Source organism: Variovorax monticola (assembly GCF_051216855.1).
Taxonomy (GTDB): Bacteria; Pseudomonadota; Gammaproteobacteria; order Burkholderiales; family Burkholderiaceae_C; genus Variovorax.
The window spans coordinates 113,183-168,150 of record NZ_JBPJZP010000007.1; the positions used below are offsets into that span (position 1 = coordinate 113,183).

Here is a 54,968-nt window from a genome sequence, read left to right on the forward strand (position 1 = left end):
GCCAGGACATTACCGCTCGTTGCGGCAATGCAGCCGGCTTGGGCTAAGCGCTTCGCGAGTTGTGAGGTCTTGACGGTCACATCCCCCACCTTAATCATCCCTGAGTCCGGACCCACCTGCATCATGAAGATGTTCTTCGACTTGATCGACACGTACGGCTTTATTACCACTGGCTTTCGGCCGGACAGGGTGGGCAGTGCCTCATTGTTGATCCACTTGATGAGTCCGGCGTGCGCCGGCGCAAACAGGGCGGCGGATAAGGACAATCCACAAAACGCCATGGTCTTCAAAAGTTGCATTGAGTTCCTCCAGTTTTGATTGCGCTCCGACGCCAGAAATTATGTGGTTACCTACATGGGCGTCGCATCCCCTTTTTCCGGGGGGTGATTTCACTTGATCCCGATCCTCCGATGCAAATCCCCGCTGTTTCTCGGCTCGGGCTTTTGCGGCCGTAGTGACCGTCGCGCTCATTCAATCTCCACTTTCCACACGAATTCATCCATCGAACAATCGCTCATCCCGCGCTCCATTTTTGAAACGGACTGCGCATTACCAGCTGCCGCAGCGCGGGTGCCGCTCGCAATGCATCAGAATCGCCGCATCTGAATTGGCAAGGCTTCCATGGCACTCCGCACGAACTTCGTTCTGATCGATTTTGAGAACGTCCAACCGGAGGCGTTATCGATGCTCGACCAAGAGCACTTCAAGGTCCTCGTGTTCGTCGGGGCGAACCAGCACAAGATCCAGTTCGACGTCGTGGATGCGCTGCAGCGCATGGGCGGCAGGGCTGAGTACGTGAAGATCTCCGGCTCAGGGTCGAACGCCCTCGACTTTCACATTGCCTTCTACATCGGGCAACTGGCGGCCGCCGATCCCAGCGCTTTTTTTCACGTCATCACGAAGGACACCGGGTTCGACCCGCTGATCCAGCACCTCAAAGACAAGAAGGTGTTGGCCGCGCGCTCGAAGAGCGTTGCGGAGATCCCATTTTTCAGGGCATCGAATGCCCGCCCGCTCGAGGAGAAGGTGTCGGTCGTCGTGACCAAGCTGCAGCAGCTGGGCTCGTCCAAGCCGCGGACGGTCAAGACCTTCTCGAGCACGATCGCCTCGCTCTTCCAGAAACAGCTTGCGGATGAGGAAATCGCGGCGATCGTGGCGGACTTTGAAGCGAAGGGCTGTGCGGCTGTTACCGACAGCAAAGTCACATTTTCTTTGCCGCAGGCCTGAACTGCCGGCCGTTGCCTGCCCCATGGCCAGTGCAATCAATTGCACTCCCTGCGGATCTCGAACCCTTCGGGCTTCAATCGTTGACGCATGCGGCGGCCAACACCGCTTCTTCCCCATCACAACACGTGACCCATCCTGTTGATCTAGGGTCAGTAGTCGGCGGAATCCAACACTCCTCGAGGCTCTATGCCTCGCGATCGCAAGTCCGACACTCATGAAGGAGTCGGCGCCAGCTCACTAACTATGAACAGGACGGACCAACAACTTTGATCAAGGCTCAATAAATATGACTCCCTACACCTGGGCCGGCGTGCAGTGGCAGGCTTTCAGCGAGGAGCCCAGGTAGCCGCAAGGACAGGGGTTCATGGCCGCGATCAGCTGGAAGCGCGCCGGAAACTCGGCACTGCGCGCGGCGCGCGAGATGGTGATGGTGCCGGTCTCCAGCGGCTCGCGCAGGGCTTCGAGGGCGGAGCGGGCGAATTCGGGGAACTCGTCGAGAAACAGAACGCCGTGGTGCGCCCTGGAAATCTCGCCGGGCCGCGGCGGAGAGCCGCCACCCACCAGCGCCACCGCGCTCGATGTGTGGTGCGGCGCCGAAGTCGGACGGCACATCCACCGGTCGGTCGCGAAGCGCCCGCCCAGGCTGGCCACGGCGGCGCTTTCCAGCGCCTCGCCGATGCTCATGCCCGGCAGCAGGCCCGCAAAGCGCTGCGCGAGCATCGACTTGCCCGAACCCGGCTCGCCCATCATCAGCAGGCTGTGGCCGCCCGCCGCCGCGATCTCCAGCGCCCGCTTGGCGCCCGTGTGGCCCTTGACGTCGCACAGGTCGGCATAGCGCGGTGCTGCAGCGCCGGGCGCGGCCTCGACCCGGGCCCAGCCGTCGTCCGACGCCGGCTCGGGCAGCTGCGCCGCCGCGTCGGCGTCGGCCACGAACTGCCGCACCACGTCCAGCAGGTGCCGGGCCCCGTACACCTCGCCGCCGGGCACCAGCGCGGCTTCCTGTGCGCTGTCCATGGGCAGCACCAATCGGGTGGCCACGCCCCGTGTATGCAGCGCCAGTGCCATGGCCAACGCACCGCGAACGGGCCGCAGCTCCCCCGAAAGGGACAGCTCCCCGGCGAATTCGTGGCCGGCGAGCCGGGCGTTGTCGATCTGCCCGCTGGCCGCGAGGATGGCCATGGCCATGGGCAGGTCGAAGCGGCCGGAGTCCTTGGGCAGGTCGGCCGGGGCCAGGTTCACGGTGATGCGCTTGTTGTTGGGAAACTCCAGCCCCGCGTTCTGGATGGCCGAGCGCACCCGCTCGCGCGCCTCCTTGACCTCGGTTTCCACCAGACCTACCAGCGTGAAGCTGGGCAGTCCGTTCGCCAGATGCACCTCAACCGTGACACTGGCCGCTTCCAGCCCCAGCAAAGCGCGGCTTTGCACCAAAGACAAACTCATTGTTGTTCGACTCCCCAAGATGGTGCGCCCATCAGGGGCACGTCCGTGGTGCAGTTCCTGGAGAAACTACCGCCACACGAGGCACCTGTTGTAACGATTTGGCGCTCGCTCAAGCCCGCGGAGAGCGCTCTGCGGGCGGGCTTTTGAGCAGTTTGGCACGCTCCCTGCTTTGAGCCTCACAGTCCCCAACACACTTTGCGAGGAGTTTCCCGATGACGTACCGCACCGCCGCCCAGGCGCTGATCGTTCTTGCCACCGCACTGACCGCTTCGGGCGCCGCCCTGGCGCAGGCCGCAACCGACGCCGCCGCGCCGGCGGCCGCTCCCGCCCCGAACCTCACGGGAAACATCTCGCTGACGACCAACTACAAGTTCCGTGGCCAGGACCAGGACATGCTGGGCAAGAACGACTACGCCAAGACCAAGGGCTTCAAGCCCGCCATCCAGGGCGGCCTCGACTACGCCTTCGGCGACAGCGGCTTCTACGTGGGCAGCTGGAACTCCAGCGTCAACTGGCTCAAGGGCAACAGCATCGAGATGGACCTGTACGGTGGCTACAAGTTCAAGGCCGGCCCGCTGGACATGGACGTCGGTGCGCTCACCTACATCTACCCGGGCAACTCGTCGGGCAACACCACCGAGCTGTACGTGGCCGGCACCTACGCCGACGAAACCCTCGGCTCGTTCACCGCCAAGTACTCGCACACCGTGTCGAAGGACTACTTCGGCTACGCAGGCAACAAGGCGGGCTCGGGCCTGAAGGGCACCAACACCGGCTACCTGAACCTGGCGTACAGCAAGGAAATCGTGCCCAAGGTCACGCTGAAGGCGGCCGTGGGCTACACGAACATGTCCAGCGACATCCGCAGCCTGGGCTACAAGAGCTATGTCGACTACAACGTGGGCGCGTCGTACGACTTCGGCAACGGCCTGTCGCTGACCGGCTCGGTGCAGGGCGCGAACAAGAAGAGTTCGTACCTCGCCGTGAGCAACCCGGGCGTGGACTACGGCTTCGGCACCTTCGGCCAGACGACGTACTCGCCGAACAAGGCGCGCTTCATCCTCACGCTGACGAAGACGCTGTAAGCCACAGAACAACGAGGTGCGGCCCAAGCTGCCGCACCGTTTCATTTCCATCCGAAGGAGAAAACTCATGAAGCTGGTCACAGCCATCATCAAACCGTTCAAGCTCGACGAGGTGCGCGAAGCACTGTCGGCCATCGGCGTGCAGGGGATCACCGTCACCGAGGTCAAGGGGTTCGGTCGCCAGAAAGGCCACACCGAGCTCTACCGCGGCGCCGAGTACGTGGTCGACTTCCTGCCCAAGGTCAAGATCGAAGCGGCCGTCTCCGACGACCTCGTCGATCGCGTGATCGAAGCCGTCGAGGGTGCCGCCCGCACCGGCAAGATCGGCGACGGCAAGATCTTTGTCTACAACCTCGAACAGGTCGTTCGCATCCGCACCGGCGAAACAGGCCGCGAAGCCCTCTGAACGAGTCCAGGCCCGAAAGAACAACGATTATGAAAAAACTGCTTGTCTCTCTTGCGTTCGGTTTGAGTGTGCTGGCTGCCGGCACCGCCGCCCTTGCACAAACGCCCGCGGCCCCGGCCGAAGCGCCTGCCGCTTCGGCACCCGCCGCTGCCGCACCCGCGGCGCCGGCCGCGCCTGCGGCAGCCGACGCGGCCCCTGCCGCCGCGGCAGCCGCGGCACCCGCCGCCGCACCGGCTCCGAAGATCGACTCCGGCGACACCGCCTGGATGCTGACCTCCACGCTGCTGGTCATCCTGATGACCATCCCCGGTCTGGCGCTGTTCTACGGCGGCCTGGGCCGCTCGAAGAACATGCTGTCGGTGCTGATGCAGGTCTTCGTGATCTTCTCGCTGATCAGCATCCTGTGGGCCATCTACGGCTACAGCATCGCGTTCTCGGGCGAAGGCAACTTCTTCGGGGGATTCGACAAGATCTTCATGAAGGGCATCACGCAGGAAACCTTCGGCGCGCTGACCACGATTCCCGAGTACGTGTTCGTCGCGTTCCAGGGCACCTTCGCGGCCATCACCGTGGCGCTGGTCGTCGGCGCGTTCGCGGAACGTGCCAAGTTCTCGGCCGTGCTGCTGTTCTCCGTGCTGTGGTTCACCTTCAGCTACGTGCCGATCGCCCACATCGTGTGGGGCGGCGGCCTGCTGGGCAAGGACGGCGCGCTCGACTTCGCGGGCGGCACCGTGGTGCACATCAACGCCGGTGTCGCGGGTCTCGTGGGTGCCTACATGGTCGGCAAGCGCGTGGGCTACGGCAAGGAATCGTTCACGCCGCACTCGCTCACGCTCACCATGGTCGGCGCATCGCTGCTGTGGGTCGGCTGGTTCGGCTTCAACGCGGGTTCGGCAGGTGCTGCCAACGCGCTGGCCGGCCTGGCCTTCATCAACACGGTGCTCGCCACCGCTGCCGCGGCGCTGTCGTGGATCCTGGGTGAAAGCCTGCACAAGGGCAAGGCCTCGATGCTGGGCGCCGCGTCCGGTGCCGTTGCCGGCCTGGTGGCCGTCACGCCTGCCGCCGGTTTCGTCGGCCCGATGGGTTCGATCGTGCTGGGCCTGCTGGCCGGCCTGGTCTGCCTGTGGGGTGTGGGCGGCCTGAAGCGCATGCTGGGCGCGGACGACGCGTTCGACGTGTTCGGCGTGCACGGCGTGGGCGGCATCCTGGGTGCCATCCTGACCGGCGTGTTCGCGGCCAAGGGCCTCGGCGGCACCGGCGGCGCAACGCCCGACACCTTCGCGATGGGCGCACAGGTCTGGATCCAGATCAAGAGCGTGGCGCTCACGATCGTGTGGTCCGGCGTGGTGGCGTTCATCGCCTTCAAGATCGCCGACCTGACCATCGGCCTGCGTGTGTCGGAAGAAGAAGAGCGCGAAGGCCTCGACATCACCTCGCACGGCGAAACCGCCTACAACCGCTGATTCCCTGTGGCGAGGCTGCCTTCGGGCAGCCCCGCCGCCGGCGATCGGCCCACCCGCATTCACAAGAACAATTCTTCGTCACGAGTTTTTCAAGCGAGGTCTCCTTTGGATGTTCAGCCCGCGAGCGCTCCGGCGTCAGCGGGCTTTTTTTTGCCTGCCGCTTTGGTGGCCGGGGGCACAATGGCCGGACCATGTGGACCTCCATCGAAGACAGTCTTTGCGAGCTCGGCGAGTCGCCGTTCTGGCACCCCGAAGAACGCGCGCTCTACTGGCTCGACATTCCCGGCCGCGCGGTGCTGCGCACGCGCGGCGACATCGGTTCGCCGAATGCCACCGTGGAGCGATGGCCGTTGCCCACCGAGCCCGGCTGCATGGCGCCGGCGCGCAGCGGCGGCCTGGTGATCGCATTGCGCGACGGCTTCTACCGGGCGCGCGAATGGGGCGGCGAGCTGGCCGCCATGGCGCGTGTGGAGCACGACGTGCGCACCATGCGCTTCAACGACGGCAAGTGCGACCCGCGGGGCCGCTTCTGGGGCGGTTCGCTCAACGAAGCCAAGGACCGGCCCAACGCCGCGCTCTATTGCCTGGACGCACGCCCCGGCACGGGCATCTCCCCCACCATCACGCAGATGGCCAACGAGTCCACCACGGCCAACGGCCTCGCGTTCTCGCCCGACGCCCGCACCCTGTACTGGGCCGACACCGCCGCGCACGTGGTGTGCGCGTGGGACTGGGACGCCGAGGCCAACGCGCTGTCGCGTGCCCGCGTGTTCCATCAGTTCGAAGCCAAGCGCGAAGGCTGGACGGTCGACGCACCGCTGGGTTACCAGGGCCGCCCGGACGGCGCCACGGTCGATTCGCAAGGCCACTACTGGGTGGCGATGTTCGAAGGCGCGCAGCTGCTGCGCTTCGCGCCTTCGGGCGACATCGTGGCCTCGGTTCCCGTGCCGGTTCAATGCCCGACCATGCCGTGTTTCGGCGGTGACGACTTGAAGACGCTGTTCGTCACCAGCGCGCGCAAGGGGCGGCCTGCCGCGGAGATCGAGCAGCGGCCGGCTTCGGGCTGCGTGATTTCGATGCGCGTGGAGACGCCCGGGTTGCCGGTGAGCTTCTTCGAGGACTGAGGGTGCCCGACGTGCGTTGTGCGAGGCCGAGGTCGATCGCGCGGCACCCCGGACGCGCGGCGGCCGAACACCCACACTGAGACGATGGCCCTGCAGCACATCCCCCCGATCCAATGCCTGCTGACCTTCGAGGCCGTCGCCAGGCTGCGGCACGCGGGCCGCGCGGCCGACGAGCTGTGCGTCACGCCCAGCGCGGTGAGCCACCGCATCCGCCAGCTCGAGTCGCACGTCGGCTTCAAGCTCTTCGGGCGCAGCGACTTCAGCCTCACGGCCGACGGCGCGGCTTACCTGGCGAACGTTCGCACGGGGCTCGCTGCGCTGCAGGCCACGCCGCTGGGCAGCCATGCCGCGCAGCGCGCCACGCGGCTGCGCATTGCCGTCACGCCCACCTTCAGCCGGCAATTTCTCATGCCCCGGCTGGAGCTGTTTCGCAACATCTACCCCGACATCGAGCTGGTGCTGCAGGTGTCGATTCCGCTGCTCGACGTCACCGCCGAGCAGGCCGACCTCGAAGTGCGCTACGGCCCCGGCGGCTATGCCGACTGCGAGCACCGCCTCGTGCTCGAAGAACAGGTGGTGCCCGCCTGCAGCCCCAGCTACCTGAACGAATTCGGGCCGTTCACCGGCTTTCGCAGCGCCGCCGAGATCGCCAGCGCGCGGCTCATCCGCAGCCCGCTCGAACCCTGGGGCACCTGGTTCGCCAGTTGCGGGCTCGACCAGCCCGAGCCGAACATCGGCTCGCAGTTCAACGACCTGGGGCTGGTGTACGACGCCGCAGCCAGCGGCTTCGGCGTGGCGCTGGTGCGGCAGAAGATGGGCGCCGCGTGGTTCGAGTCGGGGCGGCTGGTGGCGCTGTCCGACCAGGCCGTGCCCTCGCCGCACCGGCACTACATCTGCTGGCAACCCGGCACGCTGGAGCGCTGGGAGTGCGCGGCCTTCGCCGACTGGCTGGAACAGAGCCTGCGCTGACCGGCGCGCGTTGCGAAGGACCGGACCGGCGAAGTTCTCTCAAGCCGACCGCAAAAATCCGTCAACCCGCGCCGGGGTCGATGTGCGTAGAGTGCAGTCCACCCCGAGACATTCCGCGCTCCGGCGCGAACCCAAGAAAAGAGGCCGCCGCATGAATGCGCCGCTCACCCCCACGCAGCACGATTCGCTACAAAAAACAGAGCGCCAGTCGCAGGTGGTCCGCGCGCTGCAGGCCCATTTGCCTGCGCATGCGCTCATCTGGCACGCCGAGGACACCACGCCCTACGAGTGCGACGGCCTCACCGCCTACCGCGCCCGTCCGCTGGTGGTGGCCTTGCCCGAGACCGAGGCGCAGGTGGCCGCCGTGCTGCGCACCTGCCACGGTCTCGGCGTGCCCGTGGTCGCGCGCGGCGCGGGCACGGGGCTGTCGGGCGGCGCCATGCCGCACACCCTGGGCGTGACGATGTCGCTCGCCAAGTTCAACCGCATTTTGAAGATCGACCCGGTGAGCCGCACGGCCGTCGTGCAGTGCGGCGTGCGCAACCTGGCCATCAGCGAGGCGGCGGCGCCCTTCAACCTCTACTACGCGCCCGACCCGTCGAGCCAGATCGCCTGCACCATCGGCGGCAACGTCGCCGAGAACTCGGGCGGCGTGCACTGCCTGAAGTACGGCCTCACGCTGCACAACGTGCTGCGCGTGCGCGGCTTCACGGCCGAGGGCGAGGGCATCGAGTTCGGCGGCGAGGCGCTCGACGCGCCGGGGCTCGACCTGCTCGCGCTGGTCATCGGCAGCGAAGGCATGCTGGCCGTGACCACCGAGGTCACCGTCAAGCTGGTGCCCAAGCCGCAACTGGCGCGCTGCGTCATGGCCAGCTTCGACGACGTGCGCAAAGCCGGTGACGCGGTGGCCGCGGTGATCGCGGCCGGCATCATTCCGGCGGGGCTGGAGATGATGGACAAGCCCATGACCGCGGCGGTCGAAGACTTCGTGCGCGCGGGCTACGACTTGGACGCGGCGGCCATCCTGCTGTGCGAGTCCGACGGCACGCCCGAAGAGGTCGAAGAAGAAATCGGCCGCATGACGGCCGTGCTGCGCTCCTCGGGCGCCACCGCCATCACGGTGAGCGGCAGCGAAGACGAGCGCATGAAGTTCTGGAGCGGGCGCAAGAACGCCTTTCCGGCCTCGGGCCGCATCAGCCCCGACTACATGTGCCTGGACTCGACCATTCCGCGCAAGCGCCTGGCCGACATTCTTCTGGCCATCCAGGAGATGGAGAAGAAGTACAACCTGCGCTGCTGCAACGTGTTCCACGCGGGCGACGGCAACCTGCATCCGCTGGTGCTGTTCGACGCCAACGACCCCGACGAGCTGCACCGTTGCGAGCTGTTCGGCGCCGACATCCTGGAGACCAGCGTCGCCATGGGCGGCACCGTGTCGGGCGAGCACGGCGTGGGCGTGGAAAAGCTCAACAGCATGTGCGTGCAGTTCACCGCCAGCGAGAACGAGCAGATGTTCGGCGTGAAGCGCGCCTTCGACCCCGAGGGCATGCTGAACCCCGGCAAGGTGATTCCCACGCTGCAGCGCTGCGCCGAGTACGGCAAGCAGGTGGTGCGCGGCGGCAAGCTGCAGCATCCCGACCTGCCGAGGTTCTGATGCGCAGCATGGACACTGCACTTCAACAGGTCGTCGAGCGCGTGCGTGCCGCCGCCGCCGACGTCACGCCGCTGCGCATTCGCGGCGGCGGCACCAAAGATTTCTACGGTGAGCCGTCGCAAGGTGAGCTGCTCGACATGCGCGCGCTCGCCGGCATCACGAGCTACGAGCCGAGCGAGCTGGTCGTCACCGTGCGCGCCGGCACGCCGCTGGCCGAACTCGAGGCGGCCCTCGCGGGGAAGGGCCAGTGCCTGCCGTTCGAGCCGCCGTGCTTCGGCAGCGACGGCACGGTGGGCGGCATGGTCGCCGCCGGCCTCAGCGGCCCCGCGCGCGCCAGCGTCGGCGCGGTGCGCGACTACGTGCTGGGCGCCACGCTGGTCAACGGCCGCGCCGAGGTGCTGAGCTTCGGCGGCCAGGTGATGAAGAACGTCGCGGGCTACGACGTGTCGCGTGTGCTCGCGGGCTCGCTGGGCACGCTGGGCGTGATCGCCGAGGTGAGCCTCAAGGTGCTGCCGGTGCCGCCCGCCGAGGCCACGCTGGCCTTCGCCTGCAGCCAGGCCGATGCGCTGCGCCTGCTCAACGAGTGGGGCGGCCGGCCGCTGCCGTTGAATGCGAGCTGCTGGTTCGAACAGGAAGGTGCGGGTGCGCTGCACCTGCGCCTGCGCGGTGCGGTCGCGGCGGTGGAAGCCGCCTGCGTGCACCTGGGCGGCGAGCGCAGGGACGACGCGCATGCCGCCGCCGGTTGGCAGTCGCTGCGCAACCAGCAGCTGCCGTGGTTTGCGGTGGACGAGGGCACGAGCGCGCTCTGGCGCCTGTCGGTGCCGCAGACCGCGCCGGTGCTGGCGCTCGACGGTGCCGTGCCGCTGGTCGAATGGCACGGCGGCCAGCGCTGGTACAAGGTGTCGCCCGATCTGGCCCAGGCCGCGCGCATCCGCGAAGTCGCGCACGCGGTGGGCGGCCATGCCACGCTGTTCCGATTGCCGGGCGCGCACACCGGCGGCCACGCGCCGCGCTTCGACGCCATGAGCGCCCCCGTCGAACGCATCCACCGCGCGCTGATGCGCGAGTTCGACCCCCACGGCCTGTTCAACCGCGGCCGCCTGCTCGCTCTCACATAAAACAAGAACCGCCATGCAAACCGAGCTCGCCCCCGAATTCCAAGGCACCGACGCAGGCCGCGAGGCTGAGGCCATCCTGCGCAAGTGCGTGCACTGCGGCTTCTGCACCGCCACTTGCCCGACCTACCAGCTGCTCGGCGACGAGCTCGACGGCCCGCGCGGACGCATCTACCTCATCAAGCAGGTGCTCGAAGGCCACGCGCCCACGCGCAGCACGCAGCTGCACCTGGACCGCTGCCTGAGCTGCCGCAACTGCGAAAGCACCTGCCCGAGCGGCGTGCAGTACGGCCACCTGGTCGACATCGGTCGCAAGATCGTCGACGAGAAGGTGCCGCGCCCCGCCATGGAGCAGGCGCAGCGCTGGCTGTTGAAGGAGGGGCTGCCTTCGCCGCTGTTCGGCCCCGCCATGAAGCTGGGCCAGGCCGTGCGCGGCCTGCTGCCCGAGGCGCTCAAGGCCAAGGTGCCCGCGAAGCAGGAGGCCGGTGCCTGGCCCACCGCCACGCATGCGCGCAAGGTGCTGATGCTCGCGGGCTGCGTGCAGCCGTCGATGATGCCCAACATCAACAGCGCCACCGCGCGCGTGCTCGACGCGGCAGGCATCCAGACTGTGATCGCGAAAAAGGCGGGCTGCTGCGGCGCCGTGAAGTTCCACCTGAACGACCAGGAAGGCGGCAAGGCGCAGATGCGCGCGAACATCGACGCGTGGTGGCCGCGGGTGGAGCGCAACGAGGTCGAGGCCATCGTCATGAACGCCTCGGGCTGTGGCGTCACCGTGCGCGAGTACGGCCACCTGCTGCAGCACGACGCGGCCTACGCGCTGAAGGCCGCGCGCATCAGCGAACTCACGCGCGACCTGAGCGAGCTGCTGCCCGACCTGGTGCCCGCGCTGAAGGCCCGTGTGCAGGCGCCGGCGGGCGTGGTGGCCTACCACCCGCCTTGCACGCTGCAGCACGGCCAGAAGCTGCGCGGCGGCGTCGAGACGCACCTGCGCGCGCTGGGTTTCGACGTGCGCGTGGCCCTGAACGAATCGCACCTGTGCTGCGGCTCGGCCGGCACTTACTCGGTGCTGCAGCCCGAGCTGGCCTACCCGCTGCGCGACCGCAAGCTGGGCCACCTGAAGCAGTTGCAGCCCACCACCATCGCGTCGGCCAACATCGGCTGCATCACCCACCTGCAAAGCGGCAGCGGCGACACGCCGGTGCGGCACTGGGTCGAGCTGCTGGACGCGGCGCTGACGGCCTGATCCGGGGGCGTGCTCCGGGGCCTGGTCGCACAGCGGGGAGGGGGTTGGTCCGACTCGCGCGAGCGAGCGTGGCGGCGCATCATGACCGCACCGAATCTGCAAGGAGCCCGTGCCATGTCCCTCGTTCTCGCATCCCTCGTTTCTCCCGCGCTGCGGCGTTCGCTGCTGGCCTGCGCGTGCGCAGCCGGTGCGGTGGCCGCGCAGGCGCAAGGCGCCATGCCGCCCTGGCAGGGCGCGGGCGCTGCGCGCTACGTGTGCGGCGGCATCGGCTCCGACGAGTCGACGGCCATGCGCTCGGCCATGAAGGCGCATCCGCTGGCGCTGCTGTTCGCGCGCGCCGACGGCGCCTACATGGCCAACGTGGACGTGACAATCAAGGGCGGCGACGCCAACAACGCCGCCGCGCTGGCGTTCCGCGCGAACGGGCCGGTGTGCCTGGTCGACCTGCCGAACGGGCGCTACATGATCGATGCGGCCGAGCCCGGCGGCAGCCCCAAGAGCCAGACCGTCACGGTGGGCGGGAGCTCGAAGACGGCCGATTTCAGGTTCTGAGCGGCGAGCGCTTCAGGCCGCGTCGGCCAGCGCGGCAGGGCTTCAAGCCGCCGCTGCCAGCGCGGCTTCCACGTCCCGCGTGAGCGAAGCGGGCGTGTCCAGCGGCGCATAGCGCTTGAGCACCTTGCCGTCGCGCCCGATCAGGAACTTGGTGAAGTTCCACTTGATGGCCGTGAGGCCCAGCAGGCCCGGCTTTTCCTTGGTGAGCCACTGGTAGAGCGGTGCGGCGGCGCTGCCGTTGACGTCGATCTTCTCCATCATCGGAAAGCTCACGCCGTAGTTCTTGGTGCAGAAGGCGCCGATTTCCTCGTTGGTGCCGGGGTCCTGCGAGCCGAACTGGTTCGACGGAAAGCCCAGCACCGTGAGCCCCTGGCCGGCGTACTTTTCGTGCAGCGCTTCCAGCCCCGCGAACTGCGGCGTGAAGCCGCACTTGCTGGCGGTGTTCACAATGAGCAGTACCTTGCCCTTGAAGGCGGAAAGCTGCACCGGCTTGCCGTCGATCTGGTTGGCTTCGAAGTCGTAGACGCTGGTCATGAAAATGTCCTCAGTGAGCGGCAGTGGCGCTGGAGGCGCGATCATCGCCCCGCACGGGCGTTCGCGCAAACGCCGACCACACCGCGCCCGCCACGATCAGCGCCCCGCCCACGAGAATGCGCGCATCCATGGTGGCCGCGCCCAGCGCCACCGACGACACGCTGGCGAACAGCACCTCCGACAGCATGATCACCGAGGCGGCGCTCGCGGTCAGCCGCGACGCTCCGTACTGCAGGCACACGTTGGCAATCACGAAGCCCGTGCCCAGCAGCGCGGCCCAGCCCAGCCAGCCCGGGGACGCGCGCATCGGTGAATCGATGGCGCCGAGCGCGGTGCCCGCCAGCGCCGCCATGCCGGCCATGACGGTGCAGCCGCAGAACATGGCCAGCGCGCGCGATTCGCCCGGGGCGTGCCGCAGATGGCGCAGCGTGATGTTGGTCACCGCGAAGCCGAAGCCCGCCGCCACGCCCAGCCAGTCGGGCAGGCTCGAGGGCACCGGCCAGTCGGCGCCCGGCGCCTTCAGCACCACGACCACGCCTGCGAGCGCGAGCGCCACGCGCGCCAGCGCGCCGCCGGTCGGCCGCTCGCCCAGCAGCAGCCAGGCCAGCAGCACGCTCCACAGCGGCATCAGGTAGAACAACAGCACCACGCGCACCACGTCGCCCTGGGTCACGGCCCAGTTGAAGCCCACGTTGGTGAAGCCCGCCGCCATGCCCAGCACCACCAGCATCGGGAACGCCGCGAAGCCTTTCCAGGCCTGCCGGCGTGCGAGGCCCATCGCCACGGCAATGGCCAGGTAGATCAGGCAGGTGGTCCACAGCGGATGCAGGCCGTGGCTCGCGATCTGGCGAAACGGGAACCAGGACACGCCCCAGACGAAGGCGTTGAAGACGAGGGCGAGCGCGGGCATGTGGGCGTTGGGAAAAGGTGGGCGCCGGGCGCGCCGGCCAGTTCACCAACGCGGTCGCGCGATGTCAGTGGTGCTTGTCGCTGCGGGCGATGGCCAGCAGGTGCTCGACCTCTTCGGGGTACTTCTTCAGGTTGTTCTCATGCCAGCGCTTGATGAGCCACATGCAGCCGGCCACCACCAGGCCGAAGGCGCTGATGGCGCCGTAGGCCGACAGGCCCAGGCCGGTGCAAATGCTGTAGAAGCCGCCCAGCAGAAGAATGCAGGCCTGCTCGTTGAAGTTCTGCACGGCAATGGAGCGGCCCGCGCCCATCAGGTTGTGGCCGCGGTGCTGCAGCAGGGCATTCATCGGCACCACCAGGAAGCCGCCCAGCCCGCCCAGGATGATCAGGAACGGCACCGCCAGCCACACGTTGCCGATGAAGTTCATGGCGATCACCATCAGCCCCATGGCGATGCCCATCGGAATCACGCGGGTGGCCATGTCCAGGCGCATGCGCATCGAGGCGACGATGGCGCCCACCGCCGTGCCGATGGTCACCACGCCGGTCAGTGCCGAGGCCTGGGTGGTGTTGTAGTCCAGCGCCAGCGCGGCCCAGGCCAGCACGATGTATTTCAGGTTGCCGCCCGCGCCCCAGAACAGCGTGGTGGTGGCCAGCGAGATCTGGCCGAGGCGGTCGCGCCACAGGCGGGAGTTGCAATGCCAGAAGTCGGGCAGCAGCGCCACGATGTTGCGCGCCAGGCCTTGCTCGGGGTTGGAGCGCAGCGGGCGCATTTCGACGCCGGTGTGCGGAATGCGGGTGTTGAACCAGGCCGCCAGCGCGTAGACGAAGATCAGCACCGCAATGGCGGCTTCGGCCGGCGAGTCGATGCCGGTGTCGATCAGCGGGAAGTCGAAGGCCAGCAGCTTGCTGGAAACGGCATGGCCTACCAGCGTGCCGCCGAGCACGATGCCCAGCAGGATGGACGCGATCGTCAGGCCCTCGATCCAGCCGTTGGCCTTGACCAGCTGGGAGGACGGCAGCAGCTCGGTCAGGATGCCGTACTTGGCCGGCGAGTACGCCGCAGCGCCCAGCCCGACGATGGAGTACGACAGCAGCGGGTGCGAGCCGAACAGCATCATCAGACAGCCCACCACCTTGATGGCGTTGCTGATGAACATGACCTTGCCCTTGGGCAAGGCGTCGGCGAAGGCGCCCACCAGCGGGGCCAGCACCACATAGAAGACCGCGAAGATGGGCACCAGTGCCGCGCGTTGCCATTCGGGCGCGCCCGAACTCCGCATGAGGTCGACGGCAACAACGAAAAGCGCTTGGTCGGCCAGTGACGAAAAGAACTGGGCCGACATGATCGTAAAGAAACCGCGCTTCATCGATGGGCTGGCTGGCCAGAGGGTCTGCTGGCGGTAGTGAAAAAGTGTCGCGTTGTGGGCGAATGGGCGGTTATAGCATGGGGGTGCGACGCCAAATTAGGCATCCCCACGGTGTTCGACCCCATTCCCGAAGGTGCTAAAACGTGGTCTGCATTTTCCTCCAGCCTCCGCAGAGTCTCCATGCCGCGCCCCATTCTTGCCACCGTCCACACCGACGCGCTGCGTCACAACCTCGAGCGGGCGCGCCGCTCGGCCCTCGACGCCCGGGTCTGGGCGGTGGTCAAGGCCAATGCCTATGGCCATGGCATCGAGCGGGTCTATGAGGGCTTGCGCGGTGCCGACGGCTTCGCGCTGCTCGACCTGGCCGAGGCCGAACGCGTGCGCGCCCTCGGCTGGCGCGGCCCGGTGCTGCTGCTGGAAGGCGTGTTCGACGCGCGCGACCTGGAGCTGTGCTCGCGCCTGGACCTGTGGCACACCGTGCATTGCGACGAGCAGATCGACATGCTCGCCGCCCACAAGACCCTGAAGCCGCAGCGCGTGTTCCTGAAGATGAACTCCGGCATGAACCGCCTGGGCTTCACCCCCGAGCGCTTCGGCTCCGCCTGGACCCGCCTGAACGCGCTGACCCAGGTCGACGAAATTTCGCTCATGACGCACTTCAGCGATGCCGACGGCGCCCGCGGCATCGCCCACCAGCTCGAGGCCTTCGAGCGCGTCACGCGCGACCTGCCGGGCGAACGCTCCATCGCCAACAGCGCCGCCACCCTGCGCCACCCCGAGCTGACGCGCGGCGATTGGGTGCGCCCCGGCATCGTGCTGTACGGCAGCGCGCCCGACTTCCCCGAGCACGACGCGGCGCACTGGCAGCTGCGGCCGACCCTGACGCTCGCGACCCAGCTGATCTCGGTGCAGACGCTGAAGGCCGGCGACACCATCGGCTACGGCTCCAGCTTCACGGCCGAGGGCCCGCTCACCATCGGCGTTGCCGCGGTCGGCTATGCCGACGGCTACCCGCGCCACTGCGGCACCGGCACGCCGGTGCTGGTGAACGGCGTGCGCACCCGCATGGTCGGGCGCGTGAGCATGGACATGATCACTGTCGACCTCACCGACGTGCCCGGCGCCAGGTTCGGCAGCGAGGTCACGCTGTGGGGCAAGTCCACCAAGACCGGCACGGTGCTCCCCATCGACGAGGTGGCGCGCGCCGCGGGCACCGTCGGCTACGAGCTCATGTGCGCCGTGGCGCCGCGCGTGCCGTTCGCGGAGCCCGCCCGCACCGAAGGCGAATGAAGGTCCTGTCCGACTGGCGCTCCGTGCGCCTTTGGGAAACGCAGGTCGAACGCGACCTGCACCGCGACCACAGCCTGCGCACGCACGGCATCCTGATCGGCAGCTTCACGCTGATGCTGATGTGGTGCGTGTCGGCGCTGCAGATGCACCTGCTGCATGTCGACTCGCTGGCGGTGCGCTACTTCCTCACACTGGGCGTGGGGTACCTGGGCTACCTGCTGGTGCTGCGCTGGTGGGCGAAGCGGCTGGTCGAGGGGCGTGAGTTCAACCCCGACATCGACGCGCCCGAGCTGGATGTCGGCGGCGGGCGCAGCGCAGGCGGGGGCTCGCACAGCCGCGCGAGCGTCGGTGAAGGCGGCGGCAGCGGCAGTGGAGGCGGCAGCGGCCTGTCCGACGTGGCCAGCGGCGCGCTCGACGTGGCCGGCGCCGCCGACGAGGGCGCCGTCATCGTGGTGCCGGTGGTCGCCATCTTCCTGATCTGCACGGCCGTGGTGCTCGGCGCGGGCTCGCTGGTGCTGCTGTACTTCAGCTGGGACGCACTGCTGGCCGTGGCCGTCGAGGTTGCCTTCTCGTATGTGTCGGCGCGCGCCGCGGTGCGCGTGGCGCGCGAGGGCTGGCTCCTGGCGGCCGTGCGGCTCACCTGGAAGCCGCTGCTGGGCGCGGTGGTCTGCGCGGTGGCCCTGGGCGCGCTGCTCGACCACTTCATGCCGCAGGTCGACTCGCTGCCCGAGGCGGTGCGGGTGCTGCTGAAGGCGCGCTGAGGTTCCCGGTGCCCGGTATGCGATGGCCGTGGTGGGTCACGCTGCCTCCGCGCGAACGATCGCCACGGAATCCGGTTGTCTCGCGCATGGACCCTCCGGCCCGGTCTCCCTAGACTCGGGGCATGGACCCATCACCCGAAGCAAACCCTGCCGCCGCGGACCACACCAACTGGCGCACCCGGCCCCACAGCACCTGGGCCTTCCAGCATGTGCGCGAGCTCATTCCCGTGGCCGACATCGCCAACGACCCTGCGCGCGCCGCGCCTTTTGCCACCGGCATCGCCGCGCTCGACCTCGCGGAGTTCCAGCAGCTCACCCGCACCGACGGCCTCGTCGTGATGCACCAGGGCCGCGTGGTGCACGAGTTCTACGACGCCGGCATGGCGCCGCACACGCCGCACATCCTCATGTCGGCGACCAAGTCGGTGGTGGGCCTCGTGGCCGGCGTGCTGCACGGCGCCGGCCTGCTCGACGTCGATGCGCCGGTGTCGGCCATCGTTCCCGAACTGGCACGCACCGCCTTCCAGGGCGCCACGGTTCGGCACCTGCTCGACATGCGCACCGGCGTCGTCATGGACGCGCAGGCCGCCGAGGCCTACCGCGCCGCCACCGGCTGGGACCCGGCACCCCCCGGCGAAGCGCCGTCGGACTTGCGCACCTTCTTCGAGACGACCACCGCCACGCACGCGCCGCACGGCGGCCCGTTCAAGTACACCTCGGCCAACACCGACCTGCTGGGGCTCGTCATGGAGCGTGTGGCCGGGCAACCCTTCGCCACGCTGGCCAGCGAGCGCCTGTGGGCGCCCATGGGCGCCGAAGACCCGGCGTACATCACCGTCGACGCCAAGGGCGCGGCCCGCTGCACCGGCGGCCTGTGCGCCACCGCGCGCGACCTGGCGCGCGTAGGCTGGATGGTGTTGCAGCAGGGGCGCGCCGCCGACGGCCGCGCCGTGGTGCCCGCCGGCTGGATCGAGGACATGTGGCACGGCGGCGACGCCGAGGCCTGGAACCAGGGCGAGTTCGCCGCCGGCTTCGCGGGCATGCGCATGCGCTACCGCAGCGGCTGGTACGCGGTGGACGACGCGCCCGGCATGCTGTTCGCCATGGGCATCCACGGGCAGCACCTGTTCGTCGACCCGCGCAACGACCTGGTCATCGCCAAGCTGTCGTCGCAGAACCAGCCGATCGACGCCATCGCGACGGCGCGCACCTTGCGGGCCGTGGGCGCCATTCGGCGCGCGCTGGCCTGAACGGCCTTCGGCGAAACGCCCGCTCCGTGACTTTGTAGGCGCGCGAGCATCGGGCAGTGGCTTCCGGGCGGTGACAATCCGCGCCGGAGGAAATAACTGCTCACATGAAATCAAAAAAACTTACACATGTCGCACGACATGCATGCGGTATCGCGCTGGCCGTCGCCGGCTTCTCGAGCCATGCGCAGACGGAAGGAGTCGCAGCATCGGAACTGTTGCCGGCGAGTGCCCCGGTAACGGCTGCGGACCCGGCCGTGGCACCCGCGCCGGCTGCACTTGCCGCAACGCCCGCAGTCACCGTGGCGCTCCCGGAGGCGCCTGCCGCGCCGCAAACCCGGCTGCGTTTCAACCGCGGCCAGTACAAGCCGGGCATCGAAAAGCTCCGCGTGGTTCGCCGCGACAACACCGTCAACAACGTGGCAGGACAGATTGCGCTGAACGTCGCGCTCGCGGTGCTCACGCGTGGCGCGGCCGTGCAGAGCTTCTCGAAGGACGACCTGGGCGGCGACACGCTCGACGCCCTCAAGGACGACCCGCTGGGCGTCAACCCGGCCATGGCCGAGCTGAACGAGGCGCTCGGCAAGGTCGCCACCGACATCTACCGCAAGCGCGCCGAAGTCGCGCATGCCACCGCCCTGACCGACGGCTCCACGCCCGAGGAGATCGCGGAGGCCGGCAAGGTCCAGGCGGAAGCCGACACGCCGCTGCTCCCGGGCGCGTGGCACCTGGTCTACGAAAACCTGACGGGATCGGACGAGCTGTTCCGCCTGAAGTTCGGCGCCGAACTGGGCCGCCCGGGCTTCATGCGCCCGCCGGCCACTTGCTACTACCAGTCGGAACCCGTGGCGTGGGCGCAATGGCAGGCCGACAACTGGCAGCGGTTGCGCGAGGAACGCACCAAGGCCGTCGCCACCTGCACCGAGACGCTGGCCGCCACGCCTGAAAAGCGCTGGTAGACCGGCGAATCAATAAAGCCCGAGCTGCCGCGTGCGCAGCCGGGCCAGCCCCAGCAGCGCATCGGTGTACGGCGTGGCCACGCCGGTCAGCTCGCCCAGCTCGCGCACCACGGTCACCAGCGCATCGAGTTCCACCGAGCGGCCGGCCTCAACGTCCTGCAGCATCGAGGTCTTGAACGCGCCGAGCTTCATCGTGATGGCGTGCCGGTCTTCGGGGCTCTGCGTGATCTCGATGCCGATGCGCCGGCCGATTTCCTTGGCCTCCAGCATCACCGCCGAGATGAAGCCGCGCACGTGGTCGTCACCCATGATCAGGTCGGTGGTGCAGCCGGTGAGCGCGCTGATCGGGTTCACCGTCATGTTGCCCCACAGCTTGAACCACACGTCCTTCTGGATCTGCGGCGACAGCGTGGTGTCGATGCCGGTGCTTTTCAGCAGCGCCACCAGCTTGTGCACGCGCGGCGTGGCCTCGCCCGAGGGCTCGCCCACGATCAGCCCGTTGCCGAAGTGGTGCCGCACCACGCCCGGCGCGTCGAGCGAGCAGCTCGCGTGCACCACGCAGCCGATCACGTTGCGCGACGGAATGGCCTTGGCAATGGCGCCTTCGGGGTCCACCGCGGCCAGGCGGTGGCCGGTGATCGCGCCGCCGAAGCCGCCTTCCAGGAACCACCACGGCACGCCGTTCATGGCCACCAGCACGACGGTGTCGGCGCCGATCAGCGGGCCGATGCGCTCGGCCACGCCGGCCAGCGCGGGCGCCTTCACGGCGATGACCACCAGGTCCTGCACGCCGAGTTCCGCCGGGTCGGCCACCGCGTGCACCGGCACGCGCGTGCGCACGTCGCCGCGCACCAGGGAAAGGCCGTCGCGCTGCAGCGCTTCCAGCGTGGCGCCGCGCGCCACCACGTTGAGCCGTTGGCCCGCCTGCGCGAGGCCGGCACCGATCCATCCGCCGATGGCGCCGGCGCCGTAAATGCAAATCTTCATGGGGTTTCCGGGGTCAGTTGCGGTAGGAAGTGTCGATGCGGTCCACCTGGCGGACCAGCGCATTGAACACGTCCTGCCCCGCGCCGTGCTCGGGGCTGAACTGCAGCGCGTCGCGCGTGCAGCGCCGGGCGATCTCTTCGCTCACGGGAATGGCGGGGCCCATCGAGAAGGTGGCCATCTGGATTTCGCAGGCGCGCTGCAGCGTCCACAGGATGGCGAAGGTCTGCGGCAGCGTCTGCCCCCAGGCCAGCAGGCCGTGGTTGCGCAGGATGACGGCGTTGCGCTCGCCGATGCTCCTGAGCAGCCGCGGACCTTCGTCCGCGTGGATGGTGATGCCCTCGAAGTCGTGGTACGCCACCATGCCGTGCAGCTGCGCGGTATAGAAGTTGGTCTGCTGCAGGCCGCCCTGCAGGCAGGCCACGGCCACGCCGGCGGTGGTGTGCGTGTGCATCACGCAGTGCGCGCCGGGCAGGCCGTCGTGGATGGCCGCGTGCACCACGAAGCCGGCCGGATTCACCTTGTGCGTCGAACCGTCGAGCACCTTGCCGTGCAGGTCGATCTTCACCAGGTTGCTGGCCGTCACTTCGCTGTAGTGCAGGCCGAAGGGGTTGATGAGGAACTGCTTTTCACCGCCCGTCACGCTGTCGGGCAACCGCACCGTGATGTGGTTGTAGATCATCTCGACCCAGCCCAGCATCGCGAACACGCGGTAGCAGGCCGCGAGCTCCTCGCGCGCGGCGCGCTCGTCGGGGTGGATCGAAGGGTGCACCAGCGCGGGCGGCGCTGGCGTGGCGAGTGTGTTCATGGCAGTTCCTTCATGTGGTTAACCTTCCGCGGTGAAGCCGACCTCTTTGACGATCGGCGCCCACTTGGCGGTGTCTTTCTTCAGCAGCGCGGTCAGCTCGGCAGGTGTGGAAGACATCGCCTCCAGGCCGAAGGTGCCCAGGCCGTCGATCACGTCCTTCTGCGCCAGCGCGTTCTTCATGGCCGTGTTCAGCCTGGCCACCAGTTCGGGCGACGCCTTGGCCGGCAGGAAGAAGGCGAACCATTCGCTGTGCGCCATGTCCTTCAGGCCCTGTTCGCCGAAGGTGGGTACGTCGGGCGCGAAGCGGCTGCGCTTGGCTCCCGACACGCCCAGGATGCGCACCTTGCCCGATTGCAGATGCTGGGTGATGTCGCCGATGGGCCCCGACACCGCCGAGACGTTGCTGCCCAGCAGGTCGAGCATGGCCGGCTGCGTGCCGCGGTAGGCCGCGTGCTTGAGCTCGACGTCGCCCTTCTTGCCCAGCAGCGCGCCGATGAAGTGCGGCGTGGAGCCCGCGGCCGGCGAGCCGAAGTTGGCGCCGGCCGGGTTGGCCTTGGCCCAGGCCAGGAACTCGGGCACCGTCTTCACGCTGGCCGGCACGGCCGGGCCCACGGCAAAGCCGAAGTCGAAGACGCAGGCCAGGCTGACGGGCGTGATGTCGACCATCGGGTCGTACGGCAGCTTCTTGTAGATGTGCGGGTAGATCGTGAGGATCGAGGTCGGCGTCTGCAGGATGGTGCTGCCGTCGGCCGGGCGGCCCTTCACGTAGCTCACGGCAATCTGGCCGCCCGCGCCGGTGCGGTTCTCGACCACGGCGGTCTTGGCGTACTCGCCGCTGAGCTTCAGCGCCAGGCGCCGGCAGGTGGTGTCCGACGTGCCGCCGGCCGCGAAGCCGGTGACGATGGTGGCGGTCTCGATGTTCATCGCTTGCGCGAAGACGTTCTGGCCAAGGCCGGCCATCAAGGCCGAGGCACTGGTGGTCTGCAGGATCTGGCGGCGGGTGAAAGTCATGAGGGGTCTCGCTCCGGGACGTTGTTGTGAAAAGTCACGACTCGTCGCGCAGCCAGGTGACCGCGCCCGAGTGGGTCACGGCGCCCTGATGGGCAGGGCGCACGGTGAGCGCGTATTTTTCCAACAAACCGCCCTTCGGCGCCCCCGCGTTTACCTCACGTCCGGCCAGGCGCGACGCAATTTCTTCTGCCGTCAGCTCCACCGAAATGGAGCGAGCTTCGGCCCGCGCGTCGATCGAGATCATGTCGCCGTCGCGCAAGGCCGCAATCGGCCCTCCGTCCGCCGCTTCCGGCCCCGCGTAGCCGATGCACAGGCCGCGCGTGGCGCCCGAGAAGCGTCCGTCCGTCAGCAGCGCCACCTTGTCGCCCATGCCCTGGCCGTAGAGCAGGGCGGTGATGCCCAGCATCTCGCGCATGCCGGGGCTGCCCCTGGGGCCTTCGTTGCGAATCACGATCACGTCGCCGGGCTCGTAGCGGCGGTTCTGCACGGCTGCCTGCGCCTGCTCTTCGGAGTCGAAGACGCGCGCCGGGCCGCGAAACACCAGGCCTTTGAGCCCCGCCGTCTTCAGCAGCGCACCGTCGGGGCAGAGGTTGCCCTTGAGCACGGCCAGCCCGCCGTCGCGCGAGATCGGGTTGCCGGCCTCGCGCACCACGCGCCCGTCGGGCGCCAGCGCGTCGGCCAGTTCCTCGGCCATGGTGCGCCCGGTGAAGGTGAGCGCGTCGCCGTGCAGGAAGCCCTGTTCCAGCAGCGTGCGCAGGATCACGCCCGCCCCGCCGATGTAGAACACGTCGCGCGCCAGGTACTGGCCGCCCGGGCGCAGGTCGGCGATGAGCGGGGTGCGCGCGAAGACCTCGGCCACGTCGTCCAGGTGGAACCTGATGCCCGCCTCGTGCGCGATGGCCGGCAGGTGCAGCGCGGCGTTGGTCGAGCCGCCCGTGGCCGACACCACGGCGCAGGCGTTCTCCAGCGCCTTGCGCGTGACGATGTCGCGCGGCAGCGGGGCCGATCCGTCGAGACTGCCCATCACCGCCTTCATGAGGTTCTTGGCGGCGCGGCGCATCAGCGGCGCGCGCTCGCTGAACACGGCCGGCACCATGCTCGAGCCGATGGGCGCCAGTCCCAGCGCCTCGGACACCATGCCCATGGTGTTGGCCGTGAACTGGCCCGCGCACGCGCCGGCCGTGGGCAGGCAGGCGCGGCTCATGGCGTCGAGTTCTTCGTGCGTGGCGGTGCCCGCGAGCACCTTGCCGATGGTCTCGTAGGTGTCGACCACGTTCAGGTCGCGCCCGTCCGGCCCGGGCATCTGGCCCGGCAGCGCGGAGCCGCCGTGCACGAACACGCTGGGCACGTTGCAGCGCACCATGCCCATCATCAGCCCGGGCAGGTTCTTGTCGCAGGCGCCGATGGCGAAGATGCCGTCCCACTGGTGGCCGCGCGTGGAGGCTTCCACGCTGTCGGCGATCAGCTCGCGCGAGATCAGCGAGAAGCGCATGCCCGAGTGCGCCATGGTGAGCCCGTCGCTCACCGACACCACCGGGCATTCGTGCGGCGTGCCGCCGCCCGCGTAGATGCCGGTCTTGGCATGCTGCGCCTGCTCGCGCAGGTTGAGGTTGCACGGGCTCATCTCGCCGCCGGTGTGGAACACGCCGATGTGCGGGCGCGCGATGTCCTCGTCGTCCTGGCCCAGCGCATGCAGGAAGCTGCGCGTGGTCGCGCGGATCGTGCCCTCGCGGATGGTGGCGGAGCGAAAGCGCTGGGGCGGGTCGGTGGGCGTGGTCATCGGGCGGGCGGGTCAGAACATCGTGTTGTTGTTCGCGGCCGTTTCGGGCACGGGCTGCACCACGTCCCAGTGCTCGACGATCTTGCCGTTCTCCAGCTTGAAGATGTCCACGATGGCGCTGCCGCGCGTGCCCGGCTCGCGCACCGCGTTGACATGCAGGATCACGTAGTCGCCATCGACGAAGCTGCGCTTGATGTTGCCGCGCGACTTCGGAAATTTCTCGCGCAGGAAGCCGACGAACTTGCGAAAGCCCTCGGGGCCGTCGGCCGCCGTGGGGTTGTGCTGCACGTAGCGGTTGCCCACGTACTGCAGGGCCGCGTCGGCGTCCTTCTGGTTCAGGCCTTTTTCGTAGAAGGCGAGCACCGTCTGGCGGTTGGCTTCCTGCTGGGCGGTGGCGCCTTGCGACTTGCCGGCGCCCAGGGGGGCGCAGGCGGCGAGGAAGAGGGTGGCTGCGGCGGCGATGGCCGCGAGGGTCGTGCGTTGCATGAAGAGGCTCCGGTGTGGGAAGAATTCAGTAACCGCTGGGCGAGGCCGCGCCTGGCGCGCCCTTGTACTTCGCGAGCAATTCCTTCGCCGCCGCCGCCAGCACGATGGTGTCCACCCCCACCGCCACGAACAGCGCGCCAGCAGCGAGCCACTTGCGCGCCTGCTCTTCGGTGGTCGACAGGATGCCCGGCGCCTTGCCGGCCTTGAGGATGCGCGCGATGGCGTCCGCGATCACCGCCTGCACCTCGGGGTGGTTGGGCTGGCCCACAAAGCCCATCGACGCCGACAGGTCGGCCGGGCCGATGAACACGCCGTCCACGCCGGGCGTGGCCGCGATGGCGTCGATGTTCTTCATCGCCTCCACCGTCTCGGCCTGCACCAGCAGGCAGGTCTGCGCGTTGGCTTCGTGCAGGTAGTCGGGGTAGGCCTGCCAGCGCGAGGCACGTGCCAGCGCACTGCCCATGCCGCGGATGCCTTCGGGCGGGTATCGCATGCCCTGCACCAGCCGCGCGGCCTGCTCGGCCGTGTCGACCATGGGCACCAGCAGCGTCTGCGCGCCGATGTCCAGGTACTGCTTGATCAACGTGGTGTCGCCGACCGGAATGCGCACCACGGGGTGCGAGCGCTCGGCGTCGGGCTGCGCCGACCAGGCGCTGGAAATGGCCTGCAGCTGCGCCAGCACCGAGCGCACGTCGTTGGGCGCGTGCTCGCCGTCGACCAGCAGCCAGTCGTAGCCGGTGCCGGCCAGGATCTCGGCCGCGTAGCCGTCGGCCAGGCCGACCCACAGGCCGATCTGGGGCTTGCCCGATCGAAGGGCCTGCTTGAAGGTGTTGAGAGGTGTGTGCATGGGGTTCTTTTCAGACAAAGCGGAAGGCGATGGAGCCGAGCGGGCCGTAGTCGGCATGGAAAGTGTCGCCCGGCACGGCGGCGGTGGGGCGCGTGAACGAGCCGCCCAGCACCACCTCGCCGGCCTCCAGGCATTCGTCCCACGGCGCGAGCTTGTTCGCGAGCCAGGCCACGCCGGTGGCGGGGTGGTTGAGCACGGCTGCGGCCACGCCCGACTCTTCGACGACACCGTTCTTGTAGAGCAGCGCGCTCACCCAGCGCAGGTCGACCGCATCGGGCTTCACGGGCCGCCCGCCCATCACGATGCCGGCGTTGGCCGCGTTGTCGGCAATGGTGTCGAACACGCGGCGCATGGCCTTGGTGTGGCGGTCGAACTGCTCGATGCGCGCGTCGATGATCTCGATGGCGGGCACCACGTAGTCGGTGGCGGCCAGCACGTCGAAGATGGTCACGTTCGGGCCCTGCAGCTTCTTGCCGAGCACGAAGGCCAGTTCCACCTCGACGCGCGGCGCGATGAAGCGCTTGAACGGAATGTCGCCGCCCTGCTCGAAGAACATGTCGTCCAGCAGCGTGCCGTAGTCGGGCTCGGTGATCTGGCTGGCCTGCTGCATGGCGCGCGAGGTGAGGCCGATCTTGTGGCCGCGCGCGACGCGGCCCTCGGCGATCTTGGTCTTCACCCATTCGCGCGAGACGGCATAGCCGTCCTCGACGGTCATCTCGGGAAAGCGCTTGGAAAAATGCTCGACCTGCACGCGCGACTTCTCGCTTTCGTGCAGCTCGGCGGCCAGCTTGGCAATGGTGTCGGAAGAGAGCATGGAGGCCTTCGCTCAGGTCTTGTTGAACAGGGGGTGCAGGTTGCTGTGCTTGCCGTCGTACACCTGCCCCGGGCTTTCGTCGATCTGCAGCGTGATGCCGATGGGGCGCTGGTCGAAGATGGGCGAAAAATGCGCGCGCACGCCGGCCAGCAGCTCGTCGCCGGCTTTCTTCTTCACCGTCTCGGAGCGGCCCGCGGCCATGCGGATGTTGAGGTACACGAAGGCGTAGTCGGCCTTGCCGTCGGCCACCGCGTGGTGCGCGGCCGGGTAGGCCAGCACGCGCGTGCCGCCGATGGGAAACACCGGCTTGCCGGCCTCGTCGCGCTGCGCGAGCATGGTGTCGGCCAGCGTGCGGCACAGGGCCGACATGTCGGTCTCGGCCTCGATGTTGGGCGTGTACAGAATCACCAGGTGGGGCATGCGTGTCTCCGGTTCATTCGATGGCCATCGTCGCCGCGGTGCACGTCACCGCGAAGATCGGAATGGCCTTCATGTGAAAGATCTCGCCCTTGCCGCGCGCGGCCGCGGCTACGCTGAGGAAGGTGCGTATCTCGAAGCCGCCCTGGCCCGCCTCGCGGTAGGTGGCCTCGTCGTTGTAGTCGTCCTGCGAAAGCAGCGCCTCGCGGTCGTTGGCGCACCAGCGGCGCATGAACTCGGCGTCCCACGCGGCGTTGACCTTGCCCGAATCGGGCGTGGCCGGCCAGTGCGAGATGCCGCCCGTGCCCACCAGCGCGATGCGCTCGGGCGCCTTGTCGCAGGCACGCCGCAGCGCCTCGCCGAAGGCCCAGGCGCGGTGCAGCGGCGTGAGCGGCGGGCCCTGGCAGTTGATGTTGACGGGAATGACCTTGATATCGAACTTCGGCGTCAGAAAGTTCAGCGGAACCATGATGCCGTGGTCGAACTTCCATTCTTCCGCGTAGGCCACGTCCACCGTCTGCATCACCTCGCGGATCAGGCGCTGCGACAGCGCGGCGTCGCCGGGCACGGCGGTCTTCGCGATGCCGAGCCACTTCGGGTCCTCGATCGGGCCCTCGTAGCTGTCTGCCATGCCGATGGCGTAGGCCGGCATGTTGTTCATGAAGAAGTTCGCGAAGTGCTCCGCTGCGATCACGATCACCGCGTCGGGCTTCGTTGCGCGCATCGCTTCGCCGAAGCGGTGGAACTGCGCGTGGAACTCGTCCTTCACCGCCGGGTCGGCCAGATGGGCGCGTCCGGTGATCCCGGGGGCGTGGCTGCATACGCCTGCAAAAACCAGACTCATACGCCCGCCACTTTCTCGTTGGTTCCTGTTGTCATTGCGTAGATGCCCGCGCGCACAGGGCCGTATTTGCGCACGCCTTCGCGCATGGCTTCGAGGTAGTCGGCCCATGCGATGCCCAGCAGCGGCGCGAAGTGCATCAGCAACTGGCCGTTGCAGCCGAGCACGTAGAGCTTGCCGATGTCGCCGGTGTCGATGGCCTCGCGTTCTTCGTCGTCGAGGTCATAGGCTGCCAGAAGGGTTGCGCGCGTGTCGCCGCCTTCGGCATAGCGGCGCTGCACCTCCACCTCGCGGTTGAGCGCGAACAGGAACTTCTGCATCGCATAGAGGCTCACCGGTCAGCCCTCCACCTGGATGTTGGCTTTGCGAATGACGTCGCCGTACTTCGCAATCTCGCTCTGGATGAAGGCCGCGAAGCGCTCGGGCGTGCCCGACAGCGACGCGATGCCGCCCTTGTGGAAGGCCTCGGTCACCACGGGCCCCGCGAGCGCGCGGTTCACCTCGGCGTTCATGCGCTGCACGATGGCATCGGGCGTACCGGCGGGCGCCAGCAGGCCGTTCCATGAATTGGACTCAATGGGCACGCCCTGTTCGGCCAGTGTGGGTATGGACGGTGCGTACTGCGAGCGCTGCGCGGTCGCCATGCCCAGCGCAATGAGCTTGCCGTTCTGCACGTGGCTGCGGAACTCGGGCCAGTTGCCGAACATCATCGTGACCTGCCCACCCAGCAGGTCGGTGAGCGCCGGGCCCTGGCCCTTGTAGGGCACGTGCACGATGTCCAGGCCCATCTGCAGCTTGAGCATCTCGCCCGACAGGTGGGCCGAAGTGCCGTTGCCGAAGGAGGCGAAGCTCAGCGTGCCCGGCTTGGCCTTGGCCTGGTTGCGCAGGTCGGCCAGCGTCTTCAGGCCGCTGTTCGGGTGCGTGGCCAGCACATGCTCCGACATGCCCATGAGCGCGACGGGGCGCAGGTCTTTCTGTGTGTCGTAGGGCAGCTTGCGCAGCAGTGTCTGGTTGGCCGTGAAGCTGTTGGCCACGCACACGAAGGTGTAGCCGTCGGGGGCGGCCTTGGCGCCCGCGTCGACGCCGATCACCGTGCCGGCGCCTGGCTTGTTGTCGACGATCACCGGCTGGCCCAGCGCCTTGGAGAGTTCGACGCCGACCAGGCGTGCCACGAAGTCGGTGGTGCCGCCGGGCGTGAACGGGACGATCACGCGGATCGGCCTGGCGGGCCATGTGCCTTGTGCGCGTGCGAGCACCGGCACTGCAGTGAATGCGGCCGCGCCCTGCAGCAGCGTGCGGCGTTGCGTGTTCACGCCACGCCGCAGAGCGAAGTGTGGGGCGTGGCTCACGCCACACCCCAGTGCGGAATGTGGTGCGAGCCCATCGACACCGCGATGTTCTTGGGCTCGCAGAAGACTTCATAGCTCCACGTGCCGCCTTCGCGCCCCGTGCCCGAAGCCTTGGTGCCGCCGAAGGGCTGGCGCAGGTCGCGCACGTTCTGGCTGTTGACGAAGCACATGCCGGCCTCCACGGCGGCGGCCACGCGGTGCGCCTTGCCGATGTTCTCTGTCCACACGTAGCTGCTCAGGCCGTAGGGGATGTCGTTGGCCAGGCGGATGGCATCGGCCTCGTCCTTGAACGGAATCAGGCAGGCGACCGGTCCGAAGATCTCGTCCTGTGCGATCTTCATGCGGTTGTCGACGTCGGCGAACACGGTGGGCATCACGTAGTTGCCCTTCTTCACGCGGTCGGGCAGGTTGCTCGGGCCTTCGAGGCCGCCGCACAGCAGCGTCGCGCCTTCCTTCGGGCCCAGTTCGATGTAGCTGCGCACCTTGGCCAGGTGGGCCTGCGAAATCATCGGGCCGACGATGGTCTTCTCGTCGAGCGGGTCGCCCACCGTGATGCGCTTGGCGCGCTCCGCGAACTTGGCCGCGAAGTCCGCGTAGATCGACTGCTGCACCAGGATGCGCGAGCCCGCCGTGCAGCGCTCGCCGTTGTTGCTGAAGATCATGAACACGGCCGCGTCGAGCGCGCGGTCGAGGTCGGCGTCCTCGAAGATCACGAACGGGCTCTTGCCGCCCAGCTCCATGCTGAACTTCTTCAGGCCCGCGCTCTTCACGATGCGGTTGCCCGTGGCGGTGGAGCCGGTGAAAGAAATGGCGCGCACGTCGGGGTGGGCCACCAGCGGCTCGCCGGCTTCCTTGCCGTAGCCGTGCACGAGGTTCAGCACGCCGGGCGGAATGCCGGCTTCCAGCGCCAGTTCGCCCAGGCGCGCGGCCGTGAGCGGCGAGAGCTCGCTCATCTTCAGCACGGCGGTGTTGCCGAAGGCCAGGCAGGGCGCGACCTTCCAGGTGGCCGTCATGAAGGGCACGTTCCACGGGCTGATGAGCGCGCACACGCCCACCGGATGGAACAGCGTGTAGTTCAGGTGCGTGGGCGTGGGGTAGGTGTGACCATCCACCCGCGTGCACATTTCGGCGAAGTAGTAGAAGTTGTCGGCCGCGCGCGGAATCAGCTGCTTGCCGGTCTGCGCGATCACTTGGCCGCAGTCGTTGGTTTCGGTCTGCGCGATCTCGGGCACGTGCGCGGCGATCAGGTCGCCGAGCTTGCGAATCAGCTTGGCGCGTTCGGGCGCGGGCAGGCCGGCCCACTTGGGGAAGGCGGCCTTGGCGGCGGCCACGGCGGCGTTGACTTCGGCTTCGCCGCCCGAGGCGACCTCGGCCAGCACCTCCTGCGTGGCGGGGTTCACCGTTTCGAAGTAATCGGTGCCGGCAACGCTCTTGCCGTTGATCAGGTGATCGACTCTCATGCTTGTCCTTGAAGGGTCTCGATGGTGTTGATGAGTGCGCCGATGCGCTCGATGTCGGTGACGACCACGTCGCCCGGCTGGCAATCGACCACGCCGTCGGGCGTGCCCGTGAGAATCAGGTCGCCCGGCGACAGCGTCATGAAGCGGCTGAAATACTCGATGAGAAAGGGCGCGTCGAAGATCATGTCGCGCGTGTTGCCCTGCTGCGTGACGGTGCCGTTCACGGTGGTGCTGAGCGCGAGCGCCATGGGGTCGGGCACATCGGTCGCGTCGACGAACCACGGGCCCAGCGGCGTGCAGGTGTCGCGGTTCTTCACGCGCAGGTTGGGGCGGTACCAGTTCTCCAGGTAGTCGCGAATGGCGTAGTCGTTGGCCACGGTGTAGCCGCCGATGAAGTCGAAGGCGTCGTCGCGCTTCACGTTGCGGGCGGTCTTGCCGATGACGATGGCGAGCTCGCATTCGTAGTGCATGAACTTCACGCCGGCCGGTCGGTGCGTGCGCTGGCGGTGGCCGATGAGCGTGCTCTGGCCCTTGACGAACACCAGCGGTTCTTCGGGCGCCTTGAACTCGAGTTCCTTCGCATGGTCGGCGTAGTTCAGGCCGAGCGCGAGGATGGTGCGCGGGCGCGCCGTGGGCGCGAGCGGCGGCAGCCAGGTGAGCTGGTCCTGCGGCACGACGCGGCCGTCTTCGAGCCGCACCGCAGCGTCTTGCTTGCCGTTGAGTTCGTGGCTTGTGCCGGCGTGTTCGCGGCCTTCGTAGATGACGCGTGCGTGCTTCATGCGGCTTCCTTCACCAGCGTGTTGCTCAGGGTTTCGAACCCCGGCGCGGAAATGTCGATGCGGTCGCCGGCGCGGGCCAGCGGGCGGCCCAGGTCGCAGCCCAGCATCAGCACATCGCCGTGCGCAAGGGTCATGAACTCGCCGACGTCGGCCAGCAGTTGCCGCGCGGGCCGCACGAGCTGCGAGAAGTCGATGGCCTGTTTCAGCTCGCCGTTGATGCGCACCTCGACGTGGAAGGCCGCGGGGTCCGCGACGTCCTGCGCGTCGCGCAGCGCCGGGCCCACGCCCAGAAAGCCGTCGACGCACTTGAACTTCACTGGCGGGCGGAAGAAGCTCGCATGCGGAATCGACAGGTCGTTCAGCAGCACGAAGCCTTCGACGTCGCCCTCGGCGCCGACCACCATGCCGATGCTCGCGCCGATTTCCACCTCGGGCACGGCCGCAGGCACCGCGATGGCGCTGCCGTGCGGGGTCCAGGTGTTGGCCGTCTTCACGTAGAGCACGGGCGCCTGGGGCGGCGCCTTGTAGGGCGGCTGCGTCATCTGCGGCGCGAGCGCGTCCACTTCGGCGCGAAAGTTCAGCAGCGTGCCGTACACGGTGCCGCTCGGAAGGTAGTGCGCAGCATGCGTGCTGTGGCTCATGAAGGTTGCTCCAGTGCGATGAGTTCGTCGAGCAGCCCGTAGAGCTGCGTGAGCTTGGCCTTGCCCATCGACTGTTCCATCCAGTCGTAGTGCGCCTCGATGCTGCTGCCCAGGCGCTTGACCAGCTTCATGCCGTGCGGCGTGGCCTCGACCACGGTGCGGCGCTGGTCGGTGGCGTCGCGGGCCCGGGTGATGAGGTTGTCGCGCTCCATGCGCGCGAGCACGCCGGTGAGGCTGGGGCCGAGGATGAAGGCCTCGCGCGCCACGCGGCCGGTGTCGACCGCGCCGTGCTCGCCCAGCACGCGCAGCACGCGCCATTGCTGGTCGGACAGCGCGTGCTCGCGCAGGCTGGGCCGGGTGTGGGCCATCACGGCTTCGCGGGCCTGCAGCAGCAGGCGCGGCAAATTGCGGTGCGTGAATGTGGTGCTCAAGGGCGTGTATCTTTCCGCGTTTTCTCGAAATTACTTAACATGTTAAATGATTGGCCAGTTCTTTCCAAGGCACCGGGCATCAGGGTTTGTGCGGACACCTAAACTCGTCGCATGGCCAAGGACAAAACACTTTTCGTCTGCAGTGAATGCGGCGGCACCAGCCCCAAATGGCTCGGCAAATGCCCGAGTTGCGGCGCCTGGAACACCCTCGTCGAACAGGTGGCGGGCAGCACCGGGCCGGCCAACAACCGCTTCGGCACGCAGTTCTCGCCGCTGGCGGGTGTGTCCGAACTCGCCACCCTGTCTGAGATCGAGGCGACCGACATCGCGCGCACCCCCACCGGCATCGACGAACTCGACCGCGTGCTCGGCGGGGGCATCGTGTCGGGCGGTGTGACGCTGATCGGCGGCGACCCGGGCATCGGCAAGTCGACGCTGCTGCTGCAGGCGGTCGATGCGCTGCAGCGCGCGGGGCAGAACGCGCTGTATGTCACCGGCGAAGAAAGCGGCGCGCAGGTGGCGCTGCGCTCCAAGCGGCTGGGTCTCGATCACTCGCAGGTGCAGGTGCTGGCCGAGATCCAGCTCGAGAAGATCATCGCCACGCTCGACGCCACGCGCCCGGCCATCGCGGTGATCGACTCGATCCAGACGGTGTATTCCGACCAGCTCACCTCGGCCCCGGGTTCGGTGGCGCAGGTGCGCGAATGCGCGGCGCACCTCACGCGCTTCGCCAAGACCAGCGGCACGGCCGTGGTGCTGGTGGGCCACGTGACGAAGGAGGGCGCGCTGGCCGGCCCGCGCGTGCTCGAGCACATGGTCGACACGGTGCTGTACTTCGAAGGCGAAACGCATTCGACCTTCCGCCTCGTGCGCGCCATCAAGAACCGCTTCGGCGCGGTCAACGAGATCGGCGTGTTCGCCATGACCGAGCGCGGCCTGAAGGGCGTGACCAACCCGAGCGCCATCTTCCTGAGCCAGCATGCCGAGCCGGTGCCCGGCAGCGTGGTGCTGGTCACGCTCGAAGGCACGCGGCCGATGCTGGTGGAGATCCAGGCGCTGGTCGACAACGGGGGCCCGAGTCCGCGTCGCCTGTCGGTGGGCCTGGACCGTGACCGCCTGGCGATGCTGCTGGCCGTGCTGCACCGCCATGCGGGCGTGGCCTGCATGGACCAGGACGTGTTCGTCAACGCGGTGGGCGGCGTGCGCATCAGCGAACCGGCGGCCGACCTGGCCGTGATGCTGGCCATTACCTCGAGCCTGCGCGGCAAGCCGCTGCCCAAGGGCTTCATCGCGTTCGGTGAGGTGGGCCTGGCCGGCGAGGTGCGCCCTGCGCCGCGCGGGCAGGAGCGCCTGCGCGAGGCCGCCAAGCTGGGCTTCAGCGTGGCGGTGGTCCCCAAGGCCAACGCGCCCAAGAAGGGCGCGAAAGAGATCGAAGGCCTGACGATCCATGCCGTCGAGCGCATCGAAGAGGCGATGGACGTGGTCCGCCGCCTCGATTGAATCGTTACGGGGGAAAAAACGGCCCGGCGCGCCTGTGACGCGCCGGGCCTACCCTCCCTACCCCCCGATGTGCATCGTGAACGCCGGTCCGCCGTTGAGCAGGCATTGGCCGCTGCCCAACGTGGCCGAGTTCATCGTGTACTGGCAACTCAGGTTGCCGCCGCGGCTGCCGGTGGCATTCGCCACGCCGGTGCCCCGCGAGCCTGCGACCCGGGTTGCCTCTCCCTGAAACTGTTCGCCGCCGATCTGTGCGTTGAAGTGGCCGCGGCCGTTCATGTCGTTGGTCACCGTGCCGGCGACGGCGCCGTAGCGCGCGGCCTCGGCGTTCGATGGGTACAGCCGCGCGTTGAAGGTCTGTGCGATCGGGCCCGGAGCGACGGCATAGGCCTGCGAGGGCGGCACCGCGGGAGCGGGTTGTCCGAGCGGCACCACGTAGCAGCCGCTGAGTGCGGTGCCCGCGAGCGCGGCGACGAGGGTGAGGCGAACGATGGTGACGGAACGCGGAATGGTCATACGCTTTTCAGTGGCCCGGGCTGATGCCCGTGAAGCGAAATGTGCCCGCTGGCGCTCCCCGGCCCTTCGCTTTTCGGTCCGAGTACCGCCCTGCGCGCCCGGGGGTAGTGGTGGCCGCTACTTCGGGTGCTTGTCTCGGGCGGCGACAATGCGCGCCATGAATTTCAAGAAATTTCTGGTGCCCGTGGGCGCCATCCTTCTCCTGGGGCTGGCCTGGCGCAGCGGCGGATGGGGCGGCGTGGCCCTGGCGGCCGGCGCGATTCTGATGTTCCTGCTGCTGCACTTCAACCGCGCGATGCAGGTGCTCAAGCGGGCCGCAGAGCGGCCGGTGGGCTACGTGGGCAGCGCCGTGATGCTCAATGCCAAGCTCAAGCCCGGCGTGTCTCTGATGCACGTGGTCGCGATGACGCGCGCGCTGGGCGAGCTGCGTTCGCCCAAGGACCAGCAGCCCGAGCTGTACCGCTGGACCGACGGCGGCAACTCGTACGTCGACGCCGTGTTCAACGGCGGCAAGCTGCAGAGCTGGACCATGACGCGGCCCGAAACCGCGCCCGAAGACGAGACACAAACCCCCACGGCCTGATCAGCCCGCGCCCGCCTTGCGTCCGGGCTGCCGCCAGGGCGGGTTCGCCTTGGCGTGGTGCCGCGCCTCTTTCGCGAATTCGGCGCATGCGTGCGTCATCAGGTCGGCCGAGCGGTAGACCAGGAACACGTCGAAGTCCGGTAACGCGTCGGTGATCGGCAGTTTCTCCAGCAGGCCGGGCTGCAGCCGCAGCGGCCCCGCGCCGTGGAACACGAAGTCCGACCACATGCTGATCATGTCGGTCTGCGTGGCCAGCTGAAGACCCAGCAAGTTCGACGCGCTCTGCACCATGCGCCGCGGCATCTCGAGCCCGTGCATCTGCATGGTGCTGACCAACGGGCTGCCCGCGTCGTCGATCGGGTCGAGCACCAGCCAGTCGGCGTCCAGCAGCGGCTGCAGCTTGCGCACCCGCCGCAGCGGATGGCCCGCGCGCACCGACAGGTGCATGGCCACCGAGAACAGCGGCTCCCATTGAAAGGCGTTGGTGCCCGGCCCGTTGCAGGTGGAGATCAGGCCCAGGTCCAGCCGCCCTTCGCGCAGACCTTCGAAGATCTGCTGCGGCCGCAGTTCGAAGCCGCGCATCGCCACGTTGGGAAAACGCTGGCGGAACGACGCCATCGCATCGGGCAGCGGGCCGCTCGAGGCCACCGCGGTGAAGCCGATGTTGAGCTGGGCCTCGTCGTGCCCGCGGATCGCCTCGATGTCTTCCAGCGCATGCCGCAGTTCCTGCTCGACCAGGCTCGCGCGCTTGACCAGCGCCACGCCGTAGGCCGTGAGGCTCACGCCGCGCGTGGAGCGCGACATCAGCGTCACGCCGAGCTCGCGCTCCAGCTCCGAGATGGTCTTGGACAGCGCGGGCTGCGTGGTGTGCAGGCTGCGCGAGGCTTCGTGGATGCTGCCGTGCTGGGCCACGGCCAGCAAAACGCGCAACTGTTGCAGCTTCATCGTGGTGCCGTTTTCTCGAAAAAGGGGCGCAAAAATGCCGCCTCGGTGGTTCTCCCGATGGCGCCGCGGGCCTCTTTCTGTCGGGGATTCCGTTTGGTTATCGGCATGAAAATTTGTGATTCTTCGCTGCTGTGCTTTGCCTGAATACTCCGCCGCAAAGGGCCCTGCCGGTCCCCCGCAACCTGTTCGTGGAGACATTAGATGAGCGAAGCCACCTTGCCTGCAACCCCGATCCGGGGCTCTTCTTCCAGCGCCTCCAGCGCCGCCGATGCCGCCAGGCCGAAGGCGCCGCAGAGCCAGTTCCGCCTGATCGCGGCCTGCTCGCTCGGCAACGCGCTGGAGATGTACGACTTCACCGTCTACAGCTTCTTCGCGCTGCTGATCGGCAAGCTGTTCTTCCCCTCCGACAGCGCCTACGGCTCGCTGCTGCTGGCCGTGGCCACCTTCGGCATCGGCTTCGTGATGCGCCCGCTGGGCGGCGTGATCATCGGCAACTACGCCGACCGCAAGGGCCGCAAGGCCGCCATGACGCTGACCATCGGACTCATGGTGCTGGGCACGCTGTGCATCGCCTTCGCGCCCAGCTACGCCTCGGCCGGCGTCTTCGGCTCGCTGATGATCGTGGCCGGCCGACTGCTGCAGGGCTTTTCGCTCGGCGGCGAAGTGGGCGCAGCCACCTCGATGCTGATGGAAGCCGGCGGCGTGAAGGGCCGGGGCTTTCGCGTGAGCTGGCAGCTGGCGAGCCAGGGCGTGTCGGCGCTGCTGGGCGCGCTCACGGGCGCCGCGCTGTATGCCGCGCTGCCGCAGGCCTCGCTCGAGAGCTGGGGCTGGCGCCTGCCGTTCCTGCTCGGCCTCCTGATCGCACCGGTGGGCCTCTACATCCGCGCCAACCTCGACGAGACGCACGTCGCCGAGCGCCACGAATCCAGCCCGGTCGGTCGCCTGCTGCGCGCGCACGGCGGCACGGTGCTCAAGGGCATTCTTGCCACCACGGCGGGCACCGCGACGATGTACCTGGTGGTGTTCTTCATGCCCACCTACATGATCCGCGTGCTGCACATGCCGCCCTCGCTGTCGCTGCTGTCGGGCTGCGTCACGGGCATCACGCTGTTCGTGGTGTCGCTGGTGGCGGGGCGCCTGGCCGACCGGCTGCCCCACCGCCGCCCGCTGGTGATCGGCTCGCTGCTGTTCAGCGTGGTCGCGGTGGTGCCTGTGTTCTGGCTCATCAGCCACTACCCGAGCGTGCCGCTGGTGCTCGCGCTGTCGGCGCTGCTGACGGCCAGCGTGAACATCGGCACCACGCCCATGTTTTTGATGCTGCTGGAGATGCTGCCGGCCGGCGTGCGCGCCAGCGGCATCTCGGTGATCTACAGCGTGGGCGTGACCGTCTTCGGCGGCTCCTCGCAGTTCATCGTGACCTGGCTGCTCGCCAAGACGGGCAACCCGCTGTCGCCGGCTTTCTACATGGTGGTTTGCGGCGCGTTGAGCCTTGCCGCGCTGCTGAGCCTGCGCGAGCGCAAGGCGGCCTGACATTCCACTCCTTTGCAAACGGACCTGATCCATGACCCGCGAACTCAGCCCCCAGACCACCCAGCTCCTGTCCCGCCTGCTGCCCCCGGCCGACGTCGACACGCAGGCCTTCGTCGACATCCGCCGGCAGATCCACGCCAACCCCGAACTCGGCTTCGAGCTGAGCGCCACCGGCGAGCTGGTCGCCAACCTGCTGCGCAGCTGGGGCTACGACGTACACACGGGCATCGGCAAGACGGGCATCGTCGCGCAGCTGAAGGTGGGCCACGGCACGCGCCGCCTGGGCATCCGCGCCGACATGGACGCGCTGCCCATCGTCGAGGCCACCGGCCTGCCGTACGCGAGCCGCAACCCCGGGCGCATGCACGCCTGCGGGCACGACGGCCACACAGCCATCCTGCTGGCGGCGGCCCATGCGCTGGCGAAGGCGCGCAACTTCGACGGCACGCTGAACCTGATCTTCCAGCCCGACGAAGAGAACCTTTGCGGCGCGCGCGCGATGATCGCCGACGGCCTGTTCGAGCGCTTTCCCTGCGATGCGGTGTACGCGCTGCACAACGCGCCCGGCGTGCCGGTGGGCACCATGCTGGCCGTGGCCGGCCCGGTGACGCTGTCGTCCGACGTGGCCGACGTCACGGTCAAGGGCGTGGGCGGGCACGGCGCCATGCCGCACCGGGCCCGCGATCCGGTCGCGGCGGCCGCCGCCATCGTGACGGCGCTGCAGACCGTGGTGGCGCGCAACGTGGCGCCCGACGACACGGCGGTGGTGTCCGTCGGTTTCATTCGCGGCGGCGCCACGCACAACGTGATTCCGCAATCGGTCACGCTGGGACTGAACGTGCGCGCGGCGCGGCCCGAGACGCGCGCGCTGGTCGAGCAGCGCATCCGCGAGATCGTGAGCTTCACCGCGCAGGCGCACGGCGTGGAGGCCGAGATCGACTACCGCCAGCTGGTGCCGCCGGTGGTCAACACCGCGGCCGAGACGCAGCTGGCCGCGCAGGTCTGCGCCGAGCTGGTGGGCGAGGAGAACGTGGTCACGCAGGTGCCCAAGGGCTTCGCGGGCAGCGAGGACTTCGCCTGGATGCTCGCCGCGCTGCCGGGCTGCTACCTGTTGCTCGGCAACGGGGAGGGCGAGTTCGGGGGCTGCATGGTGCACAACCCCGGCTACGACTTCAACGACCGGGTGCTGCCGCTGGGCGCGGCGTGCTGGGTCCGCCTGGCCCAGACTTATCTGGTCGCCTGAGCGCCGCTTTCAGAACGGCGCGTCTTCTTCTTCCTCGGCGGCATCGGCCGGGGTCGTGGTGGTGGGGGCGGGTGCTGCAGCCGAAGGCTTGGGCGCCTCGTCTGCTGGCGCCGCCGAGAACGCCGCTTCGCCGCCCAGTGCGTCGAGCAGCGCCGGCACCAGCTGGCCCAGTTCGCCCGTGGCAATGGCCACGTCGGCGTCGAAGTTGTCTTCCTTCTTGCCGCCCGAAGCGCCGTCGCCCGTGCCTTCGAGGAAGGTGATCTTGCGGATCAGCATGCCGTGCGTGAGCTCGAAGGACACGCGGTCGTCCCAGGTGAGCGCCAGGCGCGTGGGGCGCTTGCCGTCGGTGATGTGCTTTTGCACTTCCTCGATGTCCAGCGGGTGCTTGGCGTAGCGCACCACGGCCTTCGACTCGTCGGAGGCCTTGAGCTCGCATTCGCGGTCGATGGTGAAGCCGGCCGGCGGCTCCTGCGTCAGCAGCCAGTTGGCCATCGCGGCGGCGGGCTCGATCTGCGTGTTCACCAGGGCCACCGCAAAACCGTCGAGCGACTTCACCAGGCTGGTGACCACCTCGTCGGCGCGCGAGGCGTTGCCGCTGTTGATCACCAGGCGGTTCTCGGCCTTGTCGATCCACACCGTCACGCGCGCGCTGCGCGTGAAGGCCATGGGCAGCAGCTCCAGCGTGATGTCTTCCTTGAGGTCCTTCTTTTCCTTCTTGCCGGGCTTGCGGCCGGTGGTGGCCTCGATGCTCGCGCAGCGCTCGTCGAGCTTGCGGCGCACCACGGAGCCGGGCACGGCCTTGCTCTCGATCATGTACTCGACCAGCCACTGGCCGTCGATGGATTCGACCAGCGGGCCGCCTGCCTCGCCGCGGGGCTCGACCCAGCCGGCGGACTTTTCCTGCGAGGGGCCGCACGGCACGAAGCGATGCTTGCCGAGCCCTTCTTCCGCCTCTGCCAGTGTCTGGGACCAGGCAGGTTCGATGCGATAGACGATGACGTTCTTGAATACGGACACGGAAACCCTTTTTCCACTGGTTTGCACAACCGGTCATTGTCGGGCACCCCGTTGCGGCCTCGGCCGTAAAATCGAAAGCTTTTGCGACTGCCCCGGTCGCACCCCACACCGCTCCCAAAGGAATCAGGAAATGAGCTCGATCCCCCCCTCGCTGGACGACCGTGACGGCAAGATCTGGATGGACGGCGAACTCGTGGACTGGCGCGACGCCAAGATCCACGTGCTGAGCCACACGCTGCACTACGGTTGCGGCGCCTTCGAGGGCGTGCGCGCCTACAAGACCCCCGAGGGCACCGCGATCTTCCGCCTGGCCGAGCACACCGAGCGCCTGTTCAACAGCGCAAAAATCCTGCGCATGAAGATCCCCTTCACGCAGGAAGAGCTCAGCGAGGCCCAGAAACAGGTGGTGCGCGAGAACAAGCTCGAAAGCTGCTACCTGCGCCCGCTGATCTGGATCGGCTCCGAAAAGCTCGGCGTGAGCCCCCGCGGCAACAAGATCCACGCCATGGTCGCGGCCTGGTCGTGGGGTGCGTACCTCGGCGAAGAAGGCCTGCGCCGCGGCATCCGCGTGAAGACATCGAGCTACACCCGCCACCACGTCAACATCACGATGACGCAGGCCAAGGCGGTGAGCAACTACACCAACTCGATCCTGGCCAACATGGAAGCGCTGGACGACGGCTACGACGAGGCGCTGCTGCTCGACGCGAGCGGCTTCGTGTCCGAAGGCGCCGGCGAGAACGTCTTCGTGGTCAAGGGCGGCGTGGTCTACACGCCCGACCTGTCGGCCGGCGCGCTCAACGGCATCACGCGCAACACCATCCTGCACATCTGCAAGGACCTGGGAATCGAGCTGGTGCAAAAGCGCATCACGCGCGACGAGGTCTACATTGCCGACGAGGCCTTCTTCACCGGCACCGCCGCCGAAGTGACGCCCATCCGCGAACTCGACCGCATCGAGATCGGCAACCGCGGCGACGGCGGCTCGCGCGGCCCCGTCACCGAAAAAATCCAGTCTGCCTTCTTCGACATCGTGAACGGCAAGAACCCCAAGTACGCCCACTGGCTCACGAAAGTCTGAACCCCATGTCCACCAATGCAGTCGTCGAACTCCTGGCCAAGGAGCTCAATCATCAAGGCGGCGTGTTCTGCCCGAGTCCCAAGGCCGACATGCAGCTCTGGAACAACCACCCGAAGGTCTACCTCGACGTGGCGCGCACCGGCGAAGCCAAGTGCCCGTACTGCGGCACGGTGTACCGGCTGAAGGCCGGCGAGACGGTGTCTTCGCGGCACTGACGGCGCTGGGCGCCGGTCTGCCGCTTCGCCGCGGCCGGCCTGGCGCCCATGGCGCCTCTGCCGCTTCTGGCGCCTGAATCAGGGCGCCAGCACCAGCGGCAGCGTCTTCTGCCCGCTGATCCACTCGCCGCGCATCCCTGCCCCCTCGGGCACCAGGCGCAGGCGCGTGTCCTTGGATTCTTCCAGCGCCAGCACCCCGTCGCGGTACTTGCCGAACACCGAAATCGGTTTGCGATAGCGGTCGTAGAAATAGGTGCCGCCGACCGAGCCGTCGCTGGCCAGCGGCTGAAGCCGCAAGGTGACCGGCAGGCGTGCATCGATGCTGCCGCGCAGCACCTGGTCGAACGCCGATGCCGGCGCGCTCGCCGTGCCTTCCCCCAGCAGCAACGCGCGGCCGTAGGCCGTGAGCCACGGCGCCATCTGTGCCGGCGTGAAGCGGCTGCTGAAGTCGCCGAGGTCGTCGAGCGCGCGCATCGCATGGTTGCTGCAGCGGCCCTGTGTGAACAGCACGCCCTTCGCATCGACCTCCATGCTGCGCAGCCGATCGATCTGCAGCCAGGACGGGTCCTGGCGCGACTGCAGGCATTCGGTGTAGAGCGCCGTCTTGTCTTCGCGGTCCTCCTCCTTGGCGCGCGCCTTGCCGCCCAGCGCGGTAATTTCCTTGCGCAGCCTGGCGACGTTGTCGGCCTGCACCTTGCGCGCGATGTCCGCCAGGCCGCCGGCCGTGAACAGGTCGGCCGGCGCGAGATGGCGTCCGCTTGCCGCGTCGAACGCATGGCCGACGGAGAAGCTTTCGCAATACGCGCCGCAGCTTTCACCTTCGATGCGCAGCGACAGCAGGCGGGCGTCGTTGCGCAGAACTGTGTAGCCGAGGTTCGGCAGGCTCTTCCACTGCTGCGCATCCACGCCGCGCAGGCCGTCCGCGGCACGTGCCGGCGCCATCGCCTCGAAGGTCTCGATGAAAAGAAACTGGTTGATGCGATCGGCCGCCTTGGCATCGTCGGCGCGCACCCACGGAAAGCGCTGCGCTTCCTGGCCTGTGCCGTGGACCAGGCCCTGCACCACGGCCGGTGCCGCGTGCGCGCTGAACGTACAGGCCACCAGCAGGGCGGCGAGGATGTGACGCATGTTGTTCATGAAACCTTGTTCGTCTGGAGCCGCCGTCGCGACGGCCACAGGCCGCGCCACGGATCCGGGTCGTTCTTCTCCTGCGCGAGCCGCAGGTAGATCATTGCGATCCACAGCAGCGCCAGCCCGATCTGCGCGTCGCGCAGCGCCGAGTTCACGCTCGACGCGATCAGCGCGATCAGCGTGGCGGCCAGCGCGTAGCGGCCCGCGATGTCGGGCCGTTTCCATGCCTGCCAGACGGCGCCGACCATGATGACCAGCAAGCTCAGCAAGGCCGGCAGCCCGCCCTGCGAGCCGACCCACAGGAAGTCGTTGTGCGGCATGTTGGAGTCGGCGAACAGCGCCGGGCCGCGCTTGTGCCACTGCTCGGTCCAACCGCCGATGCCCCAGCCGGTGAGCGGCCGGTCGGCGATCATGTGGCCGGTGTCGCGGTACATGTAGTAGCGAATGACCCAGCTGCCCTTGAACACGGCGCCGGCCTGCGCCTCTTCGAGTTCCTGCACGCCGGTCTCGACCTTGTGCTGCAACTGCGGCAACTGATAAAGCCCCGCACCCAGCACCACGGTGCCCAGCACCAGCGCGCCCACCAGCATCTTCAGGTGATTGCGCCACTGGTGGATGCACACTGCCGGAATCACCAGCAGCAGCGCGAGCACCGAGGTGCGCGAGGTGAGCGGCAGCGCCACCACCAGGCCCAGTCCGAGCATCAGCACGAAGGCCGGCACGGCCCGCAGCGGCCGGTGCGCGGCGATCTGCGCAATGCCCCACACGGCGGCCGTGGACGCCACCACGCTGAACAGCAGCGCGTTGCTGATCGACTTGTTGCCCACCTCCATCACCACCGCGCGCAGCGGCGACCAGAGCGGAAAGCCGATGGCGTAATAGGCCACGATCAGCAGCACACCCAGCGCCGCCGCCAGCAGGAAGCCGCGCAGCGCCCAGACCGCCTCCTCGCGCGTGAGCGCCATCGCCATCAGTATCGTGAGGCCGATGCGCACGCCATGGAACAGGTTGGAGGGGGTCTCGGGGTAGTGCGGCCGCACGGCCAGCACGACGAGGGTCCAGGCCAGGTAGGCCATCAGCGGCCACCACAAGGGGTTGGCGCGCAGCCGCGCGAGGCGCTTGCGCCCGTCGCCGGCCGCGAGCAAGGTGAGCATCAGCAGGATGGCTGCCAGGTAGGTGACGCCGACCGGCATGAACACCACCAGCCCCCAGAACATGGCCGCGGGCCGAACGATGTGCGATCTCTGCATAAGGGCGGGATTCTAGGTGCGCCCCCGTGGCCTCAACCTGACCAGCCCCGCATCGGCGGTGCTGCCCTCAGTGCCCGCGCGCGGTGGCCGGCAGGCGAATGACGAAGCTCGCGCCGCCGCCCGGGCGGTCTTCGCAACGCACCGTGCCGCCGTGCCGCTCGGCAATCGACTTCACCAGCGCCAGCCCCAGGCCCACGCCGCCGTTGCGCTCGCTGGCGCCGGGCAGCCGGTAGAAGGGCTCGAAGATGCGGTCGCGCAGGGCGGGCGGCACGCCGGGGCCGCGGTCGTTCACGCGCACCGTGGCGTAGCCGTTGGCGCTGCCCAGCTCGACCGCGATTTCGCCCGCGCCGTAGCGGCGGGCGTTCTCCAGCAGGTTGCGAATGGCCCGGCGCAGCAGGCGCGACACGCCCGGCACCGTGAGGTTGGCGTTGTCGGTGCCTTCGGCCAGGTCGAGCTCGGCGTTCACCTGCGAGCATTCCTCGGCCGCCAGGCCGGTCAGGTCGACCGCCTCGATGGTGCCCATGTCGGCCTCGCTGGCGTCCAGCCGGCTGGCCAGCAGGATCTCGTCGATGAGCTGGTCGAGCTCGCCGATGTTGCGCGAAATTTCTTCGCGTGCCGCCTGGCTCGGGCGCTCGCCCATCAGCTCCAGGCCCATGCGGATGCGCGTGAGCGGCGAGCGCAGCTCGTGCGAGGCGTTGGCCAGCAGCGACTTGTGCGAGCGCACCAGCTTCTCGATGCGTTCGGCCGACGCGTTGAATCGTTTGGAGAGATCGGTCACTTCGTCCTGCCCTTCTTCGGCGACGCGCACCGACAGATCGCCTTCGCCCCAGCGCTGCACGCCGCGCTGCAGCGATTCCAGCCGCTGCGTGATGCGCCGCACGATCGGGTAGACGCCCAGCGCCACCGCCACGCCCACCAGCGCGATCATCCAGCCCAGCCCGAACGGTGTGCGCCACGGCGCGAAGCCGCCCGAGCCCGTGGGCCGCTCGCGCGGTGCCACGCGCAGCGTGATGGCCTTGCCGTCGCTGAGCGTCACGTCGAACTCCAGGCCCTGGCCCGGCACGCGCAGCGCGGTGCCCGCACCGATTTTCTTGTCCTGTGCGTCGAGCACGACCACCTCGCGCGGCACCGGCGCCAGGCGCTCGCGCTCGGCTTCCGCCGCTTCGCGCACGATCCAGTTGGCCATCAGCGTGAGGATGACGACGCCGCCCACCACCGCGAGCCAGATGCGCACGTACAGGTGGCGTGAATAGAAGCTGCGCAGCATCGGCAGCCTTCTAGTCTTGCTGCTTGGCGAAGACGTAGCCCACGCCGCGCACCGTGAGGATGCGCTTGGGGTTCTTCGCGTCGACCTCGATGGCCGCGCGGATGCGGCCCATGTGCACGTCGATGGAGCGGTCGAAGGCCTCGAGCTCGCGCCCGCGCACGGCCTCCATGATCTGGTCGCGCGTGAGCACGCGGCCCGCGCGCTCGGCCATGGCCACCAGCAGGTCGAACTGGTAGGAGGTGAGGTCCGCCAGCGCGCCGGCCACCGACACGGTGCGTGCGTTGCGGTCGATCTCCAGCGTGCCGAAGCGCATCACGGTGGAGGCTTCGGTGTCGGTGGCGTTCTCGCTGCGCCGGCGCAGCACCGCGCGAATGCGCGCCAGCAGCTCGCGTGGCTCGAAAGGCTTGGGCAGGTAGTCGTCGGCGCCAATTTCCAGGCCGATGATGCGGTCCATCGGGTCGCCCTTGGCCGTCAGCATCAGCACCGAGACCTTCGACATCGGGCCCGGCAGCGCGCGGATGCGGCGGCAGACTTCGAGCCCGTCGGTGTCGGGCAGCATCAGGTCGAGGATCACCAGGTCGGGCGCGTGCTGCTGCAGCTGTTCGAGGCCGCTGGCGCCGTCACCGGCGTGGTTGAAGGCGAAGCCCGACTGCGTCAGGTACTCGCCCACCATCTGCGCCAGGCGGGCGTCGTCTTCGATCATCAGGAGTTGGGGGGTGCTCATGCGCTTCATGGTCGTCCACAGGGAGCAAGCAGGCTTGAACGCTCCGTAAAGTTGGGTAAACCTCAGGTGGCCATGTCAACCGGGTTGGCTGCGAAAAGCATAGCGCCCTGTCCAACGGCCACCGGAGGGATGTCGATTTTTTCCGCGAGCAGCGAGGGCAGGTCGCCCGCGTCCACGTTCGCGTCGGCGGCCCGTGCCCGCGCCAGGATTTCGCCGGCCAGCTGCCGCAGCTGCACGGTCGAGGCGCGGATGCGCGCGCGGAAGGCGGCGTCGTCCAGCGTGTCTTTCAGGCTGCGGTTGAGCTCCGCGAACCACGGCATCGCGGCCTGGTCGAGCATCACGGCCGGGTTGGCGCGCTCGCTGGCGGCCGACCAGTGGCGCAGCAGCGTCTGCACGGCAACGTTCAGTCGCTGGCAGTGCTGCATCTCGCTCTTCAGGCCGCCCAGCGCGTGCAGGTCGGTCAGGCGCTGCTGGAAGAAGATCTGCGACAGCACGCCCCAGTAGTAGGCGTAGTCCCAGATCACCTTCACCGGCAGCACCTCGGGGTCGCCGAAGAGCGGGTACTGGTCCTGGTACAGCGCCAGCGTGCTTTCATAGAACGAGCGGTAGATCTGGTCGTACAGCTGCGCGCGTGCCTCCAGCGGCCGGCCGGCGCGGTCCTGCGCGATGAGGTCGGTGATGTAGGTGTTGCCGATGGCGATGAAGTCGCTGCCCGGCGAATAGAAGGGGTCGAGAAAGAGCCCCGCCTCGCCCGTCATGGCCCAGCGCTGGCGCCCCGAGAACACCTGCTTGCAGCCGTGCGAGAAGTGCTTGAGGAACGCGAAGTCCTGCAGCAGGTGGCGCTTGCCGTCCAGCGCCTCGTACAGGCGCGGCTGGTAGGTGGCGAACCAGGCCATCGCCTTGTCGAAGGTGTCGATGGTGTCCAGCGGATGCAGCTTCGGGTCGGCCACGATGCCCACCGAATGCGAGCCCGAAGCCAGCGGAATGAGCCACGCCCAGTAGCCCGCGCCCACCAGGTGGTTGGTCGACAGCCAGCGTGCCTGCGGGTTGCAGCGCTCGCGCCATTCGGCGCTGTCGCTCCATTCGTCGATGGCGATGCGCTCGCCGATGCGAAACCACACCGCGTTCACGTCGTGCGCGTTGGGCTCGGCCAGGCCGAGCTTGCGCTTGAGCATGCCGGCGCGCCCGCACGCGTCGATCAGCCAGCGGGCCTGCGTGCGGTGGGTTTGCTCGCCGCGCGTCCATTCGATGTGGTGCGGCGTTGCGGCGTCCTCCGACAGGTCGATGCGGCGCACCAGCGCGCTGTCGACAAAGTGCACACCCAGCCGTGCGGCCTCTTCGGCCAGGAAGTTCTCGAAGATGCCGCGGTCGATCTGGTAGCTGGGCACCGACAGGTAGCGGCTCGCGCCGATCTCGGTGACGCCGTCGATGTCGCTGCGGCCTTCGCTGAAGAAGAAGCGAAAGCCGAACTTGCGCAGCTGCTTCTCGTCCATGTGGGCCTTCAGGCCCAGCACCGTGTCGAAGTAGTGCGCGCCGATTTCCACCGACGACTCGCCCACCTTGTGCGCCGCGTGCGGCACCGGGTGCGCGCGGCGCTCGAGCACCAGCACGCGCAGGTCGGCGAAGCGCTGGCGCAACTGCAGCGCCAGCGTGAGGCCGGCCAGGCCGCCGCCCATGATCACCGCGTCGAAGGAGTCAGGCGCAGTGTCGGTCATGGGTCAGCTCCGGGAAAGGGATTGGGAAAAGGGTTGAAGTTGCAGCCGCAGCGACAGCGAAGGCGACAACGGAAGATCGACGGGCGTCACCGCGTCGGCATCGAGGTGCGCCAGCGACTCGAACAGCGCCAGCGCGTCGGCCATCGGGTTCAGGCCGGCGAGCGATTTCGCCGCGTCCGAGTGCGGCGCCGTGGCGGTGGTGGCCGCTTCGGCATCGCTGGCCAGCGCCCATTGCAGCACCGCCACGGTGCGCTCGGTGGGCGCGGGGGCCAGCACCAGCGCCACCGCGAGCAGGCCGCGGCTGTCGGTGACCGAGGTCAGCGCGCCCACCGTGGGCGTGTCGTAGCCCACCAGCAGCACCGGCTCCTGGTCGGCCGCGCACTGCACCGCCGCTTCGAGCAGGCCCGAGGCGAAGCTGTGTTCGTAGGCCGACACGGCATTGCTGGCCGCCATGCAGCCGGTGCCGATGGTCCAGTAGCCCACGGCCGCGTTGTGCACCGAGTTGTGGAACTTGGTGGGCGACAGCATCTTGGGGTCGGTGGCGAGCGTGCCGCACATGTAGTCGTTGATCGACAGGTCGCCGTGCGCCGACGTGAACACGCAGGGCACCTCGGCGGCGTTGCGGCCCGAGCCTGCCATGGCGGCCGCGGCCACTTCGAGCGCCAGCGCCACGGTGTCGGGCGCGCGGCGGCGCTCGGCGGGGGCCAGCACCTGCGGCGCAGGACGCTTGGCCGGCGGGTTGCTGAGCGTGCCTTCGCCGCGGAAGGCGGCGCGCGCGGCCTCCCAGCCGGGGAGGGTGGGGGTCCAGAAGGCCGGGCCTTCGATGTAAAGGGTCGGGGGCATCACGGGTTTCGCTGACTTCGGGGCGTTCGTGCTCATGCGTGCGCCTTGCCGAAGACCAGCGAGCAGTTGTTGCCCCCGAAGCCGAAGGAATTGCTCAGCACGTAGCGCACCTCGCCGTGCACCGGCGCCAGCTTGATCTGCGGGCCGAAGCCTTCGTCCAGCGTGCGGGTGTTGACGGTGCCCGGCATCAGGCCGCGCTCGATCGCCAGCAGGCTGACGACCGCCTCGACGATGCCCGCCGCGCCCAGCGTGTGGCCCATGAAGCCCTTGGTCGAGCTGGCGTGCGTGTGCGCGGGGAAGCGGCGCGCCACCAGCGCGCCCTCGACCTCGTCGTTCTTCTGGCTCGAGGTGCCGTGCATGTTGATGTAGTCGATGTCGCCGGGGGCGAGGCCGGCGCGCGCCAGCGCCTCGTCGAGCGCGCGTTCGGCGCCCAGGCCCTCGGGGTGCGGGGTGGACATGTGGTGTGCGTCGCTTGCTTCGCCGTAGCCCAGCAGGTGCAGCGCGGAGGCTGCGGCGCCGCTCTGCACGCGCTCGACCAGCGCAAAGCCCGCCGCCTCGCCCAGGCTGATGCCGTTGCGGTCGGCGTCGAAGGGGCGGCAGGGCTCGGTCGACACCAGTTCGAGCGAGTTGAAGCCGAACAGCACGCTGCCGCACAGCGTGTCGGCGCCGCCCACCACGGCCGCATCGGCCAGGCCCAGGCGGATCATCCGCTCGGCCGAGGCGAACACCTTGGCGCTGGACGAACAGGCGGTCGAAATGGTTTCGCTCGGGCCGCTGATGCCCAGCAGTTCCTGCGTGAACATGGCCAGCGAATGGGGCGTGTGCACCGCGGCGCGGCGCTGGTCCGGGGGAAAGTTGCCTTCGGCGTCCAGCTGCGTGTAGGCCAGTTCGGTCTCGCCGATGCTTGCGGTCGAGGTGCCCAGGATCAGCGCGATGCGCGAGGCGCCGTACTTCTCGCGTGCGGCGCTCACCGCCTCGATGAAGCCGTCGGCCTGCAGGCCCATGAACGCCAGCCGGTTGTTGCGGCAGTCCCATCGGGCGAGCGATTCGGGCAGGCGCACCTCTTCGATGCCGTCGACGCGGCCGATCCAGGTCGGCAGCGGCGCGTCGCCGAAGTCATTGGCGCGCAGGCCGCTGCGCGACTGCGCCAGCGCGTCGGCCAGTGCTTCCTTGCCGATGCCGACCGCGGAGGTCGCCGTGAAGGCGCTGATTTGGAGAGGGGGAATTCGGGACGGCACGATCTTGTAGGTGGGCTTGCTGACAACGGGGGCGCCAGGAGGAAGCGCAAGAAAAGGAAGCAGAAACGAGCAAAAGTGAATGTATACGCGAACAGCGTACCAGTTGCGGCGCGCGCGGCGCGTCGGTCATGTCCTATATCGCGGGGCGCCCGGAGGCCGTCCGGGGGCGCTCGAACGCGGCTTCAGTGCGGCTTCGCTTCCGTCTCAGGGCCGGTCCGCGGGCCCGGCGACGGCCGTGAGCCGCGAGGCCAGCGCCACCAGCACCAGCACCGGCACGCCCAGCACGGCCGTGGCGGTGAAGAAGGTGGCGTAGCCGTAGGCGTCGACGAACACGCCCGAATAGCCGGCAATGAACTTGGGCAGCAGCAGCATCAGCGAGCTGAACAGCGCGTACTGCGTGGCCGAGTAGCTGATGTTCGTCAGGCTCGACAGGTAGGCAATGAAGGCCGCCGAGGCGATGCCGCCAGCCAGGTTGTCGGCCGAGACCACCGCGATCAGCGCCGTCAGGTCGTGCCCGCGCGAGGCCAGCCAGGCGAACAGCAGGTTGCTGGCCGCGCTCAGCACCGCGCCCAGCATCAGCACGCGCATCACGCCCAGGCGCATCGACAGCACGCCCCCCACGAAGGCGCCCGCCAGCGTCATGACCACGCCGTAGATCTTGCTGACCGTGGCCACCTCGTCCTTGGTGAAGCCCATGTCCACGTAGAACGGGTTGGCCATGATGCCCATCACCACGTCGCTGATGCGGTAGATGGCAATCAGCGAGAGGATCAGCACCGCCTGCCACTTGTAGCGGCGGATGAAGTCGGCAAAGGGCTCGATCAGCACGTTGCGCAGCCACTCGGCCGCGTTCTTCGTCGGGGGCAGCATGCGGCGCACCGGCTCGGGCGACAGCAGCACGGTGACGACGCCGACCGACATGGAGGCCGCCATCACCAGGTAGGCCGTCTTCCAGGCGCCGTTCTGGTAAGCCGCCGCACCCGTGGCCGCCACGGCCGGTGCCACCTCGGCCCAGGCCGCGACCCACAGCACGCCGGCGCCGGCCCAGATCATCGCGAGCCGGTAGCCCGTCTGGTAGGCGGCGGCCAGCGCGGCCTGCTTGCGCGTCTCGGCCGATTCGATGCGAAAGGCGTCCAGCGCGATGTCCTGCGTGGCCGAGCCGAAGGCCACCAGCAGCGCGCACCAGATCAGCGGCTTGAGCCCCAGGCGCGGGTCGTTCATGGCCATGCCGACCAGCCCCACGATCACCACGCCCTGCGCCAGCAGCAGCCAGCCGCGCCGGCGCCCGAGCAGCGTGGTCAGCGGCGGCAGCGGCAGCCGGTCGACCAGCGGCGCCCAGACCCACTTGAAGCCATAGGCCAGCCCGACCCAGCTCAGGTAGCCGATGGTGGTGCGGTCGATGCCCGCCTCGCGCAGGCGAAAGCTCAGCGTGCCCAGCACCAGCAGCAGCGGCAGCCCGGCCGAGAAACCCAGCGCCAGCATGCGCAGCGTGGCAGGTTCGAGGTAGACCTTCAGCGCGTCGCGCCAGGGCGGTTTGGGGGCGGTGGGGGTTTCGGCGGGCGTGGCGGACATGAGCTTCGGATTGTCCATGAGTGACGCCCGGCTGCGGCAAGGCGCCGGCACCGCGGCCGAAGGCGCAGGTTGTCCGTGGTGCTCCGGGGGCCATCGGGGCGTCGTTCGTCTTCATTTGTTCCTATGATCCGGCCCCTATGTGCCTACGATGCGACCGCCCCACCTCTGCTGTTTCCGCCGCTTCTGCCGCTTCCGCGTGGAACCCCCGGCGAGCCTTCCTGCTGGCCGCCGCGGGCGCGGCCCTGGCCGGCCCGGCGCTCGCGCAGGTCAACGTCGGCAATGCCTCGATGGCGCGCAACCTCGTGCCCGCCGACAAGATCGAGGCGGCCGGCGTGCAGCAGTACGGCCAGTTGCTCGAACAGGCGCGCGCCAAGGGTGCGCTCGCGGGCGACGGCAACCCGCAGCTGCAGCGCCTGCGCACCATCGCCAACCGCCTCATTCCCTTCGCCATGCCGTGGAACTCGCGCGCCCGCGAATGGAAGTGGGAGGTCAACCTGATCGGCAGCAAGCAGGTCAACGCCTTCTGCATGCCCGGCGGCAAGATCGCCTTCTTCACCGGCATCCTCGACCAGCTCAAGCTGAGCGACGACGAGGTCGCCATGGTCATGGGCCACGAAATGGCCCACGCGCTGCGCGAGCACGCACGCGCCCGCATGGCCAAGAGCGCGGGCACCGGGGCGGCGCTTTCCATCGGTGCGCAGCTGCTCGGCCTGGGGCAGGTGGGCGACATGGCGGCGCGCGCCGGCACGCAGCTCATCACGCTCAAGTTCAGCCGCGGCGACGAAACCGAGGCCGACCTGGTGGGCCTGGAGCTCGCGGCCCGCGCGGGCTATGACCCGAAGGCGTCGGTGTCGCTGTGGCAGAAGATGGCCACGGCGTCGAAGAACCAGGGCGGGCTGAGCTTCCTGTCGACGCACCCGAGCGGGCCGGACCGCATCGCGAAGCTGGAAGCGAACCTGCCGAAGGTGGACAGGCTGTACCGGGACGCGAAGAAGACCTGAGCTTTCTGTTTTTCTCCCTCCCCCGTTGGGGGAGGGTCGGGGTGGGGGCACGACGGCCTCCTGAAAAGCGCGGCGCCTGATCGAAGGCCTGCCCCCATCCCAGCCTTCCCCCAGAAGGGGAAGGAGTCAATCCGAGACCGCATTCCTGCCTTGCTCCCTCCCCTCCCGGGGGAGGGCGGGGGTGGGGGTGGGGGCACGACGGCCTCCTGAAAAGCGCGGCGCCTGATTGAAGGCCTGCCCCCATCCCAGCCTTCCCCCGGAAGGGGAAGGAGCCAATCCAACGCCCCCTTTCCGCTGGCACGCCGCTTGCATCTCAACTTGTACACATGTTTGGATGCCTGATGATGGTGCATGAAGAAAACGGATCTCCCGCCGCCGCCTGGATCGCGAAATTCGCGTCCCCCGTCGTCGACACGCGCGCCAGCCAAGCCCTGGGTTCCGCCCTGCCGCTCGCCGGCTTGCGCTTCGCGGTCAAGGACAACATCGACGTGGCCGGCGTGCCCACCACCGCCGCCTGCCCGGCCTTCGAGCGCCACCCCACGGTCCACGCGGCCGTGGTGCAGCGCCTGCTCGAAGCCGGTGCATCGCTGGCCGGCAAGACCAACCTCGACCAGTTCGCCTGCGGCCTGAACGGCACACGCTCGCCTTACGGCGAGGTGCCCAACGCTTTCGACGCGCGCTGCGTGTCGGGCGGCTCCAGCTCGGGCTCGGCCTACCTGGTGGCCGCCGGCGAGGTCGACTTCGCGCTCGGCACCGACACCGCAGGCTCGGGCCGCGTGCCTGCCGGGCTCAACAACATCGTCGGCCTGAAGCCTTCGCGCGGCCTGCTGAGCACCTTCGGCGTGGTGCCGGCGGCGCAGAGCGCGGACTGCGTTTCCATCTTCGCGACCACCGTCGCCACCGCCGTCGACGTGCTGCTGGCCGCCGCCGGCCACGACGCGCGCGACCCGTACTCGCGCGACCTGCGCCTGGACCGCGAGCCGCTGCCCGCGCGCTTCTCCTTCGGCGTGCCCGACACGCTGAGCTTTTTCGGCGACACCGCCGCCGAGCAGGCCTTCAACGACGCCACCGCGCGGCTGCTGGCCATGGGCGGCTCGCCCGTCACCATTGCCTACGCGCCGCTCGCCGAGGCCGCCGCGCTGCTGTACGAAAGCGCGCTGGTCGCCGAGCGCTACGCCGCGGTGCGCGAATTCTTCGACGCGCACGCCGACGAGGTCATCGAGCCCGTGCGCGGCATCCTCGCCGCCGGCCGCGGCTACAACGCCGCCGACGTGTTCGACGCGCAAACGCACCTGCGCGCCATCGCGCAGAAGGTCGAGCCGATGTGGCGCGGCATCGACGTGCTGGTGGTGCCCACCGCGCCCACGCACTACACCCGCGAGCAGATGCGTGCCGACCCGGTGGCGCTCAACCGCAACCTGGGCGGGTACACCAACTTCGTCAACCTGCTCGACTACGCCGCGCTCTCGGTGCCCAGCAGCCTGCGCGACGACGGCCTGCCGTTCGGCATCACGCTGATCGGGCCCTGCGGCAGCGACCTGGCACTGGCCGACCTGGGCCAGCGCTACCACCACGCCACGGGACTCGCGCAGGGCGCCACGGGCAAGCCGCTGCCCGCGATGCGCGCCATTCCGGGGCTCGCCGCAGCCGGTGCCGACATGCTGCCTGTCGCCGTGGTCGGTGCGCACCTGTCGGGCATGCCGCTCAACGGCCAGCTCACCGAGCGCGGTGCCACGCTGCTGCGCGCCACCGCCACGTCGCCGGACTACCGCCTGTACGCGCTGCCGGGCACCGTGCCGCCCAAGCCCGGCCTGCAGCGCGTGGCCGAAGGCGGCGCGGGCACCGCCATCGCGCTGGAAGTGTGGGCCGTGCCCCTTGCGCAGGTCGGCAGCTTCCTCGCGCTGATTCCGCCGCCCCTCGGCCTTGGCAGCGTCGAGCTGGCCGACGGCAGCTGGGTCAAGGGCTTCATCTGCGAAGGCCACGCGCTGGCCGGCGCGCAGGACGTGAGCTCTTTTGGCGGCTGGCGTGCCTACGTCGCCAGCCGCACCGGCACCGGCCCGGCACCTTCTTCCCTTTGACTTTGATCCAGGAGTTCCGATGAGCACCCCAAAGAAACCCTCCGCTTCGCGCCACCGCCGCCAGCTGCTGCAGGCCGGCGCCGCGGGCCTGGCCGTGCTGGCCGCGCCCGCCCTGGTGCGCGCGCAGGCCGCGCCCAAGCTGCGCATCGGCTTCTGGCCCGTGGCCGCTGGCCTGCCGTTTTTCGCGGCGGTGGACAAGGGCTACTTCAAGGAAGCCGGCCTCGACGTCGAGCCGCTCAAGTTCGCCGGCGCGCAGCAGGTGATGGAAGGCATGCTCGCGGGCCGTTGCGACGGCAGCGCCAACGGTACGGGCACGGCCAACCTCGCCATCGGCGAAATCGCGCAGCCCGGCCTCTTCAAGATCTTCTGCACCAACCCGAGCAACGCCAGGTTCGTGCTCGACGAGTTCATCGTCGCCAAGGACAGCCCCGTCAAGACCGTGGCCGAGCTGGCCGGAAAGCGGGTGGCCTCGGGCCCGGGCATCCAGAACGTCACGCTGTGCAAGACCATGCTGGAGCGCGCCGGCGCCAAGGGCGCGACCGTCACCGAGCTGCCCATCGGCCAGCACGTGGCCGCGCTGGTGGCGGGCCAGGTCGACGCCTGCTACACGCTGGAGCCCACCGGCACCGTGGGCCGCATGAACGGCACCACGCGCGTCATCGAAGCGGGCGTGGTCGCCAAGTACATCCTGGGCGACCCGATGGCGCCGTGGCATGGCGGCGCGGCCAGCCTCACCACCGAGTTCATCAAGAAGAACCCCGAGGTCGCGAAGAAGTACATCGCCGCCTATGCACGCGGCGTGGAACTGGTGCGCACCCAGCCCGACGAGGCGCGCCAGTTCATGAAGGGCTACACCGCCATCGAAGGCAAGCTCACGGCCGAAGTGCCGCTCGCGTCGTACATGCTCTACAACGAGTTCAAGCCCAGCGACGTTGCGTACTTCCAGAAGTTCTACGACCTGTTCACCGAGAAAGGCATCTTCGAGAAGAAGGTGCTGGTGGACACGCTGCTCTACAAGGCCTGACCATGGCCGACGCAAGCACGACCACGGCCGCGCCGTGGACCCCGCCGGCCAGCCTTAACGCTGCCGCACCGAAGACGCCGCTGCGCGACCGCCTGCTGCCCTTCATCGGGCCGGTGGTGCTGTTCATCGCCTGGGACCTGGTGGTGCGCCTGGGCTTCATCAAGCCCATCCTGCTGCCCACGCCGGCCGACACCATCGCCGCGCTTGTCACCGGCCTGGCGGGCGGGCCGCTGCTCACCGACTTCGCGATGACCGTGTGGCGCACGCTGCAGGCCTTCGTCATCGCGGCGGCCATCGGCGTGCCGCTGGGCGTGCTGCTCGGCAGCAACGAGAAGGCTTATCGCAGCGTGGAGTTTTTGATCGACTTCTTCCGCTCCACGCCCTCGTCCGCGCTGATTCCGCTGTTCCTGCTGATCTTCGGCGTGAGCGATGTCAACAAGGTGGCCATCGCGGCTTTCGGTGCGTTGCTCATCGTGGTGTTCAACAGCGCCTACGGCGT

54 protein-coding genes and 1 pseudogene (2 of these 55 running past the window's edge) are annotated in these 54,968 nt (G+C 68.6%); 24 read left to right on the plus strand and 31 right to left on the minus strand.

Going from position 1 to position 54,968, the window contains the following annotated elements; genetic code table 11:
- Positions 1-299: the start of a hypothetical protein gene (locus ACSFA5_RS24615; RefSeq protein ID WP_435446671.1), read on the minus strand. It extends 628 nt beyond the left edge of the window; the window shows 299 of its 927 coding nt (coding positions 1-299); the start codon lies at positions 297-299; its stop codon lies off the left edge, out of view.
- Between the two features lie 322 nt (positions 300-621).
- Here ACSFA5_RS24615 and ACSFA5_RS24620 point away from each other — a divergent pair, with 322 nt between their 5' ends.
- Positions 622-1,227, plus strand: a complete 606-nt coding sequence (locus ACSFA5_RS24620; RefSeq protein WP_435446672.1) for a PIN domain-containing protein — start codon at positions 622-624, stop codon at positions 1,225-1,227.
- A 297-nt stretch (positions 1,228-1,524) separates the two neighbouring features.
- Here the strand turns inward: ACSFA5_RS24620 and ACSFA5_RS24625 are convergent.
- Positions 1,525-2,667 (minus strand): annotated as a pseudogene (locus ACSFA5_RS24625) (YifB family Mg chelatase-like AAA ATPase); the annotation flags it as partial.
- Between the two features lie 212 nt (positions 2,668-2,879).
- On the opposite strand from ACSFA5_RS24625, the gene ACSFA5_RS24630 reads away from it, so the two are divergent.
- The 9 genes from ACSFA5_RS24630 (at position 2,880) to ACSFA5_RS24670 (ending at position 12,281) form a co-directional block, all read left to right on the plus strand.
- Positions 2,880-3,752 carry a TorF family putative porin gene (locus ACSFA5_RS24630; RefSeq protein ID WP_435446673.1) on the plus strand — a complete coding sequence of 291 codons (873 nt, stop codon included), beginning with the start codon at positions 2,880-2,882 and terminating at the stop codon, positions 3,750-3,752.
- A gap of 67 nt (positions 3,753-3,819) precedes the next feature.
- Positions 3,820-4,158 (plus strand): P-II family nitrogen regulator, encoded by a 339-nt coding sequence (gene glnK, locus ACSFA5_RS24635; protein ID WP_007833403.1) that lies wholly within the window; start codon positions 3,820-3,822, stop codon positions 4,156-4,158.
- Between the two features lie 29 nt (positions 4,159-4,187).
- Entirely contained in the window at positions 4,188-5,621 is a 1,434-nt protein-coding gene (locus tag ACSFA5_RS24640; protein WP_435446674.1) for an ammonium transporter, read from the plus strand.
- 191 nt (positions 5,622-5,812) lie between these two features.
- Positions 5,813-6,745 carry an SMP-30/gluconolactonase/LRE family protein gene (locus ACSFA5_RS24645; RefSeq protein ID WP_435446675.1) on the plus strand — a complete coding sequence of 311 codons (933 nt, stop codon included), beginning with the start codon at positions 5,813-5,815 and terminating at the stop codon, positions 6,743-6,745.
- Between the two features lie 84 nt (positions 6,746-6,829).
- The gene (locus ACSFA5_RS24650) at positions 6,830-7,714 is read left to right on the plus strand and encodes a LysR substrate-binding domain-containing protein (RefSeq protein WP_435446676.1); all 885 of its coding nucleotides are present in this window, start codon (positions 6,830-6,832) and stop codon (positions 7,712-7,714) included.
- Positions 7,715-7,865: 151 nt separating this feature from the next.
- Positions 7,866-9,368: an FAD-linked oxidase C-terminal domain-containing protein gene (locus tag ACSFA5_RS24655; RefSeq protein ID WP_435446677.1), complete on the plus strand. Its 1,503-nt coding sequence runs from the start codon at positions 7,866-7,868 to the stop codon at positions 9,366-9,368.
- An 8-nt stretch (positions 9,369-9,376) separates the two neighbouring features.
- Entirely contained in the window at positions 9,377-10,486 is a 1,110-nt protein-coding gene (gene glcE / locus ACSFA5_RS24660; RefSeq protein WP_435446678.1) for a glycolate oxidase subunit GlcE, read from the plus strand.
- A 13-nt stretch (positions 10,487-10,499) separates the two neighbouring features.
- On the plus strand, positions 10,500-11,729 hold the full coding sequence (gene glcF / locus ACSFA5_RS24665) for a glycolate oxidase subunit GlcF (RefSeq protein ID WP_435446679.1): 1,230 nt from the start codon (positions 10,500-10,502) through the stop codon (positions 11,727-11,729).
- A 114-nt stretch (positions 11,730-11,843) separates the two neighbouring features.
- On the plus strand, positions 11,844-12,281 hold the full coding sequence (locus ACSFA5_RS24670; protein WP_435446680.1) for a carboxypeptidase regulatory-like domain-containing protein: 438 nt from the start codon (positions 11,844-11,846) through the stop codon (positions 12,279-12,281).
- A 42-nt stretch (positions 12,282-12,323) separates the two neighbouring features.
- Here the strand turns inward: ACSFA5_RS24670 and ACSFA5_RS24675 are convergent, their stop codons facing one another.
- The 3 genes from ACSFA5_RS24675 to lplT all read right to left on the minus strand — a co-directional run bounded on the left by ACSFA5_RS24675 (position 12,324) and on the right by lplT (position 15,094).
- Positions 12,324-12,815: a glutathione peroxidase gene (locus ACSFA5_RS24675; RefSeq protein ID WP_435446681.1), complete on the minus strand. Its 492-nt coding sequence runs from the start codon at positions 12,813-12,815 to the stop codon at positions 12,324-12,326.
- 10 nt (positions 12,816-12,825) lie between these two features.
- Entirely contained in the window at positions 12,826-13,725 is a 900-nt protein-coding gene (locus tag ACSFA5_RS24680; protein WP_435446682.1) for a DMT family transporter, read from the minus strand.
- Between the two features lie 64 nt (positions 13,726-13,789).
- Positions 13,790-15,094: a lysophospholipid transporter LplT gene (gene lplT, locus ACSFA5_RS24685; protein ID WP_435446683.1), complete on the minus strand. Its 1,305-nt coding sequence runs from the start codon at positions 15,092-15,094 to the stop codon at positions 13,790-13,792.
- A gap of 180 nt (positions 15,095-15,274) precedes the next feature.
- Between lplT and alr the strand changes: the two genes are divergently transcribed.
- The 4 genes from alr to ACSFA5_RS24705 all read left to right on the plus strand — a co-directional run bounded on the left by alr (position 15,275) and on the right by ACSFA5_RS24705 (position 19,351).
- A complete protein-coding gene (gene alr, locus ACSFA5_RS24690; protein ID WP_435446684.1) occupies positions 15,275-16,384 on the plus strand; it encodes an alanine racemase in 1,110 nt (369 codons plus the stop codon).
- Positions 16,381-17,145 carry a hypothetical protein gene (locus ACSFA5_RS24695; protein WP_435446685.1) on the plus strand — a complete coding sequence of 255 codons (765 nt, stop codon included), beginning with the start codon at positions 16,381-16,383 and terminating at the stop codon, positions 17,143-17,145. Before alr ends, ACSFA5_RS24695 begins: the two co-directional genes overlap by 4 nt.
- A 122-nt stretch (positions 17,146-17,267) precedes the next feature.
- Positions 17,268-18,395: a serine hydrolase domain-containing protein gene (locus tag ACSFA5_RS24700; protein ID WP_435446686.1), complete on the plus strand. Its 1,128-nt coding sequence runs from the start codon at positions 17,268-17,270 to the stop codon at positions 18,393-18,395.
- Positions 18,396-18,694: 299 nt separating this feature from the next.
- Positions 18,695-19,351, plus strand: coding sequence for a hypothetical protein (locus ACSFA5_RS24705; protein ID WP_435446687.1), 657 nt, complete (start codon positions 18,695-18,697; stop codon positions 19,349-19,351).
- 9 nt (positions 19,352-19,360) lie between these two features.
- Here the strand turns inward: ACSFA5_RS24705 and ACSFA5_RS24710 are convergent, their stop codons facing one another.
- From ACSFA5_RS24710 to hpaR, 15 genes are read right to left on the minus strand one after another with little or no spacing between them, the layout of a single operon-like run.
- Positions 19,361-20,338, minus strand: coding sequence for a 2-dehydropantoate 2-reductase (locus tag ACSFA5_RS24710; protein ID WP_435446688.1), 978 nt, complete (start codon positions 20,336-20,338; stop codon positions 19,361-19,363).
- Positions 20,339-20,351: 13 nt separating this feature from the next.
- Positions 20,352-21,143, minus strand: a complete 792-nt coding sequence (locus ACSFA5_RS24715) for a class II aldolase/adducin family protein (protein WP_435446689.1) — start codon at positions 21,141-21,143, stop codon at positions 20,352-20,354.
- 18 nt (positions 21,144-21,161) lie between these two features.
- The gene (locus ACSFA5_RS24720; RefSeq protein ID WP_435446690.1) at positions 21,162-22,154 is read right to left on the minus strand and encodes a Bug family tripartite tricarboxylate transporter substrate binding protein; all 993 of its coding nucleotides are present in this window, start codon (positions 22,152-22,154) and stop codon (positions 21,162-21,164) included.
- A 34-nt stretch (positions 22,155-22,188) separates the two neighbouring features.
- A complete protein-coding gene (ilvD, locus tag ACSFA5_RS24725; RefSeq protein ID WP_435446691.1) occupies positions 22,189-23,934 on the minus strand; it encodes a dihydroxy-acid dehydratase in 1,746 nt (581 codons plus the stop codon).
- 12 nt (positions 23,935-23,946) lie between these two features.
- Positions 23,947-24,420, minus strand: a complete 474-nt coding sequence (locus ACSFA5_RS24730; RefSeq protein WP_435446692.1) for a nuclear transport factor 2 family protein — start codon at positions 24,418-24,420, stop codon at positions 23,947-23,949.
- Positions 24,421-24,445: 25 nt separating this feature from the next.
- Positions 24,446-25,267: a 4-hydroxy-2-oxoheptanedioate aldolase gene (hpaI, locus tag ACSFA5_RS24735; protein ID WP_435446693.1), complete on the minus strand. Its 822-nt coding sequence runs from the start codon at positions 25,265-25,267 to the stop codon at positions 24,446-24,448.
- Positions 25,268-25,277: 10 nt separating this feature from the next.
- Positions 25,278-26,081, minus strand: a complete 804-nt coding sequence (hpaH, locus tag ACSFA5_RS24740; RefSeq protein WP_435446694.1) for a 2-oxo-hept-4-ene-1,7-dioate hydratase — start codon at positions 26,079-26,081, stop codon at positions 25,278-25,280.
- A gap of 12 nt (positions 26,082-26,093) precedes the next feature.
- On the minus strand, positions 26,094-26,501 hold the full coding sequence (locus ACSFA5_RS24745; RefSeq protein WP_435446695.1) for a 5-carboxymethyl-2-hydroxymuconate Delta-isomerase: 408 nt from the start codon (positions 26,499-26,501) through the stop codon (positions 26,094-26,096).
- 13 nt (positions 26,502-26,514) lie between these two features.
- Positions 26,515-27,342 (minus strand): DODA-type extradiol aromatic ring-opening family dioxygenase, encoded by an 828-nt coding sequence (locus ACSFA5_RS24750; protein WP_435446696.1) that lies wholly within the window; start codon positions 27,340-27,342, stop codon positions 26,515-26,517.
- Positions 27,339-27,674: an aromatic ring-opening dioxygenase subunit LigA gene (locus ACSFA5_RS24755; RefSeq protein ID WP_435446697.1), complete on the minus strand. Its 336-nt coding sequence runs from the start codon at positions 27,672-27,674 to the stop codon at positions 27,339-27,341. Before ACSFA5_RS24755 ends, ACSFA5_RS24750 begins: the two co-directional genes overlap by 4 nt.
- Before the next feature lie 3 nt (positions 27,675-27,677).
- Entirely contained in the window at positions 27,678-28,652 is a 975-nt protein-coding gene (locus ACSFA5_RS24760; protein WP_435446698.1) for a tripartite tricarboxylate transporter substrate binding protein, read from the minus strand.
- Positions 28,653-28,684: 32 nt separating this feature from the next.
- Positions 28,685-30,148 (minus strand): 5-carboxymethyl-2-hydroxymuconate semialdehyde dehydrogenase, encoded by a 1,464-nt coding sequence (gene hpaE, locus ACSFA5_RS24765; protein ID WP_435446699.1) that lies wholly within the window; start codon positions 30,146-30,148, stop codon positions 28,685-28,687.
- Positions 30,145-30,927: a fumarylacetoacetate hydrolase family protein gene (locus ACSFA5_RS24770; protein ID WP_435446700.1), complete on the minus strand. Its 783-nt coding sequence runs from the start codon at positions 30,925-30,927 to the stop codon at positions 30,145-30,147. The genes hpaE and ACSFA5_RS24770 overlap by 4 nt, the downstream gene beginning before the upstream one ends.
- The gene (locus ACSFA5_RS24775) at positions 30,924-31,568 is read right to left on the minus strand and encodes a fumarylacetoacetate hydrolase family protein (protein WP_435446701.1); all 645 of its coding nucleotides are present in this window, start codon (positions 31,566-31,568) and stop codon (positions 30,924-30,926) included. The genes ACSFA5_RS24770 and ACSFA5_RS24775 overlap by 4 nt, the downstream gene beginning before the upstream one ends.
- On the minus strand, positions 31,565-31,999 hold the full coding sequence (hpaR, locus tag ACSFA5_RS24780; protein ID WP_435446702.1) for a homoprotocatechuate degradation operon regulator HpaR: 435 nt from the start codon (positions 31,997-31,999) through the stop codon (positions 31,565-31,567). The genes ACSFA5_RS24775 and hpaR overlap by 4 nt, the downstream gene beginning before the upstream one ends.
- A gap of 111 nt (positions 32,000-32,110) precedes the next feature.
- On the opposite strand from hpaR, the gene radA reads away from it, so the two are divergent.
- Entirely contained in the window at positions 32,111-33,499 is a 1,389-nt protein-coding gene (radA, locus tag ACSFA5_RS24785) for a DNA repair protein RadA (RefSeq protein ID WP_435446703.1), read from the plus strand.
- Between the two features lie 57 nt (positions 33,500-33,556).
- On the opposite strand, the gene ACSFA5_RS24790 is transcribed toward radA, so the two are convergent.
- Positions 33,557-34,012 (minus strand): hypothetical protein, encoded by a 456-nt coding sequence (locus tag ACSFA5_RS24790; protein ID WP_435446704.1) that lies wholly within the window; start codon positions 34,010-34,012, stop codon positions 33,557-33,559.
- Between the two features lie 148 nt (positions 34,013-34,160).
- Between ACSFA5_RS24790 and ACSFA5_RS24795 the strand changes: the two genes are divergently transcribed.
- The gene (locus tag ACSFA5_RS24795; RefSeq protein WP_435446705.1) at positions 34,161-34,595 is read left to right on the plus strand and encodes a glycerate kinase; all 435 of its coding nucleotides are present in this window, start codon (positions 34,161-34,163) and stop codon (positions 34,593-34,595) included.
- On the opposite strand, the gene ACSFA5_RS24800 is transcribed toward ACSFA5_RS24795, so the two are convergent.
- Positions 34,596-35,540, minus strand: coding sequence for a LysR family transcriptional regulator (locus ACSFA5_RS24800; RefSeq protein WP_435438784.1), 945 nt, complete (start codon positions 35,538-35,540; stop codon positions 34,596-34,598).
- Positions 35,541-35,741: 201 nt separating this feature from the next.
- Between ACSFA5_RS24800 and ACSFA5_RS24805 the strand changes: the two genes are divergently transcribed.
- Together ACSFA5_RS24805 and ACSFA5_RS24810 are read left to right on the plus strand one after the other, a co-directional pair.
- The gene (locus ACSFA5_RS24805) at positions 35,742-37,070 is read left to right on the plus strand and encodes an MFS transporter (RefSeq protein ID WP_435446706.1); all 1,329 of its coding nucleotides are present in this window, start codon (positions 35,742-35,744) and stop codon (positions 37,068-37,070) included.
- 31 nt (positions 37,071-37,101) lie between these two features.
- Complete coding sequence (locus ACSFA5_RS24810) at positions 37,102-38,313, plus strand: M20 aminoacylase family protein (protein WP_435446707.1); 1,212 nt, start codon at positions 37,102-37,104, stop codon at positions 38,311-38,313.
- Positions 38,314-38,322: 9 nt separating this feature from the next.
- On the opposite strand, the gene ACSFA5_RS24815 is transcribed toward ACSFA5_RS24810, so the two are convergent.
- Positions 38,323-39,330 carry a recombination-associated protein RdgC gene (locus ACSFA5_RS24815; RefSeq protein ID WP_435446708.1) on the minus strand — a complete coding sequence of 336 codons (1,008 nt, stop codon included), beginning with the start codon at positions 39,328-39,330 and terminating at the stop codon, positions 38,323-38,325.
- A gap of 130 nt (positions 39,331-39,460) precedes the next feature.
- Between ACSFA5_RS24815 and ACSFA5_RS24820 the strand changes: the two genes are divergently transcribed.
- Both ACSFA5_RS24820 and ACSFA5_RS24825 read left to right on the plus strand, forming a co-directional pair.
- Positions 39,461-40,411, plus strand: a complete 951-nt coding sequence (locus ACSFA5_RS24820) for a branched-chain amino acid transaminase (RefSeq protein WP_435446709.1) — start codon at positions 39,461-39,463, stop codon at positions 40,409-40,411.
- Between the two features lie 5 nt (positions 40,412-40,416).
- Positions 40,417-40,626: a zinc-finger domain-containing protein gene (locus tag ACSFA5_RS24825; protein WP_435446710.1), complete on the plus strand. Its 210-nt coding sequence runs from the start codon at positions 40,417-40,419 to the stop codon at positions 40,624-40,626.
- A 78-nt stretch (positions 40,627-40,704) separates the two neighbouring features.
- Here ACSFA5_RS24825 and ACSFA5_RS24830 read toward each other — a convergent pair whose 3' ends face one another.
- The 8 genes from ACSFA5_RS24830 to ACSFA5_RS24865 all read right to left on the minus strand — a co-directional run bounded on the left by ACSFA5_RS24830 (position 40,705) and on the right by ACSFA5_RS24865 (position 50,384).
- Positions 40,705-41,763 (minus strand): hypothetical protein, encoded by a 1,059-nt coding sequence (locus ACSFA5_RS24830; RefSeq protein WP_435446711.1) that lies wholly within the window; start codon positions 41,761-41,763, stop codon positions 40,705-40,707.
- Positions 41,760-43,007, minus strand: coding sequence for an O-antigen ligase family protein (locus tag ACSFA5_RS24835; protein ID WP_435446712.1), 1,248 nt, complete (start codon positions 43,005-43,007; stop codon positions 41,760-41,762). The genes ACSFA5_RS24830 and ACSFA5_RS24835 overlap by 4 nt, the downstream gene beginning before the upstream one ends.
- Before the next feature lie 67 nt (positions 43,008-43,074).
- Positions 43,075-44,274 (minus strand): ATP-binding protein, encoded by a 1,200-nt coding sequence (locus tag ACSFA5_RS24840; RefSeq protein ID WP_435446713.1) that lies wholly within the window; start codon positions 44,272-44,274, stop codon positions 43,075-43,077.
- Between the two features lie 10 nt (positions 44,275-44,284).
- Positions 44,285-45,007 (minus strand): response regulator, encoded by a 723-nt coding sequence (locus ACSFA5_RS24845; protein WP_435446714.1) that lies wholly within the window; start codon positions 45,005-45,007, stop codon positions 44,285-44,287.
- 53 nt (positions 45,008-45,060) lie between these two features.
- The gene (locus ACSFA5_RS24850) at positions 45,061-46,713 is read right to left on the minus strand and encodes an NAD(P)/FAD-dependent oxidoreductase (RefSeq protein ID WP_435446715.1); all 1,653 of its coding nucleotides are present in this window, start codon (positions 46,711-46,713) and stop codon (positions 45,061-45,063) included.
- A 3-nt stretch (positions 46,714-46,716) separates the two neighbouring features.
- A complete protein-coding gene (locus tag ACSFA5_RS24855) occupies positions 46,717-47,556 on the minus strand; it encodes a beta-ketoacyl synthase chain length factor (protein ID WP_435446716.1) in 840 nt (279 codons plus the stop codon).
- A gap of 32 nt (positions 47,557-47,588) precedes the next feature.
- Positions 47,589-48,794 (minus strand): beta-ketoacyl-[acyl-carrier-protein] synthase family protein, encoded by a 1,206-nt coding sequence (locus ACSFA5_RS24860; RefSeq protein ID WP_435446717.1) that lies wholly within the window; start codon positions 48,792-48,794, stop codon positions 47,589-47,591.
- Between the two features lie 204 nt (positions 48,795-48,998).
- Complete coding sequence (locus tag ACSFA5_RS24865) at positions 48,999-50,384, minus strand: AmpG family muropeptide MFS transporter (RefSeq protein WP_435446718.1); 1,386 nt, start codon at positions 50,382-50,384, stop codon at positions 48,999-49,001.
- 119 nt (positions 50,385-50,503) lie between these two features.
- On the opposite strand from ACSFA5_RS24865, the gene ACSFA5_RS24870 reads away from it, so the two are divergent.
- From ACSFA5_RS24870 to ACSFA5_RS24885, 4 genes are all read left to right on the plus strand, one after another.
- A complete protein-coding gene (locus ACSFA5_RS24870; protein WP_435446719.1) occupies positions 50,504-51,367 on the plus strand; it encodes a M48 family metallopeptidase in 864 nt (287 codons plus the stop codon).
- 341 nt (positions 51,368-51,708) lie between these two features.
- A complete protein-coding gene (atzF, locus tag ACSFA5_RS24875) occupies positions 51,709-53,445 on the plus strand; it encodes an allophanate hydrolase (protein WP_435446720.1) in 1,737 nt (578 codons plus the stop codon).
- A 19-nt stretch (positions 53,446-53,464) separates the two neighbouring features.
- On the plus strand, positions 53,465-54,469 hold the full coding sequence (locus ACSFA5_RS24880) for an ABC transporter substrate-binding protein (protein ID WP_435446721.1): 1,005 nt from the start codon (positions 53,465-53,467) through the stop codon (positions 54,467-54,469).
- A 2-nt stretch (positions 54,470-54,471) separates the two neighbouring features.
- Positions 54,472-54,968: the 5' portion of an ABC transporter permease gene (locus ACSFA5_RS24885; RefSeq protein WP_435446722.1), read on the plus strand. The gene runs 331 nt beyond the window's last position; 497 of the gene's 828 nt are visible here — the first part of the coding sequence; the start codon lies at positions 54,472-54,474; the stop codon falls past the right edge of the window.

What these genes read in the sequence shown, in the direction of transcription:
- ACSFA5_RS24620 (WP_435446672.1), top strand. Translation starts at nt 622, where the DNA reads ATGGCACTCCGCACGAACTTCGTTCTGATCGATTTTGAGAACGTCCAA.
- ACSFA5_RS24630 (WP_435446673.1), top strand. Translation starts at nt 2,880, where the DNA reads ATGACGTACCGCACCGCCGCCCAGGCGCTGATCGTTCTTGCCACCGCA.
- glnK (WP_007833403.1), top strand. Translation starts at nt 3,820, where the DNA reads ATGAAGCTGGTCACAGCCATCATCAAACCGTTCAAGCTCGACGAGGTG.
- ACSFA5_RS24640 (WP_435446674.1), top strand. Translation starts at nt 4,188, where the DNA reads ATGAAAAAACTGCTTGTCTCTCTTGCGTTCGGTTTGAGTGTGCTGGCT.
- ACSFA5_RS24645 (WP_435446675.1), top strand. Translation starts at nt 5,813, where the DNA reads ATGTGGACCTCCATCGAAGACAGTCTTTGCGAGCTCGGCGAGTCGCCG.
- ACSFA5_RS24650 (WP_435446676.1), top strand. Translation starts at nt 6,830, where the DNA reads ATGGCCCTGCAGCACATCCCCCCGATCCAATGCCTGCTGACCTTCGAG.
- ACSFA5_RS24655 (WP_435446677.1), top strand. Translation starts at nt 7,866, where the DNA reads ATGAATGCGCCGCTCACCCCCACGCAGCACGATTCGCTACAAAAAACA.
- glcE (WP_435446678.1), top strand. Translation starts at nt 9,377, where the DNA reads ATGGACACTGCACTTCAACAGGTCGTCGAGCGCGTGCGTGCCGCCGCC.
- glcF (WP_435446679.1), top strand. Translation starts at nt 10,500, where the DNA reads ATGCAAACCGAGCTCGCCCCCGAATTCCAAGGCACCGACGCAGGCCGC.
- ACSFA5_RS24670 (WP_435446680.1), top strand. Translation starts at nt 11,844, where the DNA reads ATGTCCCTCGTTCTCGCATCCCTCGTTTCTCCCGCGCTGCGGCGTTCG.
- ACSFA5_RS24675 (WP_435446681.1), bottom strand. Translation starts at nt 12,815, where the DNA reads ATGACCAGCGTCTACGACTTCGAAGCCAACCAGATCGACGGCAAGCCG.
- ACSFA5_RS24680 (WP_435446682.1), bottom strand. Translation starts at nt 13,725, where the DNA reads ATGCCCGCGCTCGCCCTCGTCTTCAACGCCTTCGTCTGGGGCGTGTCC.
- lplT (WP_435446683.1), bottom strand. Translation starts at nt 15,094, where the DNA reads ATGAAGCGCGGTTTCTTTACGATCATGTCGGCCCAGTTCTTTTCGTCA.
- alr (WP_435446684.1), top strand. Translation starts at nt 15,275, where the DNA reads ATGCCGCGCCCCATTCTTGCCACCGTCCACACCGACGCGCTGCGTCAC.
- ACSFA5_RS24695 (WP_435446685.1), top strand. Translation starts at nt 16,381, where the DNA reads ATGAAGGTCCTGTCCGACTGGCGCTCCGTGCGCCTTTGGGAAACGCAG.
- ACSFA5_RS24700 (WP_435446686.1), top strand. Translation starts at nt 17,268, where the DNA reads ATGGACCCATCACCCGAAGCAAACCCTGCCGCCGCGGACCACACCAAC.
- ACSFA5_RS24710 (WP_435446688.1), bottom strand. Translation starts at nt 20,338, where the DNA reads ATGAAGATTTGCATTTACGGCGCCGGCGCCATCGGCGGATGGATCGGT.
- ACSFA5_RS24715 (WP_435446689.1), bottom strand. Translation starts at nt 21,143, where the DNA reads ATGAACACACTCGCCACGCCAGCGCCGCCCGCGCTGGTGCACCCTTCG.
- ACSFA5_RS24720 (WP_435446690.1), bottom strand. Translation starts at nt 22,154, where the DNA reads ATGACTTTCACCCGCCGCCAGATCCTGCAGACCACCAGTGCCTCGGCC.
- ilvD (WP_435446691.1), bottom strand. Translation starts at nt 23,934, where the DNA reads ATGACCACGCCCACCGACCCGCCCCAGCGCTTTCGCTCCGCCACCATC.
- ACSFA5_RS24730 (WP_435446692.1), bottom strand. Translation starts at nt 24,420, where the DNA reads ATGCAACGCACGACCCTCGCGGCCATCGCCGCCGCAGCCACCCTCTTC.
- hpaI (WP_435446693.1), bottom strand. Translation starts at nt 25,267, where the DNA reads ATGCACACACCTCTCAACACCTTCAAGCAGGCCCTTCGATCGGGCAAG.
- hpaH (WP_435446694.1), bottom strand. Translation starts at nt 26,081, where the DNA reads ATGCTCTCTTCCGACACCATTGCCAAGCTGGCCGCCGAGCTGCACGAA.
- ACSFA5_RS24745 (WP_435446695.1), bottom strand. Translation starts at nt 26,501, where the DNA reads ATGCCCCACCTGGTGATTCTGTACACGCCCAACATCGAGGCCGAGACC.
- ACSFA5_RS24750 (WP_435446696.1), bottom strand. Translation starts at nt 27,342, where the DNA reads ATGAGTCTGGTTTTTGCAGGCGTATGCAGCCACGCCCCCGGGATCACC.
- hpaE (WP_435446699.1), bottom strand. Translation starts at nt 30,148, where the DNA reads ATGAGAGTCGATCACCTGATCAACGGCAAGAGCGTTGCCGGCACCGAT.
- ACSFA5_RS24770 (WP_435446700.1), bottom strand. Translation starts at nt 30,927, where the DNA reads ATGAAGCACGCACGCGTCATCTACGAAGGCCGCGAACACGCCGGCACA.
- ACSFA5_RS24775 (WP_435446701.1), bottom strand. Translation starts at nt 31,568, where the DNA reads ATGAGCCACAGCACGCATGCTGCGCACTACCTTCCGAGCGGCACCGTG.
- radA (WP_435446703.1), top strand. Translation starts at nt 32,111, where the DNA reads ATGGCCAAGGACAAAACACTTTTCGTCTGCAGTGAATGCGGCGGCACC.
- ACSFA5_RS24790 (WP_435446704.1), bottom strand. Translation starts at nt 34,012, where the DNA reads ATGACCATTCCGCGTTCCGTCACCATCGTTCGCCTCACCCTCGTCGCC.
- ACSFA5_RS24795 (WP_435446705.1), top strand. Translation starts at nt 34,161, where the DNA reads ATGCGCGCCATGAATTTCAAGAAATTTCTGGTGCCCGTGGGCGCCATC.
- ACSFA5_RS24800 (WP_435438784.1), bottom strand. Translation starts at nt 35,540, where the DNA reads ATGAAGCTGCAACAGTTGCGCGTTTTGCTGGCCGTGGCCCAGCACGGC.
- ACSFA5_RS24805 (WP_435446706.1), top strand. Translation starts at nt 35,742, where the DNA reads ATGAGCGAAGCCACCTTGCCTGCAACCCCGATCCGGGGCTCTTCTTCC.
- ACSFA5_RS24810 (WP_435446707.1), top strand. Translation starts at nt 37,102, where the DNA reads ATGACCCGCGAACTCAGCCCCCAGACCACCCAGCTCCTGTCCCGCCTG.
- ACSFA5_RS24820 (WP_435446709.1), top strand. Translation starts at nt 39,461, where the DNA reads ATGAGCTCGATCCCCCCCTCGCTGGACGACCGTGACGGCAAGATCTGG.
- ACSFA5_RS24825 (WP_435446710.1), top strand. Translation starts at nt 40,417, where the DNA reads ATGTCCACCAATGCAGTCGTCGAACTCCTGGCCAAGGAGCTCAATCAT.
- ACSFA5_RS24830 (WP_435446711.1), bottom strand. Translation starts at nt 41,763, where the DNA reads ATGAACAACATGCGTCACATCCTCGCCGCCCTGCTGGTGGCCTGTACG.
- ACSFA5_RS24835 (WP_435446712.1), bottom strand. Translation starts at nt 43,007, where the DNA reads ATGCAGAGATCGCACATCGTTCGGCCCGCGGCCATGTTCTGGGGGCTG.
- ACSFA5_RS24840 (WP_435446713.1), bottom strand. Translation starts at nt 44,274, where the DNA reads ATGCTGCGCAGCTTCTATTCACGCCACCTGTACGTGCGCATCTGGCTC.
- ACSFA5_RS24845 (WP_435446714.1), bottom strand. Translation starts at nt 45,007, where the DNA reads ATGAAGCGCATGAGCACCCCCCAACTCCTGATGATCGAAGACGACGCC.
- ACSFA5_RS24850 (WP_435446715.1), bottom strand. Translation starts at nt 46,713, where the DNA reads ATGACCGACACTGCGCCTGACTCCTTCGACGCGGTGATCATGGGCGGC.
- ACSFA5_RS24855 (WP_435446716.1), bottom strand. Translation starts at nt 47,556, where the DNA reads ATGCCCCCGACCCTTTACATCGAAGGCCCGGCCTTCTGGACCCCCACC.
- ACSFA5_RS24865 (WP_435446718.1), bottom strand. Translation starts at nt 50,384, where the DNA reads ATGGACAATCCGAAGCTCATGTCCGCCACGCCCGCCGAAACCCCCACC.
- ACSFA5_RS24870 (WP_435446719.1), top strand. Translation starts at nt 50,504, where the DNA reads ATGTGCCTACGATGCGACCGCCCCACCTCTGCTGTTTCCGCCGCTTCT.
- atzF (WP_435446720.1), top strand. Translation starts at nt 51,709, where the DNA reads ATGATGGTGCATGAAGAAAACGGATCTCCCGCCGCCGCCTGGATCGCG.
- ACSFA5_RS24880 (WP_435446721.1), top strand. Translation starts at nt 53,465, where the DNA reads ATGAGCACCCCAAAGAAACCCTCCGCTTCGCGCCACCGCCGCCAGCTG.